Source organism: Longimonas haloalkaliphila (assembly GCF_055379825.1).
This window is the reverse complement of record NZ_AP043948.1, coordinates 1,119,045-1,176,715: the sequence shown is the minus strand read 5'-3', so window position 1 is coordinate 1,176,715 and position 57,671 is coordinate 1,119,045. Positions and strand designations below refer to the sequence as shown.

The following is a 57,671-nucleotide window of genomic DNA, read 5'->3' as shown; positions in this document are numbered from 1 at the left end:
GTCATGCGGTGGGTCGAGGGGGTCGACGGCGCCGCGTTCCATGTCGCGAGCCGAGTCAGGGCGTTGATTATTAGCTTCGCCACGCTCGGATGAACCTGTACCGCCCGCAGCATCATCCACTTCATTGTCCGGAGATGTCTCGGAACGGCCGTCTTGGCCGTCTTGCTCTGCCCTCTCCCCGTTGTCGCTTTCGTCTGTATCGTCAGAAGACGGCATGTCCGCAGAGGGTGAATCGGGAGCTTCCCCGGATTCATCTTCGCGCTCCTCGTCGGTGAGTTCGTCGGAAGATCCGTCGGCATCGCGCTCTCCAGTGGAATCGCCTGCCTCATCGCCCTCCTCATCGCCGCGCTCATCTGGGACGCCATCGGGATCTGCTTCGCCGTCGGCATCGGGCGGACGTGCGTTGAGCTGCTCATTCAGCGCTTGCAGCTTGGGATGGTCGGGCGCGATGCGCAGTCCCTCAGTCACGATTTCGCGCGCTGCGTCGAGGTCTTCGGCAAGGTAGTGCTGTGCTGCGCGGTGGAAGTACGTTTCACCGGCCTCTGTTGCGCTCTGCCCTGAGACGTCTTGCGCATGCAGCGGAGCTGCCCACGCTACGCATCCCACAAGAAAAAGACGAAGCACACGACTGACCTGCTGTATACCCGTATAGCACATATGATGCACCTGCAGCATCCTTGTTAGGGCAGCGTGATGTGGCCGCCTATCGGTCCTGTAAATACGGCCCATGCAACGAGTAGCCACCCTATGATGAATGCAACGCCCCCTATGGGAGCTACAGCGCCCAGCACAGGCGTATCGGTAAGCACAAGCGTGTACAGGCTACCCGAAAAGAACGCGATGCCCACTAAGAAGCTGACCCCGGCCCAGAACACCGTGGATGGCGCCCCGATGGCAAGCAGGGCCCCTACGATGATAAGGCCGACGGCGTGATACATGTGGTACTGCACGCCGGTGTTAAAGGTATCGACACGCTCAGGGGTGACGCGCGCCTCCAGTCCGTGCGCTCCATAGGCACCAAGGGCTACAGCAAATCCGGCCAGTATGGCTCCGGCTACCAGGAAGAAGCGAATCATAGACAGGGCGGGCGTACAAGCAAGTTGCAAACGGTTGAAGGGCGCTACGCTTCGTTGGTCTCAGGGTTGGTCTCGGGGCTGGTATCCGCGTCGGTATCGAGGTTGCTCTCGGACTCGCTATCGGCGCGTTCGGCCTTTGGGGTGCGAGACGGTTTGAGCAAGGACTGAAGGAGCGCTACATCAGAAGCATCCCCCTCTTCAGGGACTTCGCTGCGATCGGCGTCGCCCCAGAGGCGTTCGATATTGTAGTGCTCACGTTTTTCCTTGTTGAAGACGTGGACGACAACGTCGACGTAGTCGAGCACGACCCATTCAAGGGCTTCCGTGCCTTCACGTTGCCAGGGACGCTCATCGCACGCTTCTTTAACACGCTGCATGACCCCATTGGCAATGGCACGAATCTGCACATCTGAACCGCCGGTCCCGATCACAAAGAAGTCCGCCATTGCCGCTACGGAACGCAGATCGAGAACAACGATGTCAGTCGCCTTTTTTTCGGCCATCGCATCGACAGCGTGTGCTGCGATGAGGTGCCCTGGGTTGCGGGGTGGGCGACGCGAGGGCGCATCGGCGGAAGACGTTGCAGGAGAAGACAGATCAGAAGCAGCCATGTAAAGAAGGCATTAGGTTCAGTGCGTGCGTTTGAGTGTTGATAGTTACTCGGTTTGCTGAAACGGACGAAGGGTCTCGTAATCGCTTCCGATCAGCACCGTAGCATCAAGGTAGAGATCTTCACGGACATCCTGGGTTACGTGCTCTGGATCCACCCCGAGCGCCTGCGCAACGCGGCGGGCAGACTCCATATCGTCAATGCGGTCAATGATCTGTGTGCGCTCGACATCGAACGAGCTATGGTTGCCAACCTCTACGACGTCGAACCCGTCGTCGCGCAGGTGCTGCATGACGGTTGCAGCCAGGCCGGCAATACCGACGCCGTTGCGCACCTCAACCTGGATCACGGATCCAACCAGATCGTCGGAGGACGCCGCTCGGTCCGGGTTAGCCGTCGGGGCACCTCCTGGCCGCGCGATAAGGCTATAGAGCAGTACCGCGCACACCATGGCCAGAACGACTAAACCGACGTTCAGAGCGATATTTCGGGTGCGTGGTTCCGCCTGGCTCATAAGCAAAACGTACAAGTCATGACAAGCCGCGTGCTGTATACAGGCGCATCATCCTTCAGAGCAGGTGCCTTTGGTAGAATGGGCCAGGATGGTAGATAGGCCGGGATGCGCGGTGCTTTAGTTGCGCCAGAACAGGTTATTGGTGCCTGTACCCGGCATGGTTGACATCCCCATGTGCGCGCCACGCATGCCATACCCTCCGTAGCCTCCGTACGGACTCATGTAGCTTCCGTGTGGACTTTGCTGCATCTGGAACCGAAACTCCATGTTCTCAGACGGGCGATAGGCCACCTCGGCGTTGCGCAAGAAGACCTGGGCATCGGTCTGGTTGCCAAACATGTCATTGCCTCCAAACGGCGAGTGGGCCAGACTTACATCGACACGGGCAGCCCATTGCTCGTTAAACTGCCACATCATGCTGTTGGTGTACATGCCGAGCGAGGCGGTATTCCCGCCAAAGCGCGACATTGACATTTCGTACGTGTGCGACATGCGGAAGTGGTCGTCGCTAAACAGCGTGTTCAGGAGGTTGGTACTGGCTCCCTCATCATACAGCGCGGTCGGAGCCGGTCCGTTCGCTGTATCACGCAGCTGCGCCTCGGCAGGCTGCATTACGCTGAGCATCAAAGCAAGACAGAGCAGAGAAAAGAATATGCGCATGGGCGTTCACCTCAAGAGTCCAAAATAGAAAGGATACCGGTAGCCAGATGTTAGGAGTCTACGTACACGTAAGGGCTACCCACATAGCGTGTGTTTGTTCGTTATTCGCAAACCGGTTCGTGATGCATGGCAGCGCCGTGTTCATAGTGCGTTGCCAGGTTCATCGCGGGGGGGGGGGCAGCATTCATACAGGTAGTGCTTTTAATGGCTCATTTTTAACGGCTACAGACAGCCCCGTAACCAGAGACGGATAGCGCAGCCAGAAAATGCCTTTAGACCCTGTCTTGATTTCTTGGTGTGGGCTACGAGCGGCTCCCTGAATCAGTGATCAGACACCCATACGGTTTTCACGTTCACGAACTCACGGATCCCCTGCACTCCAAGTTCGCGTCCGTATCCGCTATCTTTGATGCCGCCAAACGGAAGGCGCGGATCGCTCTTCACCATTTTGTTCACAAAGGCACAACCCGTATTTAGCTGCTGCGCGATCGCCTCGCCCCGTTCTACGTTACGCGTGAAGACCGCGCCACCGAGTCCAAACCGGGTATCGTTGGCCAGTGCCACAGCGTCTTCGGAATCAGCGGCAACGACAACCGAAGCCACCGGGCCAAATATTTCTTCGGTAAATGCAACACTGCCTGGAAGCACGTTGGTAAGCACCGTCGGAGGCACGTAGAAACCCTTACTGTCGGGGGTAGTGCCTGTGGCTGCACGCGTAGCGCCGTCATCAACAGCGCGCTCGACCTGGTCGAGAACCGTATCGCGAAGATCGGCACGCGCGAGCGGTCCGATGTCGGTGTCGGGATGCGAAGGGTCGCCCACGGTGAGGGCCTCTACTGCATCGACGATGCGTTCTGTAAAAGCATCAGCAATGGGAGCCTCTACGATGAAACGCTTTGCAGCAATGCAGCTTTGTCCGTTGTTCTGCATGCGAGCGCGTACCGCAACATCGGCAGCGGCGTCGAGGTCTGCATCCGCCAGGACGATGAACGGGTCGGAGCCCCCGAGTTCGAGCACGGTCGGTTTCAGGTGAGCCGCTGCCTGTTGTGCAACGGCCTTGCCTGCCTCTACGCTTCCGGTGAGCGTAACCGCCCGCACGCGGCGGTCGGCAATGCAATCGCTTACAGCGTTTGTACCGATTCGAAGCGTCTGCACCTCTCCATCGTCGAACCCGGCCTCGACACAGAGCTGCTCGATCGCCTCGGCACATCCCATCGCGTTGGGCGCATGCTTGAGCAGCATTGTGTTGCCTGCCATGAGCGCCGGTGCACCGAACCGGAAGCACTGCCAGAACGGGTAGTTCCAGGGCATAACGGCAAGTACCGGACCGAGCGGCTCGTACCGCACGTAGGAGCGGCGCGCCTCTGTGTCGACAGGCTCATCGGCCAGCATATCGGCTCCGTTGTTCGCGTAGTACCGACATACGACTGCGCACTTCTCGGCTTCTCCTTTGGCCTGCCCGATGGGCTTGCCGATCTCGCGCGTCATCAGCTCGGCCCACTCGTCTGAGCGCGCTTCGAGCGCGTCGGCGAGAGCATGCAGGCGGGTTGCCCGCTCCTCAAATGAGCGAGATCGCTGCAGCGCTGCGGCCTGTTCGGCTCTATCTAACCGCGCCTCGACTTCGCTGTCGGTGTGCGCCTTGTACGTACGCAACGTTGTGTTGGTAGCCGGATTCGTAGACGTGAACGTAAGACGCATAAGTGGGCCAGAACGTGTAGTAGGGCAGAACGTGTTCGTGCAACGATGAGCGCGCAATCTGTGGGCGGCGCCTGTTCATGACGCCGCCCAGTGCCTGCTACTCGTTGAGGGCAGCATCTTCTTGTTTCGCATCCGCCTGGCGCGCGCTCTCAGACACGCGCGGCACCATGAGAACCGGGCGGTTCGCTTTTTTGGCAAGCGTGCTGGCTGTGCTTCCCGTAATCCGGTCTTCGAGCTTGCCGCGACCCTGTTTCCCGACAATCAGTAGCGTGCTTTCGTGCTCATTTGCCGTTTCCGTGATCACGTCGGCGGGGTCGCCTCCGTCGGACCTCACGATCGACATTGCATGAGATCCGGCTCGTTCTACAAGGCGGTTGAGTTTTTTACGGGCCAGCTCAATCGTGACCAAGTTTTTATTTGTGTTGCGAGCCGTCATGAAAACAGCCTGCTCGGCCCCTTCTTGGGTCAGCGATACGGCCATGTCTTCAGCGCTCCGAGCCGACGGCGAGAAGTCGGTAGCCAGCAGAATGCGATCGAATCCATTGGTTCGAGCCTTTTTACGTTCGGCTGCCCCGTCTTTGTCGGACGGCTCTACCTGGTCGAGCAAGACCGGGGTTTCGGTGAGGCGCAGCACTTCCGCAGCCGTCGATCCAATCAGGAGCCGCTTCAGCATGTTGTGCCCCCGCGAGGCCAGCAGGATGAGATCAGCCTGTTCGTCGCGTGCGTAGTCCACAATGAACTCCGCCGGCGCCCCGGTACCCAGTTTCGTATGAACGGTAAATCCTTGTTCACGAAGAACTTCGGCTTTTTCCTCAAGCAGGTCTTTGTAGGTTTGCATCCGATCTTCGTCGGGGCCTTGCCCGTAACGGGCATCGAGCACATGCATCAGCGTGACAGTCGTGGTTCCAAGTTCTTGCAGCTTACCCAGATACTTGAGCTGCGAATCCGTAGCGGGCGAAAAGTCGACAGCTGAAACAACGTGCGAAAAGTGAGCCATGTTGGTCTGGTCGGTAAATCATTGAGGATACAATCACCATCTGCTGCATGACGTGCACGCGCTACGGTTCCGTGTACATTCGCGGTGCCATGTTCATACCGCAGCAGAGATACGGAGCAGCATACACGCCCCGCATCTCTAATATGCATGATACGCGTGCATCACACAATAGGAGCACCTGCATCTGCGTGTGGGGGCTTCTCTTACAGCCCCCTACAAACAACTTAGATTTGCTCTTCAGAGATGATTTCAGAAAGCGACGCTACGGCTCTACAGTCCCACTTCGCGCTCGGTCCACGCAATTAGGCTTAGCGCTTGCTGAGCAATGGCATGGAGTTCGTCTACAAAGACATCGGCGGGCGCCTCGGCGAGGGCGGCGGCCTGGTCGGCTACGAGACGTGCTTCCTCTACCAATGCTTCGGAGACCCGGGGATATAGGCTGAGCAGTGCTTGATGAACGTCGTGCACCCACTGCCCCATGCGGTACACGTTCATGCGTTCGTCAAAGTGGCGCACGACCGCCGCCATCTGGTGCTGGCTGGATGCGTCGGCTACGTCGCTTCGTAGCAGGTAGAGCGCTGTATTCGACAGCGAGGTGCGCATCGAACGGATGCGTGCTTCTGCCTCCGTCACGGTCTCCTGCGCACTGGGGTCTCGGCCTAACCGGCGTTCTTCTACCGCCTGGTGGACATCGGAGGCCGTCGACAGCGTAGCCAGAAGCGTCATCGATTCGAGGACGGCGTTGGCAGAGGGGAAGTCTGTAGCCACGATAATATGCGGTGTTATGAGATGGGTGCGAGAGCATGCCTCGGTGCAACAGACCGCAGCGTCGCGCCCACGTTTTAGGCAGAGCCAGCAGGTCCCGACACTTGCGTCGTTGCCTTGTCGCGGTAGGACGACACTACGAGCTTCACACCAGGGCGCTACACCTCCAGGTAGTGCATGAAGGCTTCAACCCGTTCGGCCAGTTCGTCGTCATCGTCTCCGAAGGACGCGACCACTTCGTAGCCGTGGTGCTCAAGCACATGGCGGATGCGCGTTGTATCTGTCACGTTTAGCTTCAACGTAACGCGGCGCTTCTGGGCATTGGTTTGCCCTGGCGTTTCGGATGCCACGGCGAGCACCTTGGCGTCGTTCTGCTCGATCAGGTGCACCAGTTTGGCCAGTGCATAGTCGCGCGGATCCACCTCAAGTGCGAGAATGGCCCCCGATGCCTGCGTGGAGAGCATCCGCGCAAACGTGTCGAAGATGTCGTGGCGCCGAATCAATCCTACGTACTGATCCTCCGCATCGGCAACCGGAACGGTGCTGAGCCCGTGGCGCACCATGGTGCGTGCAGCATCGAACACATGGTCGTTGGGATGTACGGCGATCGGCTGTCGCGCTACCAGGCTATCGATAGGCGTTGTGTGCGCACCAGCGGTCATCAGCGCTTCTTCTGACATGATCCCGATGAGGCGGTTTGAGCCGTCCACAACGGGAAGATGGCGCAGATGGTGCTCCATGAGCGCTCCAAGGGCTTCCCCCACCGTGTCTGTTACGTTGAGTGCAGGGGTGTCTCCATGTATGGCGTCGCGGACTTTCATGGCACTCGTCCGGGGGTACCGGCGGGTCAGTGGTAGGAATTATGATCACAATAATGTACTGCAAAGCCTATGCCGTTGTGCCCAGGGCCCTGTCATATTGCAGGCTCGACACACTTGATGTTGAGGCGGTGCAAGCAAAATGGCGCCTCAGGTATCAAGTGCAGACCTCCAATAACCAACTGGGGGTATAGGAGGCAGTGCAATGGACGCAGCCCTGAATGCACGATCGTTGTGCTTGTCCGAGCTGGGTGTGCCGTCGCGATGGCCTGCGCGTTTTGGGCAGCCAGTTTTGGGCAGCCAGTTTTGGGCAGCCAGTTTTGGGCATCCAGCGGCTATGCCGAAACCTCGACTGGCTGCGGGTCTTCGTGCCGCCCAAACTCAAGCGCATCAACTATTTCGACAAGCCGCTGATCTTGCTTGTCTGATGCGCGATACGTGATGTGTGCAACCGCCTGCGGCTTTTGCCTCCCGTTAGAGCTTTCATCCGTGTACACGTACTCCTCATTGAGAACTTCAGTAACGCGGTGCACACGTGCAATGAGTGCGGGCTCAGTCACCGGTATTATGACGGTGCGCTCCACATAATCCTTACGAATGAGTGCCAGCAGTTCCTCTTTGAGCTCCTCCACGCGAATCCCGCGCAGGGCTGACACAAATACAGCATCCGGGTAGTCTCGTCGCAACGCGCGCAGCAGGTGGGTATCGTCGAGCGCGTCGACTTTGTTAAAGACCAGCAGCTGTGGGATGTCGTGCGCCTCCAACTCCTCAAGCGTATCTTCGACGACCTGCATGTGGTCTTCAAAGCGAGGATGGGTCACGTCGACCACATGCATGAGCAGGTCGCTGGCGCGCACCTCGTCGAGCGTGCTCTTAAAGCTCTCGATGAGCCGGTGGGGCAGCTTTCGAATAAAACCGACCGTGTCTGAAAGCAGAACTTCCTCGACCCCATCCAGGGTGATGTTGCGCGTGGTGGCGTCGAGCGTTGCAAAGAGCTGATCTTCAGCGAGGACGTCCTCGTCGGCCATGGCGTTCATGAGCGTCGACTTTCCGGCATTGGTGTAGCCAACAAGCGACACCTGCGTATACGACCGCCGCGCCTTGCGCTGCGTCATGCGCTGCTGATCGATCTTGTCGAGCTTTTCGCGCAGCGTCGCAATACGTTTGTCGATGAGCCGCCGGTCTGTCTCGATCTGCGTCTCACCCGGCCCCTTGGTCCCAATTCCTCCTTTCTGGCGGGAAAGGTGAGTCCAGCGGCGCGTCAGCCGCGTGCGCAGATAGTGCAGCTGCGCCAGCTCCACCTGTGTTTTTGCAGCGGCCGTCTGGGCCCGTCCAGCAAATATGTCGAGAATCAGGGCTGAGCGGTCGAGCAGCTTCGCATCCATCTTGCGCTCGATGTTGCGAATCTGCACCGGCGCCAGGTCATCGTCGAAGATAACCAGATCGGTTCCTTGCTCAGCAACCAGCCGTTTGATCTCGTTCACTTTTCCCGACCCGATGAAGGTAGCCGGGTCAATGCGCGTACGCGACTGCGTGACGCGGTCGGTAACGTGCGCTCCGGCGGTACGGGCCAGCTGCTCCAGTTCATTGAGATTGTCACGCACGGCCCAGCGCGAAGTGTCGGGCGTAATGACGCCAACGATGATGGCCGTTTCAGTCGTATCTGGAGAGGTTGCAATCAAAGAGGCAGGGGGCATTATGCGGGAGTACAGCGGAGACAGGTGTGGTGCCTGTCGTGTGGAGGTTTTACGAACGGGGGAGGTGGGTGTTGCAGCGAACACGGCTGGCCCAGCGCTTATCTGGACGGATGACGACTGTAAGAGGCGCGCAGCGAGAAGGCAAAGCGGTCATCGAGTTTTCGCTTTACGACCTTCTCGAAGGCAGTGCACTGCCGAGCCGGAACGTCTATATCGAGTCGCTTCATGCCGCTTTGCGTACGGTAAAAAAAGATAAAGTGCGCACCGCCCGGCGCGGTAGGGGTTGTGCTGTAGTCAACGATGCGCCCCCATGGCACAGCGCGGCTTATGCGCACCACATCGTGCACGATGCCGTACTCTGTAATGAGCGTGGTACGTGCATGCCACAGTGCAATAAACCAGAAAAGTCCAATAGCCGGGTATCCAAGAGCAAGCACCGGGTGGATCTTCTCTCCTTGCCCCCACGCCATGGTCATGCCAATTGCAACGACCGTCAGGAAAAGAACCGGACTCAGGGGAAGTCCCCCAAGCAGGCCTGTGCGCCATGCAAGCAGCGGACGCCGAACGCGCAGGCGACTGATTACCGCTACGAGCATGAGTGTCGAAGCCACCACAGTGGCCACTGCAACTGCAATAAGGTGGACCGCTGCAAACACGGGTTGCTGCCGTTAAGAAAGGGACGTTTGCACAGCATATGCACAGCCTGGTTAAACGCCTGTTTTGGTTCTTTATCTGGGATCTAAACGGGTGCACTCAGCCCGAAACCCAAACAGGCTCTAAGACGTGCGAGACGCCGTTTCTGGCGTCCATAGGCGAGATACAGCTGTTTCTATTACCACAAAAATCAACGCCAGCATCATAAAGACGTTCCAGAGCGCCCCGCCCGCTTGCTGCTGATCGAGCGCCTCCGCAACGGCTTCAGGGCGTGCGTCTACCGACAGTGCCTGTACATTCGAGACGCCAAGCGATTCATAGTGCGCAATGGCTTCGTCGACAGATGCTGGGCGCAGGTCGGTCAGTGCCGCGTCGTGGTTCACGGCCAGGTACTGCAGTACCTGTTGCTCCGTGCGCAAAGCGTAGACTCCGGGCGTCGACAGACCCGGAATCGCCACGCTGGCTCCGCCCGGGCGCGGCGTAACATCGAGACGAGTGCGTTGGTCGCGGGGCCCTTCGAGCGTGACTTCGGCCTGTGGTGGAAGTCCGCGCAGCGTGTGGGAAGCGGGAACGCCGGTTGTTACGGAAGCGCCTTCTACGGAAGCCCCGGCTGTCACATAAAAGATCGACCGGTAGAGCAGCGGAACGAAGAGCCCGCGGGTTGGCAGTTCGCTCCAGTCGAGGGTAGGCGCTACCGCGGCAGTCAATGCGCGCCCGGCCCCCACAGGCCACTCGTAGAGAAACGGCGCTCCCGTAGAGAGCGCGATCAGCGCCTGCCCCTGTCCGCCACGCGGCGTCCAGTCGAGCGCAGCCCAGATGGCAGGCCGTTCGAGAGAGGGGCTTCGGGTCGGGTCGCTGGTATCGAACATGCCGGTAAACAACGGATGGTCAAACGCTGCTTGCTCCAGCGTAGCAACCGACGTCTCGCCTCCTGGCGTTCCGCTAATGCCCCGCACGGTGCCCCCGCCCCACGACGCAAAGAGGGCAGAGTAGCTCGCGGCATTGGGCGTAGGGTGTGGGAAGAGCAGGACGCCCCCTCCTGCCTCGACGTACTGCTGCAGACGTGCCCGCTCACCCGACGCGACGCGTTCCGGTCCGACAAGGAGCACCGCGTCGTATGGGCTCAGATCGGCCTGCGCGAGAGCGTCGCGGTCAATGACGCGGGTCTCGAAGGTGAGATCGCTTCCGGTAACGGCATCGGAAAGCGCCAGCTCTATAAACCGTGTGGACTGTCCTGGCCCGCGTACGAGAAGGATGCGGCGGGTCTCCGGAACGAAAAACGAGAGATAGCGGGCATCGTCGGGGGCAAAGGCGTCGCCTTCGAGCTCGGCGCGAGCGCGCACCCATCCACGCGAAGCGGGGGTAGCTGTGAATGTCGCCGTAACGGTTTCTCCGTCGGCAGGCGAAACCGTTGCCTGGGCGACCCGCTCATCCTCGAAATACAGCGAGGCGGCTTGTTCTCCGGTTGCTGCTCCGATGTGCTTGATGCGCGCCTCTACGTCGACAGGCTGCCCGGCCTCCACAATTGGACTGGCCACGCGCACGTCGGTGATACCGGTGTTGGCGCGAGGCTGCGTGTCGACCGGGAGCAGAGCCAGCGCCACATCGTCGGGCCAGGCCGTGCGAAGCGAGTCGCCCAGGCGTGTACGCTGGAAATCGGAGGCTACATACACTACCTTGCGGGGCTGTCCCGATTCGGAGACGCGCTGTGCAACATCGAGGGCACGCTGTGCCAGTGCCGGGGTGCCCCCACGCGGCGCAACGGCATCAAGGTCGGCCTGTGCGGCGTTGCGGGTGCGTACCAGCCCGGTTGCCCGGTCGGGCGCAGGCACAGTGGCCCAGATGCCGGCCTGGTCGCCCGTGTCCATGGTGCGCAGCACGCCCTGCGCTCGCTGCACGGCCTGGTCAAGATAGGGACCGCTCGGACCGTCTTGCTGCATCGAAGAGCTGTTGTCTACAACAACGCCCAGCGCCGAGCGGGCGTCGGGGCCAAAGAGAGTGCCATCGCCACTGCCCCAGTACGGACGCGCAAACGCAAGCACGAGGAACGCAATCGCAAGCATGCGCAGTGCCAGCAGCAGCCACCGTTTGACCTGGATCTTCTGTACGGCAGCCTTCTCGATGGTTTGCACAAAAGCGAGCGAGCTGAAGTCCACCCGTTGCGGCTTACGGAGATTGAAGAGGTGCAGCATAAGCGGAATGCTTACCGCAGCAAGTGCAAGCAGCACCAACGGGTTGAGAAACGTCACAGCGCGATACGCCAGATAGCAGGCAGAATACGAACCTGTGGTTGAACCGGGCCTTCGAACATGCAGTTCCTGCACGATACGCATCTGTACCTGTGTGATGCCTGCTCCCGTCCGCATCCCCCTGATGCTAAACTGATGCTACCGTTAAATTATTCGAGGCCGTTGCATCTGCACAAAACATGAAGCGTCGCTTTTCCGTATCGTGCGCTGTATCGTTTATGGTACAGACCTTGTGGCTTATAGCTACGCAGCGTGTACGCACCGTCTGTGCTTTCTTCTTTGCTTTCCCGATACCTTCCTTATGACCGACTCGCCTCCCTTAACTCGCGCTGACCTGCAAGGCGGCATTCGTATGACTGATGTCTCTGACCAACCCGACTCGATGCGCACTGCTGTTGCCACCGGCACCGTTGTTCTTGGCCCCGAAGCATTTGAACGTGTAGAGAACAAAACCATCCGCAAAGGGGACGTGCTAAGCGTGGCCCAGATCGCGGGAATCATGGGTGCGAAGCAGACAAGCAAGCTGCTGCCCCTGTGCCACGACGTGCAGATCGACGGTGTAGAGGTGGAGTTCACGCTGGATGCTGAAAACCATGCCATTGAAGTGCGCGCATTCACGAAGTCGAAAGGCATTACCGGCGTGGAGATGGAGGCGATGACGGCGGTGTCGATTGCCGCGCTGACCATTCACGACATGTGCAAGTCGGTGACGAAAGAGATTCGCATCAACGACGTTCATCTGTTGGCCAAGACCGGCGGACAGAGCGGGAACTGGAAATCGAGTGAGTAACGAGTTCGCTCTGGATTGTCTGGCATCCTCCGGGCGATTGTCTTTTTACGCTACCCCTTCAACTTCTGCCTAATCTATGGCTTCTGCCGACGCTTCTGCCGACGACGCAGCAACGACGCCTGCTCTGCTCTCTCGCGTAGCGCAACTGAGTACGTTTGCGGCGCTGGGCACACTCTCGTGCACGCAGAACGTGACGCACACCGTGCTAAGCTCCATCGGTTCTATTGAGGGCACCGAGCCCGACCTGGTGGCCGAGGAGACGCTGTGCCTGCTTGCTACGGTGACAGCGCGGGCGGTGGCTGTGGGGCTGCGTGCCGAACCGGAGCAGGCCGCGGCGGTGGAGCCGGTGTTGCTCCGTCTGCCCTTTCAGTACCGCGATTACCTGATCGGCCACGCTATGGTTGAAGAGGAAGACCCTGCCCTGGCTGCCACAGGCGAAGCGGTGCGTGAGCGCCTTGCCAAGAAGCAGCGTTTCTACGAAACGCACTTCCCCGAAGGCCAATTCCCGGGTCCGCGGGCGCTGGGCGATAAGCTGGAGCTGTGGATGGGCCGCGTGAGTCCGCCCGGCCTGCCCACGACGCCGCAGGAACGGCTGCAGGAGTTACCCATCCATGCGCCTATCGCCGCACATGCCAAGCTTATGCTGGCCTATGCCCGACAAGGCGGACTTCCAGGCGATACGTCGGATGCCACATGAGCAGCCCGCAGGCCCCGCAGGCAACTCGACGAAATAGACGGACCAAAGAGGCGCATGCGTACTCAAAAGACCTGATCGGGACGCCTATCGCCCCGGATGTAGCACGAAGAAGGAAAGGGCATTTCGTCCCTCCCTTCGTTAGTTGACGGGTAGTATGTTAACGCGCTTCTTGTTGTTGGACGGCCTGGCGACTCCGGTGAGCGGCTGCATGATCGTGGCCCGTTGCTGCTGTCCAACTCTTTTCGCTTTGCGAAGCTCTACACGCTCGCCGCTTCGGCGTCCTCGTCGGGCGACTCGTCTTCGACACGTGTGGCTCCAATCAGCTTATAACCGATTCCATAGACACTGCGGATAGCCCACGTCGACTCTTCGTCACCATCCATGACATCGCGCAGGGCGTTCACGTGGCGGTCGATGGTCCGCGTTTCAACTTCGGCGGGTAGGTTCCACACGTCGCGCAGGATCTGCTCGCGCGTGGCTGTGCGTCCACGCCGGCGAATGAGGTACTCAAGCAGCGCGTACTCCAGATCGGTGAGCTTAACCGGCTCGCCCTCTCGCGTAACCTTCTGCTGATTCAGATCAACACGGAGCCCTCCCACCTCGAACACGCCCCCTTCTTCGGTCGCCTGGGCCTCGCGCCGCAGTAGCACTTCGATGCGGGCCATGAGCTCTTCCGTCGCAAACGGCTTGGTGAGGTAGTCGTCGGCTCCTGACTGAAAGCCTTGCATCTTGTGCTCGTGGTCGCCCAGCCCGGTGAGCATCAAGACAGGAGTCTGTACGCCTTCAGACCGGGCCTGGCGTAGCACAGCGAAGCCATCTCGATCGGGCAGCTTTGCATCGAGAATGATGAGGTCATATCCCGGAAGCGATACCGCCTCTTCACGCCCCGACTCGCCATCGGTTGTCATGGTCACATCGTAGTCTTGCGACTCCAGATAGAGCATCAGGCTGGTGCTTAGCTCTTCGTTATCTTCGACGATCAGGATGCGGGGGGACTGGGCATTTTTCATAGCGCGATGAAGCGGGTACGGGCAGATCAGTGAACGGCGCAGTGGCTGTAGTGCCTTTGGCAATTTGTTAATAATAGTATACTACAACCTACGGTTGCAAATATTTATCGTATCTAAACAGTCATGTTTTAATTGTGTGCCGATATTTCGTGCGAGCAATGAAACAATGCTGACATCACCATGGGTTTTCAGGTTTTGAACTGCATCTACGACGCAAGCGTGATGTGCGTAACGCCCGCGCCCCCTTCTTCAATCGGTGCGATGTCGAAGTGAGCTACATCGGGACGCTCGCGGAGTTGTTCGTGGATCGCTTCTCGCAGTGCTCCCGTCCCCTTGCCGTGCAGAATCTCAACCTGGTTAAGCTGCGCAGCAACGGCATCGTCGATGAAGTGCTGTACCGTAAGAAGCGCCTCTTCCACGCGTTCTCCTCGTATGTCAATGCGATGCGACGCCTGAAGCGCCGTCATGGGTGTGCTGTAGCTACTGCCGTTGGCCTCTGATCGGTCGCGCGCGCTGCCCACTTTTGTGAGTCGATGCAGAGGGACGCGCATGTGCATGGGTCCAGCGCCAACGAGTGCCTCGTTGTCCTCAAGCTCAAGCACCTCCACCTCAGTCGTCCCATCGTCCACCACAACCTGGTCGCCTTCCTGAATCGGTCCGTCGGCTTCTACAGGTGCGGTTTCATCATCTGACGTTGTGGGGGCAGGCTGTTTTCTGGCGGACGAAGCCGAGCTCTTTTCCTCTTCGGCCTCGGCACCGCGTTCGTGCACCTCGGTCTTGTAGTCCTCAAGCCGCTCGCGGGCGGCTTTGGTAGCCTCGCGTTCGGCTTCAGCTTCCTTGATCTCTCGGATGGTCCGCTCGACGCGCGCATTGGCCTCGTTTACAATGCGCTCGGCTTCTTCGAGCGCCTGCTGACGGTACTTCTCGCGCTCTTTCTCGATGGAGGTACGCTTCTGCTGCATGCGTTCTCGTTCCGACTCGGCGCGGCGCTGGGCTTCCTCGGCTTTGCGCAGACGTTGCTCCAGCTCTTGCGTACGGGTCTCGAAGGTCTTCACAAGCTCCTCCAGCGCAGCCGTCTGCTCGCCAGCCAGGGTTCGCGCCCGGTCGATGAGCGAGGTGTCGAGTCCCATACGCTGGGCAATCTCGAACGCGTACGACGATCCGGGCACGCCCTGCTGGTACTGGTAGGTGGGCGCAAGCGTCTCCTGGTCAAACACCATCGACCCGTTTTCTACGCCCTCTGCCTCGTAGGCGTAGGCTTTCAGCGCGCCGTGGTGGGTCGTGGCCATGGTGCGCACGCCTGTGTCGGTAAGCCGCTCCAGCAGCGCCTGCGCCAGCGCGCCCCCTGCCTCAGGATCGGTGCCTGTGCCCGCTTCATCGATCAGCACGAGCGTGTTCGGTGTTGCATTGCGCATCATGTGGCGCAGGTTGGCTACGTGCGAGCTAAAGGTCGAGAGGTCATCCTCAATCGACTGCTCATCGCCGATGTCAACGATAAGCTTCGACCAGAGCGGCAGCGAGCTGTGCGGCAGCGCCGGGATAGGCAGTCCATAGGCAACCATGAGCGAGCAGAGGCCGACCGTTTTCATCGCCACGGTCTTCCCACCGGCGTTGGGCCCGGTAATAACCAGCGTGCTAAACTCGCGTCCCAGCTCCAGCGTGAGCGGCACGATGGGCTCGTCGGCATCGGGCGTGTCGTTATGCAGGCGGTGCAACACCAGTGCTGCGTTCCGGGCCTCTTCGAGCGCAACGTGTCCGTCGTCGTTCAGATTCGGGACATGGGCATCGATCTCGTTAGCCAGGCGGGCCTTGGCCTGCGTCAGGTCGAACTGGGCAAGCACCTGTAGATTCGTCTGGATGGCGTCGGCCGTATGGCGGATGCGTGCGGTAGCGGCTCGCAAGATGCGTTCGATCTCGTTCCGCTCGTCGGCCTTCAACTCGCTTACCTCGTTGTTCAGCTGCAGGCATGCCGCCGGCTCGATGTATACCGTCTGCCCGGTTGCTGAGCTGTCGTGGATAAACCCGTCTACCTTACGTTTGGCCTCAGCCCGAATGGGTATGACCATCCGCCCCGCTCGCAGGGTCGGCTGGTCTTCGGTCGCATATCCTTTCCCGATTGCTTTCTGCAGTTCGCGGTTGAGCGTACGGCGCAGCGCGTTGCGCCGGTCGCGAATCTGGCGCCGGATGCGCAGCAACGCATCGGAAGCGTCGTCGCGTACGGTCCCGTCGTCGTCAATCACGGCCTTCAGGTGCGCTTCTACGTCGTCGAGCGGATCGATGCGACGCGTGCTCTTTGCAAGCGACGGGTAGTCGGCCCGGCGGTCGGCACAGTAGCGGGCGATACGCTGACTGGTTACGAGCACCTGCCGCACCGCATGCAGCGCTTCAGCAGAGACGTACGCGTCTTCGGGGCGCGCTTTGCGTAGCACTTCGCGGATGTCGTGCACGTGCCGCAGCGGAGGCGCCGTATCAAACTGCAAGGCCTGCTGGTACTCGTGCACCCGGTCGAGTTCGGAGGCCAGCCCCCCCTGCGTTCGCGCGGGCGTCATGCCATCGAGACGCTCTTGCCCCATCGCGCCCTTGACCAGCTGGCCCAGCCGACGCCGAACGATGTCGAAACCGAGCTTTTCTTCGATGGAGACAGGGTATGTGTGCATCCTAACTGTAAACTGTACCAAGTAAAACAAAGCGGCAGGCCGCAAAACACACGGTCGACGCCAGCACTGCTGACATCGACCGCATCAACGTAACGGACCGGGCTCGGAACAGGTGCCTTTGCCCACGCCCGAAGCTGCGATTTTACATGTTCATGACGCGCGCCCCATGTCTACGAACGGGGACCCACGTGGCTGTGGTCGCCGACGTTCAGCACGGTAGGAGCAGGGTCGACCGTGGCATGCTGGCCGACAAGGGTTTCTTCGAGGACCGCGTTGGCAACGGTTGCTTCGGCAAACACGATGCTATCTCGCACGACCGTGCTGCGCACCGTGGCCCCCGCTTCAATAGACACATTGGGGCCAACAACGGCGTCTTCTACGACCGCACCGGGCCCAATGAACACCGGCTCGTGAATCACGCTGTTGGTTACGGTTCCCTGGTGGTTGTCTTCAGGCTCGCGCTCCAGCATCCGCCGGGTTGTGTCAAGAAGCGACGGGATCGTGCCACAGTCCATCCATGCATCGACCGATGCTGTCTTAAACACCGCTCCTTCCTGGAGCATGCGGTCGAACGCATCTGTAAGCTGGTACTCATCGCCCTTCCCGCGAATGTTGTTTTCGATGAGATACTCAATCTCCCGATGCAGCCAGGCAAGATCGTCGACGTGATAGATCCCGATAATCGCCTCATTCGAGATGGGCTCATCCGGCTTCTCAACGAGCCGCACGACCTGCTCCCCCTCACGCACAGCAACGCCGAAGCGGCTGGGATCATCGACCTCGCGCACCCACATGGTCACGTCGGCCCCTTCAAGCGAAACAGTATCGCTCATCCCGAAGAGCGTATCGGCAAAGACGACAATGCCGCTTCCGTTAAGATATTCCTCGGCAGATCCAACTGCGTGTGCGGTGCCGAGCGCTTCGTTTTGCACGGCGAACTCAGCTTGCATGTCGTTGCGTTCACAGATCGCCGTAAGATCGTCCCGGACTTCCTGTCCGAAGTCGGGACCGAGGACAAACACTCCTGTATCGATATCTGCTTCGATCGCCTCTGAGAAGGTGTCGACGATGCGCTCTACGATCGACGTGCCCCGTACGGAAAGGAGAGGCTTGGGCGTGACATGTGAGTGCGGGCGAACGCGTGTGCCGCGCCCGGCCATTGGAATAATTAGCTTCATGATCGTTCGGGTGAGAAGTCTAAAGATAGTGAAAGCCCCTCTTGTAGCACCCTGTGCGATCCGGCATGTTCTGCACGCCACGTACAGACAGGCTGCTCTACTACGACCTATAAGCCTTGCTACGTGGAAAAGAGGGAGAGCAGACGTTTATCGCCTGCGTTGGGCCGCTCAACAGGCCATATTAGAGGGTTTGTTGTGCAAACCTTTTGTAGAAGCATGATACAGGGAAGCACAGCACGATTGCCAAAAATATTTGATCAAACCCTGGGATCCGGTCGAGCAACCGCATACGCTTACCCTGTGCCAGATCGTGCGCATCCCTCTGCCTGTCGTGTACACTATTCTGAACGACTTCTGTGATTCAGACTTGGCACGCAACCACGTTGCAACGATTCCTGGCTATTTGAGGCGCTTTGTTTCTCGCTGGCATACGGGTTGTAGTATGTATGCGTGCGGTAACGTAGCATCGTGCTTCTGCCGTGCTGTTACGCAGGTTTCGGTGTTACATCCGCCTGTCAATTGCTTTACGATCACCGGGCAGTTTTTTTCTATCTCTCACCTTTTACTTGCTCTATGAGCCATCGATTTCGACACTCTACCTACGCACTGCTTACCTTGCTTCTTATGAGCGGGTTACTCTGGACCGGCTGCGAGTCGCTCAGCAATACGGAGCAGGGGGCTATTATAGGCACGGGCGCCGGGGGCGCTGCCGGAGCCGCTATCGGACGCGCCGCCGGGGGAACGGCTGAAGGCGCTATCTTGGGTGCTGTAATTGGCGGCACCGCTGGCGCAATTATCGGGCAGCGCATGGATCGCCAGGCGCAGGAGCTGGACGAAGAGCTTGAGGATGCGGAGATCGAGCGCGTTGGTGAGGGCATCAAGGTCACATTTGAATCTGGTATTCTGTTCGACTTCGACTCGTCGGAGCTGCGCCCTGCAGCGCGCCGCAACCTCTCTGACCTGGCCCAGAGCGTGCGCGACTTCGAAGACACAGAACTCATGATCGTAGGTCATACCGACTCACAGGGCGCTTCCTCATACAACCAGGGACTGTCTGAACGCCGCGCCAACGCCGCATATGCCTACCTTGCCAACCAGGGCGTGCGTCCCAGCCGCATGACAGCGCTCGGACGCGGCGAAGAGGAGCCTGTTGCGTCGAACGCCAGCGCGGAAGGACGCCAGCAGAATCGCCGGGTAGAGGTTGCCATCTATGCCAGCGAAGAGTACCGCAACCGCGTGCAGCAGCAGCAATAGCGCTATTCCTTCGATGCTTCCCACCGTACCGTTATGTCTTCCATGAAACATACGCAGAGTCGACTTCCTATGAGCATTCTGTCAAACGAATCGCTCCCCATTACCGTGTTTGTCCAACGAATCCTTTTATCCATGCGTACCTCCGTACCTTTTTCTGGCATGCTACGCAGCGCAGGCGCTTCGTGCCTGGCTCTGGCTTTGCTTTTTTCGTTCTCGCTTCCTGCTCTTGCCCAGAGCGAAGGCGATGATCCTACGCAGCAGCTGCAGCAAGCCTATCAGCAAGGCATGCAGGCCGGGCAGCAGGGCAACCATGAAACGGCTTATGCCAGCTTAGAAGAAGCCATCGACCTGGCTGAACAGGCCGAACAGAGCCGTGCACGCCGCCAGATCGCCGACAACCTTGTGCGGATGGCAAAGAACTGGGGCAACAACGCCCTTGAAGCCGAGCGCAACGAGGAGGCGCTCATGCACTTTGAAAAGGGAGCCGATTACGACCCGGAAGATGCATACTTCTTCTACGGCATGGGACTGGCCGAACTCCGCCTTGAAAATGAGGAGGCTGCCATGGAGCATATGCAAGAAGCCCTGCGTGTCGGCGAAGCCACAGGCAACCAGCGCGTTGTTGGTCTTGCGACCGAACGTGTGCGCGATGAGTACATCTTCCGGGCCTCTCAGGCGCTTTCGGCTGATAACGTAACCTCAGGCAACATTGAGCAAGCGCTTGAGGCCCTCGACACGCTTGAGGAGTTTGTCGACCCGAACGACCGCTCGTACTTCTATCGTGCCGTTGCCCTCTTCGAACGAGGCGACTACGAAGATGCAATCGCCAATGCCCGTCAGGGACTCGACCTGCACACGGGGAGCCGGTCGGATGCGGCGCGCTTTCACTTTGTAATCGCAGAATCGCTGTTTCAGATGGGCAACACCGAAGAGGCCTGTGCGGCCTTTGAAGACGCGGCCTTTGGCGACTACCGCGCACGCGCTGAGCACTACCTTGAGAATGAGTGCTCTTAGAACCTGTTTTGATTTCTTAATTTGGGCTCCGAGCGGCGGCGCTGGACTGCAAATTGCCCCCGATGTCGGCCCGTAGCCCCGGCTACGAACCGCCATCGTGGTCCAATTTTCGCCTCAGCGGCGCTCGCTCTCGCCTGCAAACCAAAACCCAAACAGGCTCTTAAACCTGCTACATACCCGCTGCCATAGCAGCAGGCCTTGCTGCTTGCGTCAGCGCAAAATCAGTACAACAAGAAAAGCGGTCGATGGGCGTTCCCCATCGACCGCTTTTCTATGTACGCCTGTGTATGTACCCCCTGTGTTACGAGAGCACCGGGTTACTCATCGCGTTCATAGATCGGAACGCCTCCCAGGTACGTGGCGATGACTTCTGCATCCAGGATCTCGGTCTCTGGGATGCGCATGATGTCATCCGACAGGATCACAAAGTCTGCGTAGTAGCCCGGCGCAAGCTGTCCGCGGTCGTCTTCGTTAAAGGCGGCATAGGCAGCGCCGTGCGTGAACCCGCGCAGTGCTTGAAAGCGGGCCATCCGCTCCAGTGGCTGCCAGCCTCCCTCCGGCTCGTGACTGCTATCCTGGCGGGTAACAGCTGCGTGAAAGCCCTGCAGCGGATCGACCGGTTCTACTGGGAAGTCCGACCCAAACGCAAGGGGCACGCCCCGCTCTTTGAGCGACTGCCAGGCATAGGCGCCCTGCACCCGGTCGGCCCCGAGACGATCTTCGGCCCAGCCCATATCGCTGGTCGCGTGCATCGGCTGCATGGAGGCGATGATGCCCAGTTCCACAAACCGACCCATGTCTTCCGGGTCGAGCACCTGGGCATGCTCAATCCGATGCCGCCCGGGCCCGGTGCCCTGTACGCCTTGTGCCGACGCATAAGCGTGCAGCACTTCACGATTTCCGCGGTCGCCGATGGCGTGCGTGTTTACCTGGTAGCCACATCCCAGCGCCGTGCGCACATCGTCTTCCAGTCCCTCTGGAGAGCGCATCAGCAGGCCGTCGTTGCCGGGATCGTCGCTGTAATCGTGCAGCAACGCCGCCCCCCGGCTTCCAAGTGCCCCGTCCATGTAAAACTTGACGCTACGCACGCTCAGGCGACCTTCATAGTCGTGTATCAGCCCGTCTGCGCAGTAGTGGTCGAATGTCTCTCCACGCCCCCCGACCATAGCATGTACACGAAGCGGAAAGCGATCGGCGTCGATGAATCGCTGGTAGCGCTCGATGCTGGATCGGCTGATGCCTGCATCGTGGACCCCGGTCAATCCCAGACGTGCCGTCGTAGCGAGGGCTTCGTCGAGGGCGTCGTCGAGCTGGGCGCTCGTAGGAGACGGGATTTCAGTGCGGACCGGCTGCATGGCGGTATCAATCAGGATGCCGGTCGGCACGCCCTCAGCGTCGCGACGGATGGCGCCCCCCTCGGGGTCCTCCATCCCGGCAATCGCGTCGAAGCCTGCCGCCTCCAGCGCGGCGGTATTTACCCACGCGGCGTGGCCATCAATCCGCACCAGGTAGACCGGGCGGTCGGGGAAGGCCTCGTCGAGATCCTGGCGGGTCGGGAAGTCGCCCTCGCCCGGCCATTCGTTCTGATCCCACCCGCGCCCTTCGAGCCAGGCTCCTTCGGGCAGGTCGCCGGCAAACGCCTCAAGCCGCTCGATCACCTCCGATACCGAGCCGGTGCCGACGAGATCGGCCTGCAGAAACGTTTCTGCCAGTCCGGTGAGGTGTCCGTGGGCGTCGATGAGTCCGGGCACGATGGCGCGCCCCTCGGCGTCGAGGGCGGGCGCATCGGGATAGGCACCCTGCACCTGCTCGTTGGTGCCGACCATGAGCACCCGTTCGCCCCGTATCGCCATGGCTTCGACCGTGGGTTGTGCCGACGTCATGGTGTAGATGGTGGCGTTGTGCACCACCCGGTCGGCCTGTGCCTGTACGGCGGTGGGAAGGAAGAGGAGCAGGAGCACCGTGCAGGCAAAGAGGCCCAAGAGCCAGCCCGATAGCGCGGAAATTTTTTTGTGCATAAAACTGTTTGTCCGTAAATGAAAAAGCGCTTTCACGTAAGATAGCAGCCGGCTGGGGCAGATGCGAACGCTGCTTAGAAGCAGAGCCCGTGCGCATCCAAAATGATTCTAATTCTTCAACATTCCTGGACGGATTCGCTGTCACAACATTGAACCCGGCATTTATCGATTCGTTTGGGTATTGTCTTTTGTACGCATACGCTTTTCCTCTGGCCACCTGCCCGCATCCCAATGCCTATAGACCTTCGCTCGACCGATGTCTTTGCGCACCGTCATATCGGCCCGTCTGCGGCCGACCGTGCTGCCCTACTCAACGAGATCGGTGCCGAATCGCTCAACGCTCTAATCGACGAAGCCATTCCTGCCGAAATCCGCAGCGACCGTCCACTCGACCTGCCCGACGCAGTTACCGAACGCGCGCTGCTTGCCGATGCCGACGCGTACGCGGCTGAGAACGACGTGTACCGCTCGTTCATCGGGCTCGGCTACCACGAAACGGTTACGCCCCCAGTGATTCAGCGCAACATCCTGGAAAATCCGTCCTGGTACACGCAGTACACGCCGTATCAGGCCGAGATCTCGCAGGGTCGCCTGCAGGCGCTGCTGAACTTTCAGACGATGACGATCGACCTGACGGGCATGGAGATCGCCAACGCGTCGCTGTTGGACGAGGCCACGGCCGCTGCCGAGGCGATGATGATGCTGAATCGCGTTACGCGCCGCCAGGACGCCCGCCACTTCTTCGTAGCAGCCGACTGCCACCCGCAGACCATCGAGGTGGTGCAGGCCCGTGCCGAGCCGCTGGGCATTGAGGTAGTCGTAGGGGATGCGGAGACGTTCGACTTCACCGACGACTTCTTTGGCGGACTCGTGCAGTATCCGAACACCGATGGCGCCATCCGCGATTACGAGGCGTTCTGTGCGGATGCGCACGAGCACGACGCGTACGTGGCGGTAGCTGCCGACCTGATGAGCCTGACGCTCCTTGAAGCACCTGGCTCCTGGGGAGCGGATGTCGTTCTGGGAAGCACGCAGCGCTTTGGCGTGCCCATGGGCTACGGCGGTCCGCACGCGGCGTATTTTGCGACAAAAGACAAGCACAAGCGCCAGATGCCCGGACGCATGATTGGCGTGTCGAAGGATGCAGAGGGCAACCTCGCGCTGCGCATGGCGCTGCAGACCCGCGAGCAGCACATCCGTCGCGGACGTGCCACGTCGAACATCTGTACCGCGCAAGTCTTGCTTGCGGTGATGGCCAGCATGTACGCAGTCTACCACGGTCCGGAGGGACTCACACGGATCGCTACGCGCATCCACGACGCCACGCAGACGCTCGCTGAGGGGCTGCGCCGGCTCGGGCATGAGCTTTGCCACTTCGCGTTCTTTGATACGCTGCGTGTAGATCCTGACGGTCTCACCGCGCAGGACATTCGCACCACAGCCGAGGCGCATGAGGTCAACCTTCGCTACTACGACGACGGCTCGGTGGGCATCGCGCTCGACGAGGCGACCACGGCGAGCGATCTCAATACGCTGCTCCGCATCTTCGGCGCACAGAACGGACGCTCGCTCGACGCCGGTGAAATCGCTGCCGATCTCGACAGCGGGTACGACGGTCCGCTCCAGCGCACCACCGACTTCATGACGCATCCGGTCTTCAACACGTATCATTCTGAGGCGGAGCTTACGCGCTACATCCACAGCCTCTCGGCGAAAGACCTATCGCTTACTACGAGCATGATCCCGCTCGGATCGTGCACGATGAAGCTGAACCCGACGGCATCGCTCATGCCGATTTCGGATGCGCGCTTTGGAAAGATGCATCCGTTCGCTCCGGCTGAGCAAGCTGGAGGCTACGCCCGGGTGATCGACGAGCTGTCGACCTGGCTTGCCGAGATGACCGGGTTCGACGACGTATCGCTGCAGCCCAATTCAGGCGCTTCGGGCGAGTATACCGGACTGCTCCTGATTCGCGCCTACCACGAGCACCGGGGCGAAGGCCATCGTAACGTCTGCCTCATCCCCGAGTCGGCCCACGGCACCAATCCAGCCAGCGCCTCTATGGTCGGCATGAAGGTCATTACGGTCGACTGTGCCGAGAACGGCGACATTGACCTGGACGACCTGACCGCGAAAGCCGAGAAGCATAGCGACGACCTGGCTGCGCTGATGGTTACGTATCCGTCTACCCACGGCGTGTTTGAGACACACATCCGTGAGGTCTGCGATGTCGTGCATGAGCATGGCGGACAGGTATACATGGACGGCGCCAATATGAACGCGATGGTGGGCGTGTGCCGTCCGGGCGAGATCGGCATGGACGTCTGCCACCTGAACCTGCACAAAACGTTTAGCATTCCACACGGCGGCGGCGGCCCCGGCGTGGGCCCGGTCTGCGTAGCCGAGCACCTGGCGCCGTTTCTGCCCGGGCACCCGCTGGCGGACGTAGGTGGCGAGCATGCCATTGCGCCCGTCTCGGCCGCGCCGTACGGCAGTGCCCTCATTCTGCTAATCTCCTGGGCGTACATCAAGATGCTGGGGGCGGAGGGACTCACCGCATCCACCAAAAACGCGATCCTTAACGCCAACTACGTAGCGCGGCGCCTGAGCGCGCACTACGACATCGTGTACACCGGCGCCAACAACCGCGTGGCCCACGAGTTTATTCTAGACCTCCGCCGCTTCCGCAAGAAGCTCAATATTAGCGAGCAGGATGTGGCCAAGCGCCTGATGGATTATGGCTTCCACGCCCCCACGATGAGCTGGCCCGTGGTAGGTACGCTGATGGTGGAGCCAACCGAGAGCGAGTCGAAAGACGAACTCGACCGCTTCTGCGAGGCGATGATTGCGATCCGGTCAGAAATCCAGGCTGTTGAACTGGGTATGGCGGATGCGGAGCACAACGTCCTGACCCAAGCTCCACACACCGCCGAGAGCGTGTCGGCCAACGAGTGGACGCAGCCGTACACGCGCGAGCAGGCTGCCTTCCCGCTGGATCGTCTCCGCACCGATAAGTTCTGGCCCACAGTACGCCGTGTCGACGATGCCTACGGGGATCGCAACCTCGTCTGCGCCTGCCCGCCTATGGAGGCTTACAAAGAGGGCGTAGCATAACGCAGCCCCTCTGCTCTCTTACATGACACGCGTTCACATGAAGCGGCGCGCTCCTGTAGTGTCAGGAGCGCGCCGCTTTTTTATGTGCACATCGTTGGCATTAGAACCTGTTCGGGGTTTGGTTTGATGGCGAGAGCGAGGGCCGCTGCGGCGAAAATTGGACTCCGATTGCGGTTCGTAGCGGGGTTATGAGCCGACACGAGGGCGCAGCCCGACTGACGCCAGTAGATCAAGGACAATTTGCACCGGGAGCAATGACCGGCTGATGAGGCTCTACCGGGTGCGGCGCTCTGCTGGACATGCTGGACGTGAGGGGCACATGCCAGCGTGAAATGCTCTGTCATGACCAGAGAGACTTTTGCTCGCTGCGTTCCTGGCTCTGTCTTCGCGACCCAAGGCGGCTGCCTGCCCGAGACAGCAACGTGTGAGAGCCGCCTCACAGAGCCTTGAGCCCTCATTTCTGCTCGCCTGAGGATGCGTGGCGCGGTAGAAACCACACACAGGAGCCGTCCAAACGATGCTCCGTGTGCTACGTCTACACAGGCCCTTCCAAGCTCTATCGGCGCAGTCAAAGGAAGACTATCACTACCAACCAGTAAAGCCCCTCTGGCACGATGGCCAGAGGGGCTTTACGTCGTCGGCACGTCCGGCGCACAAGGCGCACGTTACAAGGACGTGGGAATCAAGCTATCGGCTGCGTTATGCGGCCGTTGCGTCTTCTCCCATGGTTTCCCAGTCGTATCCTTCAGACTTGCTTATTTCTTGAGCCACAAGCGTCAGGAAGATACCGTAAATGACCTTCGAACCAATGTCAGCAACCGTGTACGTCATGTGACGTCCAACAACGGCGGCTTCGCTCAAGGCCGGCTCAGCGGAGAAGCTGAAGAGGTACGGCATGAGGTAGGCACCGGGGTACAGCATCCAGGTGAAGAGGAAGAGCGTCCAGATGGTACCGAGGTACTGCTGGGCTTTTGCCGGAATGCCTTCCTTGCCCTGGTCGATGACCTGCTTCATCACATACAGGATGTGGAAGAAGAACAGGGTTGAAAGCGTGCCCCAGATGAAGTAGAGGGTCGGGTCGGTTACTTCGTAGTACTGACCTGCATATCCGGTGAGGATCATACCTGTGCCGGAGAACCAGAACTGGTTACGCACCGAGCTGAAGCTGCTTGTTGTAAGCGTTACCACAAACAGGATCTGGAACAGTAGCATCGGAACGTCAATGAGCCAGTTCAGATAGCGATACCCGTTGTTAAACAGGTCGCCCGGGTCGGTGGAGCTCAGCACGTATGTGGCTGTGCTCGTATCATAGTTGAACGCGCTGATCCAGTTCTGCTGCTGCACGAGCAGAAGCAGGAAGGCCGAGACCATAACGACGACCGAAAGCACGTTCGAAATCCGGAACTTGCGCTTCACCGTGTTCAGCGTCAGCACGAAGAAGAGCAGGCCGGCGAGCATGACCGCGTATCCGAGCGTCAGCACGTGTGCCGACAGCTGGTAGGCCATCTCCGTGTAGCCCGTTTCGAGCCCTACGTAGTTTTCAAAGGTTGCATTACCAAGTTGTGCAATGAGTTCTTCCATATGTTGAAGCCTCTCAGTTATTCGATGGGTGATGACAAGGTGCGGCGCCGGATTGCCACGCGTTTATAATACCTCTTCGCACCCTGACCGATCAACTCCAAAAAGTAACTTTATCGTTTTACTGTTTGCAATTTGTAACTACGGTGTTGGATAGCAGCATATGCAAAAATATACCGGCTCTTACGGTCGTTAGATAACGATGGACAAAACGACTATATTACATTTCGTGCACTCCGTTCACCATCAGCTGTGTGCACTTTGCTGACACTACACCATCCAACTGATTTACGGCTCACCATGCTTATAGATCGTAAAGCAAGTGCCCTGATCTGCATCGACGTACAGGCCCGCCTGGCCCCTTCCATTCACGAGCACGAGCAGGTCATTGCTTCGGGCGCATGGCTCATTGAGGTAGCCTCGCATCTCGGCATTCCCGTTCACGCAACCGAACAATATCCTGAGGGACTGGGCTCAACCGTAGGCGCACTTCGGACACGGCTAAATCCGTCTCGTATCCACCAGAAGATGCATTTCTCCTGGATGCAGACCAGTCGTGCCCGTTCGTTGCGCGATCAGGCTACGCAGTGGGTCATCTTCGGAACGGAAGCGCACGTGTGCGTTCAGCAGACCGTGCTGGAGGCTGCCGGAGCAGGCCTCGACGTGTTCGTGGTTGATGAGGCCACTGGCTCGCGCCGTCCGCTCGACAAGCGACGCGCCCTTGAGCGCATGCGCGCTGCTGGCGCCACCATCGTAACCCGTGAAATGGTCGCTTTTGAGTGGCTTCGCCGAGCCGACACGGATCTATTTAAGACGGTGCAACCACTCCTCCGCGACGGACTCTCGCATCCTGCTGTCGCATCACAGGCCCCTTCGTTGTCTCGTCAAGAGCTGTAACCTTTCCTGACCCCTTCCGTCATACAGACGGCCTTTTTGCTTAGATACCGTGCTCTCCATGGGTATGAACATGCGCTTTCCGTCAGTTCTTTTCTTTCTCATTGGTGCACTGGGCATAGGGATGCTGAGCGTTTGCTCTGTTCCCGCTGCCCACGCCCAGCAGGCACGGAGTCCTGCCACTCTGGTTGGGATGGTTACCGATGCCGAGACCGGCGAGGCCCTGCCTGGCGCCAATGTGATCATTGCAGGCTCTACACGCGGCGTAGCCGCCGATGAAAACGGGCGCTACGAGCTTCGCAACATACCGGCCGGGGCCCAGCGACTGTACGTTACCGTACTCGGGTACGCGCCCGAAGCGCGTAACCTGAACCTGCGCCCGGGCACCATCGAGGTCATCGATATTGCGCTGGAGCCTGCGCCCATTGAGATCGGCGAAGTTGTGGTCGAAGCGGAACGCGACGACGCCTGGCTACGGCGGTTTGAGCGCTTCAAGGAAGCGTTCATCGGCGCCTCCCCGAATGCTGCGGATGTCGAAATCCTGAACCCCGAGGTGCTCAGCTTCTCCGGACGCGTGTCGAACCTGACGGCCTTTGCCGCTGAGCCTCTCGAAATCGAGAATAACGCGCTGGGCTACCGACTCACGTTCTTCCTGAAGGAGTTTCACACCACCGACTCACGCACGCGGTGGGACGGCGAGCCGCTCTTTGAAGCGCTCGACGGTTCGATGCAGGAGCGCGCAGCGTGGAATGAGCGCCGCCGCACGGCCTTCATGGGATCGTTTCATCATCTCATGCTCGCCCTGCTGGCGGAGCAGCCCGAGGCGCAGCAGTTCAGGCTGTACATGCGGCCCATGTCGTCGATGCCCGCAGCCACCGACAGTCCGTTTAGCCCGCCGCCCCGTATGAGTGGCAACCGATTTCCGCTGGATGATCTGAGCGAGATTCTGGAGCCGGGCGAGACGGACGACGAGCGCATCCTCGACTTCGAGGGTGCGGTGGAGGTGGTCTACACAGGCGCCACCGAAACCGATGCCTATCGCGAATGGCAGCAGCGCTTCACACAGCGAGGGGGCACGCGGCGCGGTGAGCGATTCCAGACGTCACAGATCTGGCTCGAACGCGGCCCCGCTACAATCGACTACAAAGGCGACGTCGTGGACCCCTACGGCGTAACACGCTCAGGCTACTTCGCCTTCAAACGCGTGGCCGACCAGCTTCCCAAGGAATACCGGCCGTGGCAGTAGCCGCCTCCGGCGCGCCCAAGATCGTGTTATGCGGGATGCGGGGCGCGCCCAACCAGGTTGAACGCGTGCATCATGTCGAGGACCGCCGTGCGCAAGCGCCAGTGGACGTAGGCCTCTGCATCGCGGTATGCTGCCACCTGCGTGTAGAGATGCTGACGCGCCTCCTGTACAGACGAATCGGCCCACACGTAGCGGCTGCCCGTTTTCAGGAGCGTCTCCTGTTGCTCGGAGTCCAGATCACCAAACGTATCAACCTCGGGCACCCACTTGCGCCAGCGGTTGCTCTTCACGAGCGTATCGCGGAGCGTGTCGTGCCAAGCAGGGGATTTGCCAATTTTGCGGGCCAGCGTCTCTAACTCAGAAAGCGCCTCGTATTCCACAGCAGAGAGCCCCGGACCAATGTTCGCCCCGCCAATGCTACACCGGGGGTATGCGCTCCAGTCCGTCACAAAATCGCTGTAGTGCGCTTTGACCAGCGCATCGAACGATCGCGCCTGCGCCACGGTACGCTGCGCCTGGGTAGCATCAAACTGCTCGGTGCCGAACGACGTCCCCACGTCGCTCACAACGAATGCAGGACGCAGCGTGTCAGGAAGCGCATCGTAGAGCTGTGTCAGGAAGCGATGCAGGCGTTTCTGATGCGTTTCGATGGATGCCGGCGCCACCTCCTCAACGCCGACCTCGTACATCACGGACGGATATCCTTCAGATGTACGGTACGCCTCGGTCCACGTCATGAGCGCATGGGCACGCTCCACCATGACCGGCACCGGGGTAGGTCCGCTGCGATGCGGATCAAGCGTGGTGTCGATGTGCACGTAGCGATAGCCAGCATCCAGCGCGGCCTGAAGCGTTGCCTGCGTGCCAGCCTGGGCCTCATCCCACGAAGCACGCCGCTCACGCTCCTGATCCTTGCACCAGGGGCCGCCGTGGTCTACGCCACAGACGATCGGAGGCACCGGGGCGTATGCGTCTCGAAGCGCTTCCACCCGATCGACAAGCGAAGCAGGTGTCCACCTCGTGTATCCACCGTCGACATCGACCTGGTTACGCGTTGCCGCGAGGAATAACGGGGCCTGGGCATCTGCCGCTGCAGCCACTGCGGCCTGCAGCACGGCTTCCGAAACCGGACATACGGCCAGCAGCGTGTAGTGGGCCTCCTCATTCAAGAGGGGCCGTATCCACGATGCAGCCGGATGGGTAAGGCGGTCCGCAAGATCCATAACGTTGAAGAGCAGCGTTTGCATCCCCCTGAGCCCCGTAACAACGGCATAGGGATACAGACGGACTGCTGTACTTTACGTACTTGTACTTTACGTACTTGTACTTTACAGGCTATATCGATCAGAAAACAGCGCGCTCAACGTGTTTTCAGACGCTGCCCAGGCAGTGCAGTGCTTAGTACACCGCTTCCTTAGAGCCCATGTACACGATTACCGCCAGGAGGATAGCCGGAACGAGGATACTGGCGATTGGCATCCATTCAATGCCAAGCGGGGCCGACTCAATGGCCTGGCGTGGCGAATCAGCAAGGAGCATCCAGAACAAAGCCATAGGGGTCTACACAGATAGGGGGTAAATATTAAAGGATGGTATGTACCGTCCGGCGCGTTTCGTTGTTGCACGCATCCGGCACCGCCAGCGTCACCAACGGCTCGTGTGCCAACGACACGGCCCCTGGCAGACACCTACTGCGACAGATTAGCAGCAGCCGGCGTGTCCGATCGTGCAGCCGTAGCAATTCCGTTCTGCGATCCGCCTCCGAGCAGGTGGATCTTCTCGCGGCGCTCGTCCTGGATGTCGCTGAGCGCGTTACGGGTGTCAACGATCGAATCGGCGTGGGTGGCGATGAGCTCGGTATCGAATGCTTCATGATTTGTGATGAGCACTGCCACGTCGTGCGCCTGCAAGACCTCGGGCGTCAGCTGCTTCTTGGTAACGGGGGTCGTACTGCCATTCGGGCCGTGCACGGCGAACGCCTCTACGTGCGGGTCGGCAAATGCAACCCGGTCTACGCCTTTCTCGCGGAGCAGACGGATGACCGTCTCGGCAGGCGAGTGGCGCGTGTCGTCGACGTTGCCCTTGAAGGCCACGCCCAGGACAAGCACGGTCGCATCGCTGAGTCGCACCGGCTGTCGTGCAATCTGCTCAACCACCGCTTCGGCTACGTAGTACGGCATGCTCTCGTTGACCCGTGCCGCAAGCGTGATGAAGCTGGTCTCAAAATCGTAGCGCCGGGCGAGCCACGACAGGTAATACGGGTCTATGGGGATGCAGTGGCCACCCAGCCCCGGACCCGGGTAGAACGGCATGAACCCGAACGGCTTCGTCTTCGCAGCCTCGATTACGTCCCACATCGAAAGCCCCTCGATGCGGTCGCAGAGCTTCGCGAGTTCGTTCACCAGCGCGATATTTACCGAGCGAAAGATGTTTTCGAGCAGCTTCTCCATCTCGGCCACCTTCGGCGAGGGGGCCACATGCACGTGTTCAATGATCGCATGCAGCGCCGCTTCGGCAACCCTCGTGCACGAATCGGTCACTCCGCCTACCACCACCGGTGTGTTTGCGGTCGTGTACTCCTTGTTGCCCGGGTCAATCCGCTCCGGACTGAACGCCAGGAAGTAATCTTCTCCCAGCGTAAGCCCACGCTCAGCGGCAGCTTCTTCCAGGATTGGCTGCACTATGCCTTCGGTCGTATCCGGATAAGTTGTGCTCTTCACGATGATGAGCTGTCCCGGACGCAGGTGTTCGGCGATCGAACGCGTCGACGATTCGATGTACTTTGTGTCGGGCTCTTTGTGCTCGGTCACTGGCGTGGGCACACACAGGAAGAACACGTCGATGTCGGCGGACTCATCGTATGTGGTCGTTGCCCGCAGCGTACCGCGATCGACAAGCCCGGCGACCTCCGCATCATCAAGATCGTCGATATAGTTTGTACCCGCGTTCAACTGAGCCGTGCGCGCCTCGTTGAGCTCAATGCCGACCGCTTCAAACCCGGCCGCGGCATACTCTACGGCAAGCGGGAGCCCGACGTATCCGAGTCCAGCAACGCCAATCGTGGCCGACTGGTTATTGAGCGCTTGAAGAAGTGTGGAGGCCACATCGGGCTGTTGTCCGTTGGAGTTCATATGTCGAGGTGTTGACTGAGGATGTAAAAAGTAATTGGGGAGGCATATGTATTGCCTTTACGCTATGGAGTTATCATTGTGCCACGGGGTATGCCGCGTCAAGAGGTCGGCCTCATCTCAGGTGTGCCCTGGTCTGTCGTTTCGTCGACCGCATCTGACAGCGTCATCTGCAGCACGTGGCACGGCACATTGGCTTCCTTGATATGACGCAGGGCGTCTGACCGTTCTTCCGAGGTCATGGCACGTAGCGAGAGCAGCACCACATCAATGTTGTACATCCGGCAGAGCCCGGCCAGCCGGTCGCCGACTCCTACTACGGTAAGTCCCTGAATGCGCTGCCCACTCTTCAGCGGATCGTCGTCCACGAATCCGACCGGGTTGTATGACAGGTCTGCAGTCTGCCGGATTTCGCGCAGGAGCAGGGCCCCCGAGTCGTTCGCACCATAGATCAGAGCGCGCTTGCCCTCGCTTGACTGGCTGAGAAAGTACTGCCGGAGCCCACGGAAGCCAAATCGTGCGCCGATCACCGCGAGCGTCACAATCATCCAGTCGATAAACCAGACCGACACCGACAGGGTAGCCGTAGAGAAGAGTCCGGCCCACACAGCTATGCCGGCGAGCGACGCAAGTAGCGACGCGCCGACCGTGCGCACGATTTCGGGCGTGCCAGCATGGCGCCAGATGGCGCGGTACATGCCCATCAGCGCGAACACCGTGATCTTCGCCGTTACGATGAGCGGCAGCGCCTGTAGCATCCGGTCTTCCTGAACAGAGGTGAGTCCCTGCTCAAAGCGCAGGTAGTGCGCCACAATGAATGCCGCTGCCAGCAGCGCACTGTCGGCAAACACCCCGAACACCGCCTTCCAGCGGTGTCCAAAGAGGCGGTACAGGGCGTGCGATGTCTTTGCATTCTCCCCCCCGTACAGCGGCGAGCCATCGCCGCGCGTGTCGGCTGCCGATCCATTTTCAGCGTATACGTTGGCCCGAGCCAGGTAGATACCGAAGACCGTAAGCGCTATCGCAGCGAAGGCCGACAGCGCGTAGAAGAGCAGAGTGTCGATAAAGAGCAGCGCAAGTGCGAGTCCCCCACCCGCCGCACTGATCGCATACAGCGTAAGCACCGCCTGCGCCTCAGAAAGCCCCAGAAACACAAGCCGGTGCGAGGTATGGTCGCGCCCTCCCTGCGAAACCGGGCGCCCCACCCACTTCCGGACCAGCGTTACGAGGGTCGTGTCAAGAATCGGAACGGCAAGCACGGCGAGCGGAAGCAGCGCAACGGCGAACGGTGCGTTGACTGGTGCTTCAGACTGCACCACGAGCGCGCCGGCAGCCAGCATGAATCCAAGGAAGAGGCTTCCGCAGTCGCCCATAAAGATGCGGGCGGGCTTGAAGTTAAACATGAGAAACCCGAAGGCAGCCCCGGCAACGGCAGCCATTGCACTCACGACGAACGACACCTCTGTGACCATGCCTACGGTGAGCAGCACGACCGCGGCAATGCCCGCAATGCCCGATGCCAGGCCATCCATATTGTCGAGTAGATTGATCGCGTTGGTAATGCCCACCACCCAGAGAAGCGTAAGCGGTCCGGCAATGGCCCAGTGCCATCCGCTCCCGAAAAGGTAGCCCTCCATCATAAGCAGCGCTGTAGCTGCGATCTGCGCGATGAGCTTTCCAGCGGGAGATACGCCGTTGAGGTCGTCGTACATCCCGACCGCAAAAAGCAACGCTCCGCCCGCCCATACAGCCGGGAGCGTAAAGAGCGACCCGCTCGCCAGCGCTCCAATAAACGCGGCCGCCACCAGCGCGATGCCCCCCATGAGTGCCGTTGGCGTAGCATGCCACCGGTCTTCGCGGGGCTGATCGACCCACCCCATGCGCCGTGCTCCGCGAATCACGAGCGGTGTGGCCAGGAGCGTCGCGATGAACGCGATGCTCGCCGCATCCGCACCGACCTGTTGTGCTGCATGTAGTATCGTATCAACCATGTGCGTTGGAGAGTTACGTACAGAATGTCGTTCAGGCGGAAGTGAGCGGTGCCTGTACTAAAGGATGCGTCAAAGAGAGGTCGAAGCGGCCCCAGGCTTCTTTCCGACGCTTCTTTCCGACGCTTCTTTCCGACGCTTAGAGCCTGTTTGGGGTTTGGTTTGTAGGCGAGAGCGAGCGCTGCTGCAGCGAAAATTGGACCACGATGGCGGTTCGTAGCCGGGGCTACGGGCCGATATCGGGGGCAATTTGCACCAGGGGCATGACCTTCGGCCCCAGGAGCACTCGTTCGCCACACTTGTGGCGCGTCGTCGTCAGTGCTCCTAACAATACATATATTCTAACTTTTGCATCCCACCAAACGTCTTCTTGCGGCAGAGGGATGCGATTCATTCGGCGCACGGTTCTATTTTACGCCGTGCTGGGTGTACTGGGACTATTGAAGGATGCCGGCGTCAGTGCGGATCCGTTCTGTGCATCTGCCATGTGGCCGGCACTTGTTTTTGCGTGGTCGATTACATCGCGCAAGATGGTATCCAGATCGCGATACGGCTGCTGCCCGATAGCCGCCTGCAGCTTCGCCATGTCGGGCGTACGGCGCCGCATATCCTCGAACCCTTCGCTGTACGCCTCCTCGTAGGACACATGCTTAATCGGCACCGTTGCCTCCGTGAGCGTCCGCACGCGCTTGGCCAGCGTATTGATTGAGACCGGCGTGGGCTGTCCGATGTTGAACACCTCGCCGTCGGTGCCTTCGGTATTCATGAGGGCATCGATCGTCTCAACCGCGTCGAGCACATGTGTAAAGCAGCGGGTCTGCTCGCCATCCCCATAGACCGTGATGGGCTCTCCGGCGAGCGCCTGGTCGACAAACGAAGGCACCACCATGCCATACTGCCCCGTCTGGCGCGGCCCGACCGTGTTAAAGAAACGCGCGGCCACAACGGGAAGCCCACGCTCATCGGCATAGGCGAGCGCAAGGAACTCATCCATCGCTTTGGTGCACGCGTAGCCCCAGCGCCGTTTTGAGGTGGAGCCAAGCACCCACGGCCCGTCTTCCGCAAGCGTCTCGATATCTGGGACGGTCTCCAGCGCCTTTCCGTATACTTCTGACGTGGAAGCGATCAGCGTGGGAAGCGTGCGGGCATGGGCAATCTCAAGCACGTGCTCCGTGCCGCGTACATTTGTAGTAATCGTTTCGACCGGGTGCTCCAGGATACGCTTCACCCCCACCGCAGCCGCCAGATGTACAATACGGTCACACCCATCGGCCGCCGCTTCGAGCGCAGGCTTATTGCACACATCACCAACCGTCAGGGTAAATCGATCGTGGTCGGCCAGATGCGCAACATTGGCGAGCTGGCCAGTCGATAGGTTGTCAAACGCATGAACATGATGCCCCTGCGCCAGCAAGTGATCGGCCAGATGACTCCCAATAAACCCGGCGCCGCCGGTAATGAGATAGTGCATGAACGGGTGTGATACGGGTGTGCATAGGATGAGACTGCTTAATAGCATACAAGAACGCCGCCGCACTGTCGTCCGATATGCATCAATATTGTAGGAAGTTTGTGGTGGAAACGCTTCATATGCATTCTACACGGGATGTGACGTAACGGAATTGTCATTGCGAGGACCCAGGACGAAGTGATCGATGCGCTTCAAACGAGCATCAGTTCCTGCTCGGCGGGATGAGATCGCCGCGTTCGCTCCGCTCACTCGCGATGACAAGGTGTACATGTATTTGCAGCAAGCTACATAGTAAACGGCCCGCAAATCGGGATCCAAAACAAACGTTCTTGTTGATGCCGGTACTCCTTTCTGAAGAGAGCCAAGTACACTCGATACGCAGTGCCTCTGTCTCCTACAGCGAGACCGTTCCATCCCACTGCAAGCCCAGCATGAACCCCACCTGCGTACCGTCAAAGGCGCCCCAGTCTACGGCCACCGAGCTACGCAGGCGCATGCCATACGTCTCGGATAGCAGATACCGCGTATCAATAAGCGTCGCGTACTGGTCCTGGCGGAGTTCGCTGCGGGGGATGGTTTCGAGATCAGGAGGGACTGTATCACTTGATCCTATCCTGCATGCTCCAGCACCTGAGATAATCTGGTCTTGGCAGATGCCGTAATTGCGGCTGTAGGTGAATCGTGCCTCGTAGTTGAGCCGCGTCGCCGGCGTGCCTTTAACTCCAAGGTGGTGTGCAATGACCATCGTGTTAGGAGTCTCATCAAGGGCCTGCCCGAGAGACCGGAACTGCGGATTACGGATGAGCGCGTTACCAATCACATTGCCATGGTATGTCCACCCACTTCGATAGGTGTGATGTGTATAGTATCCTGCTCTGCCTTTCGGGAGCCCGGGTAAGGCATCCTGCTGGATTGTGTTCATAAACTCATACTGGATACCTTCAACCCATTTGGGACTATCGGACGAACGCTGTGCTCCGATACTCCAGATACCATCCCATGGGCTTCGCAGAAAAAGCCCAATCCAGTCTTCCATAAAGAACTGACGATGGGCCTGAAACTCCCATTCATCCAGAAGAAGTTCAACACCCGCCTCGTACGCAGCAACCGTGTTTTCCCCACCACCGCCTTTGGGGCTGAAAAGTATGTCGCGATACTGGCTCCATCCGTTGGGTCGGTTCTCCCCTCCCCACTGGAGACTCTGAATCACTCCACCAACGATCCGTACGTTTCCGACAAGCGCCCTCAGGTGCAGTGCCTTCTGATGCAGACGAGCACTCGGGATATGACGATTCGATTCCAGTTGCCCTTCTGACCAATACACCTGGGCTTGAAGTCGCCCCTCCGATAGCGGGATATCGAAGAAACCGGGCGTTGAGAGTTCGATTTTGGGGATCGGCGTTGCATTACCACCAATCATCATAGAGCCCATCGAAAGCGACTCGGCTGTCCCTCCCACAGTGTGACGAAAGCGTCCGATACGTAGACGTAGCCCCTGGTACTGGAGTGCTCCGTAGAGCTGCGTGAAGTGGGTGGTGTTCTGAACGTCTGAGATACGTGCTGTTAGTTCAGCGCCGGCGGCCCAATCAAGACCTCTCCATGTGCGGTAAGGGAGTTCTCCTCGTACTCCGGTCAGACTACTTGCCCGTGACCGTGCTGGAATCTGTCCGTACGTATTTGCGTGATGCCAGAATGGAGTTCCTCCCTGCGCAGCTCCATACCCAACCGTGTACGCTCTGTACTCTACCTGCACAGATGAAGAGTCCTGCGCGCACACAGCTTGCTGTCCCCCAATTGCCAACCAACACAGCAGAGCTACAATAATTTTGGAAAGTGTACTCAAAGACATGGCGTATGGATCTGCACGAACGGAAATGGTCAAATCAACTACATGTATATCTTAGGTTTTGCGGTGCCCTATGCAGCACCATTCTTAAGCGCAGCCGTCAACGTTTCCACAATCCGCTCTGATGCTTTGCCATCCCATAATGGAGGAACGCGGCCTTCTGTTTTCGACTGTTGCATTAACTCTTTTACGCGTGCTGCAACCTTTTCTGCATCGAGAGGCATTAACTCGTTCGTACCCTGCTCTACTGTAATCGGACGCTCAGTGCTATCACGCAGAGTTAAGCACGGCACTTGCAAGAAAGTCGTCTCTTCTTGAATACCTCCCGAGTCCGTGACAACAACCCCTGCATGCTCCATCAAACGCAGGAACTCCAGATACCCAAGAGGCTCAAGCACCGTCAGGTTCTCCGTGTTCTCAACCTCATCTGCAAGCCCAAACTCGTCAAATCGATTCGCCGTACGTGGGTGCATAGGGAATACAACAGGATACGACTCAGCCACACACTGAATGGTTGCTAGCAAGGCTTCGACCCCCTCCCGGTTATCAACATTAGACGGACGATGCATAGTCATAGCCACGTACGCCCCAGCGTCTACGTCGAGATCTTCCAGGATGGTAGTCTGTGCCGCTTTTTTCCGGAACGCGACAAGTGCGTCGATCATCACGTTGCCCACAAAAGCGACTTTTTCGTCGGGCACGCCCTCTCCTTTCAGGTTTTCGACGCCGCTCTCTTCCGTAACAAACAAGAAGTCTGCAATGCTGTCGGTGACAATGCGGTTGATCTCTTCGGGCATACGCCGGTCGCCACTGCGTAGTCCTGCTTCAACATGAGCTACGGGGATGTGCATCTTCGTGGCCACCAGACTACACGCCACCGTGGAGTTCACATCTCCCACAACGAGCACCAAGTCAGGGGCTTCATCCTCAACCACCGTCTCGAACGCCGTCATGATACGAGCCGTCTGCTCGGCGTGTGAGCCGCTCCCAACCCCCAAGTATACATCAGGCTCGGGCATTTCCAGCTGTGTAAAGAAGATATCGCTCATCCTCTCATCGTAGTGCTGCCCGGTATGCACTATAACCGAATCAATACCTGCTTCTTGAAAAGCACGGTGTAGGGGCGCGACCTTCATAAAGTTGGGACGTGCACCGACGACGTTAATGACTTTCATGGAAACGAATAGTTAGGAATTTAGGCTATCGAATTCTACGTCCGCTATCTCGAAAGCGAGCGATGGCTTCATCTGTCGGAAATGAAAAGTAGGTAGCCTCCTCTTCATCATTGGACCGAGTTTTGACATTTCCATCCATGATGCGTTTTACAGCCTCTGCCAAAGCCGACGCCCCATATCCGACTTTGGATTTGAGCACGAGAGAATGTAGCGTGTCGTCTGGCTCAATGTGAACCCTTTTTTGAACAATGATTGGACCGTCGTCAAGGTTCTCGTTCATGTAGTGAACGGTGACGCCGGTTTCTTCTTCTCCGTTAGCCAAGACCCAGAAACTCGGTAGCTTGCCACGATACTTCGGAAGCAAGGCACCATGAATATTGATAACTCCTTCCGAAGGCAAATCAAGCAGGTCCTCGCGGACAATTTGTGGACAGGCGATTGAGATTACGAGGTCAACCTCTTGTCTCTCAAGCTTGCGCAGGAAAGAGTAGTCATTGATGTCTTCAGGCGTGTGTTCTGGAATCTGATGCTTTCGAAGCGCTCCTCGGACGGAATAAAGTCCATCGAGACCACTCACCTGGTCAATCAGGTCGAAAAACTTGTAGCGAGCAAACTCGAATCCATTGATAAGGGTGCCGCGGACACCGAGTAGCTTCATGTAATCGGTCACGTTACTCGCAGCAATCTCCCCTTTGAGTACAGATGCACCTACAATTTTAGCCTCTTCTGGTTTGTCTTCCATGAACCGGTCGAGGAGCTTTGGAATGTAGAACGCATCCGGTTGAGTTAATAGAAATATTCTCATGACGCTACCATCTCTAATTCATCGCTAAACGCCTCGCGATACGGCTGAAACGTAAAGTCCTGGAAGAGGCGCTCCAGCTTTGCATAGGTGAAGTCCAGGTTCCAGTAGTGCGTGGCACTGACGCGGAACGGAAGATCGATTCGCGGATGATCCGGGTCGACCTCCCACGGATGTATGTAGACTCCCACGTGCTCACCGCGCTGAGTGAGCTGATGGAGGAACCAGCGCTGGAGCCGGTACGGGTAAATGCGCAGGTAGGCCCCACCTCCACACGGGACGTTTATATCTGGAAGAGGACTGGGCATCGGATACGTGGCTACAGGTGCCTCCAATAGTGTTGCACCATTGGGTGTGATGATCGTCGAGGGTTGACGCTCGGCGTCGGGGATGCCGTAACGATAGTTGAAGACAGGATGTATGCTTGAATCGTACTGGATGCCCTCCTCTTGCAGAATATCGAGAGCCCACAGCGACTCTTCGGTGATTGAAAAATAAGGCGCTCGGTGACCGAGAACCGGCTCCCCAGTTAGCTCCTGGAGAAGATCAATGGAGTATCGAAGTTCTTCGCGAAATCGCTCTGGAGAGAGGTCGTATACTTTCTCGTGTGAGTAACCATGTGTAGCGATCTCGTGCCCAGCCGCGTGAATGCGACGAACGAGCTCAGGATGCTCCTCCGTCACCTTACCTAGTACGAAGCAAGTAGCCTTCACATCGTAGCAAGCCATGAGGTCGAGCAGCCGTCCCATGCTGACCTCGACACGGCTCTCAAAGCCGCCCCACTGGTTCCGGGGAATCTCGATGCCCTGGTACCAGTCTTCCACATCAATGGAAAAGACGTGTGAACCATTTTTAGCTTCGTTAGCCATATTACTCTTCAGCTATCTGCTCCAAGAACCCAACCATTCGTTCGGCTTGCGCCTTCCGCGTGCAGTTACGACGTGCAAAATTCCGACCTTGCTTTTCCATAGCCCTTCTCTCCTCTGGGTTTTCGACAAGCCACTGCACCTCATTTACCAATTCCTTAGCATCTTCGGCTGGATAGTATCGCCCAGCATTGGCGTCCTCCAAAATGGAACGAGCCTCCCCATCGACAGACAGCAAGACCGGACATCCAACAGCCATACTGTCAAAGAGCTTCGAAGGAATAAACATACGGTAGATCTCGTGCTCCGCTAAAGGAACGAGCAGTGCATCAGATGCTGCCATGCGAATTGCAGCTTGGTCAAGTGGTACTCTGGGATGAAAACGAACATTTTCAAGGCCCCTTCGCTCCACTTCTGCAACCAAATCCTGCTTTACAGGTCCACTTCCGACAAACTGAAAAAGTACATGGGGAAGCTCTTGTTGCAGGCGGGCAGCTGCCTTAAGGATATGGTCTAGCCCCTGGCAAATGCCGATATTACCAGCATAGGTGATAACAAAACGATCATCGATCCCTTCTTTTTCACGAAGCCTCTCGCCCTCTTTATCTTTTTGGAAGGTTTCTGGGACTGTTCCATTCATGACACGTGTCATAGGAGTATTTGGCCCAACGACCTGTTCAATTTCAAGACAAAACCCCTCCGTAACAGCCGTAATTGCATCGGCTCGACGATAGATGAAATACTCCAATTCTTTGGCTAACTGGATAGTAGCTGGGTTGCTAAGCTCATTCATGGCCACAGCCAAGTCAGGCCAGAGATCGCGCACGTCGAAGACAAACTTGGCTCCTTTCAATCGTGCAGCCAGCCATCCGGAAATGCCCACGAAAAGCGGCGGAGACGAGGCCAGTACCACATCGAACGACCCTTTCGTCCGAATCGCGCCGAGAATGGCCATCCCCATAAACGATAGATAAAAAGCAAGACGCTTGATAAAATCCTTATTGGGGTCGGTGTACACCCAAGTGTACGTGACGGGAATTCCCTCGTAGCGACGCTCCTCAAACGCTCTTCCGCGATACCCCTCTCGAATAACCCCTTCAGGATGATTGGGTTTTTCAGCTATGACGTGCACTTCGTGTCCGGCTCGGCGCAACCCCTTCGCAATCGAAATCATGCGATTGGATGTGGCTCCTGTTTCTGGTGGGAAGTGTTGTGAGATCAGAAGGACGCGCATGGGTTAGCCCCTTTTGTCGAAAAAGATACGGCAAGATGATGGTTTTACACCTTCTTTCTACCAGGTGATTATATACGAGAACTGCATCGGTAGTATGCTTTCCATTCGCATTACCAGTACACTTCGCTTAATCTCTTTACCAAACTCGGGACAATACCATCCCTTTTCCAAGTCCATTGCTGTCTGATCTGTGCGAATTTCTGCAGTAACACCTCCCTGAACCAGTCGGTATCCCTCTGAATGGCGCTCTGCCTGCACATCTGGATGCAAATAAACCCGACTTGTGACCGCATTGAGTGCGCTGGCCGCGAACGATGTCTTTTACCTGTAACTAATCGTTTTGAAGACTACCCCCTTCAAGTCGGCAAAAGCTCGACCACTGATTGTCGAATTCGTGTCTGTAGACTCTTGGTCGTGGCCTGCAATGTAGTCTTGGATCTCTTCATACATCACCCGTTCACCGTTACAAAAAATAACCTCGCGTCCCCCAATGTCCCCACCCGGCACTGCTTCCTAATGTGTTCAGATTCCTGTGGGATCTTCCGAGACGGCCTTCCTTTCAAATTGCCTCATCAGGCCCGACGGGCTTATTGTCGTTAGAGAAGGCACCAACACGTGCATATGGTCTTTGCTGAGGTGCCTTCTCACTACGAACGTCACAGGTTTTCGACGTCCGATGAACTAAATCACAAACCTGATGGGCTAACCTCTCAGTCATCAGTACGGGATAACGGTATTTCATTCCCTATACCAAAGAAAAGGTTCTCACTCGTCGTACCTAATATCAGATCGGATATGAAGCCCGTCGGTATCTATCTCTCACCCCTGGATTGCTCATTTTTACTAAAAAATTGCTCCTCCTATCCTACAACACTGGGAGTTGGTCGTCTAAAAGACAAAATGCTTGAACCGACTTTTCGGAACCAAGACACATACGACTATGATGTATAGTTTTTCTGAACAAGCACTGATGAATCATAGAACTCGACAAGCTTTTTTCGCTCTCGAGTCCAGCTGTAAGATTTCTTCACAGCTTCTCGTCCTCTTTTACCCATCCGACGGGCTTCATCAGGATCATCTAGCAACTTGGCAATAGCCTCCGCAAAATCTTCAGGACTTGTTGGGTCTGCGACCATCCCGCATCCAGTTTGCTCTACAACCTCCCGATACATTGGGATATCGGACGTAACAACGGGCAACCCAAGAGCCATGTACTCAAAGAGCTTTGTAGGATACGAACCCACAAAATTTGGGGATTTATCTAACATTGCGATTCCGATATGACAACGTGCCATCCGCCGCCATCCCTGTTCCGGCTGCAAATACCCAGCCCTCCGAACATTCTCAACTCCAAGCCGACTTTGCAACTCGGTAAATGATTGTTTATGATCAGGAGACTCAGGTCCAACACACTCCCAGGCTATATCATACCCCTCTTCTTGAAGAATTTTCATGGCACGAAGTGTCAGATTACTTCCCCGGTCAGGTCTCACACCGCCAATGTACCCAAGCGTTGGAATCGAGTGCTTGGGCTCATCTATAGCAGTTAACTTGGTAACAATTGGCATATTCTGGACCGTTGCAGTTTTTTGTAACCAATCATAGCGGTCCCTATAAGATAACTCAGCAAAAATAACAGGGTATCCCTTCAAGAGTATTCGCATTACGATTTCAGTAGCCCAACTGAGAGGAGTTCGTAATGAAGTTGGGATCCATTGTTTTGTTCGGATCTGAGCAACAAGATCTTCATGCATGTCATATATAACTGCGCTTTTTCCATCAAGTAGCATCCAAGCCCAGGGAAGAAGTTCAGGGTCATGCAGGTGATAAACATCTACCTGCATGTCTCGCGCTCGTTGAACTACCTGGCGCGCAGTCCTCCAGACACGGATAAACCGATTTCTGGGAGGGTCCACACCTACAATCTGGACCTCCTTTATGATATCGTCGGATGAGGTTGGAGCTATAAGAATCACCTCGTGCCCGACCTCTGCCAAAGACTTACATTGCTTGTGAAATATCCTCGTATCGAAAGGTTTGTGAACAGACGTCAAGTGAGCAATTTTTGCCATAAGGGCGTATCTTGGGAAATTCGCTGTTTAGCTATTTTTTAAGTTAATCTACTGCTAATTATAAACCTGTCTTGAACCTTCGGATCTCAACCGGTCGCCGCCCGCAACCAATAAAGGTAAATAGCGAAAATATTTGTTAATGCTATGATAGCTTCGACACGGAAGTAGTTAAAAAACCTCAGTCAACGGGAATGAGGAATTGCTAAGTAGGTCGACAGAAAAACATTACTCGTAGCCGATGCCCGCAGTGCGGAGCGCCTGGTGCGGCGAAAGGTTCTGGAAGTACCGGCGACAGCTCGGGCGAAGCGCGTCGAGGCTTCGCTCCAGGCACGCCGCCACCTGTTCTTTGAGTTCGCGCCAGAGGTACTCCATCGGGTTCGCTTCCGGGGCCCGCTTCGGTAGCCTAAACGTCTCGAAGCGCTCCTGGTCCTCGATGAAGCGCTGGACTCGTTTCGAAGTGTGCCACGAGGCCTCATCCCAGATTACAAGCAGCTTCCCCGTGGTCTCCGCCTGGATCGTTTCCAAAAACTCGATCGTGTGGTCGGAGACCTCCCGATCGAAGGCCTCGACATAGGTCTGTCCGGTGCAGATGTCCAACGCCCCGTAGAGGGCGAAGTCGTCATTTTGCTCCGGCACCCAGACGGCCGTCTGCTCTCCGACCGATTGCCACACCGGTTGCCACATGCGCCGCAGCGGAGGGAAGCGTTTCACTTCCGTCTCGTCGGCGAAGAGAACGGTCATCTCCGGCCTCACTCGTCCAATCCGATCGGCGAGCTCGGCCAAGCGCTCTTCGTAATCAGGGCCTTTGCGGAGCTGGCGCCGCGGACGGGTCCAACTGTACTCTAAACGCTTCAGCGCGTCTCGAACTGTCTCCGGGTGAACGTCCACGTTGAGTTTGCGCTCCAGATACACCGCGATGCGCGGTGTTGTCCAGCGCGAGGCGTTCTCTCCCTCCTCGGCCGGATCCGACTGCAGAAGCGTCTCAATTGCGCGTTCAACATCCTCGTCGATTTTGCGCGGGCGGCCTTCACACTCCCGGTCAAAAAGACCTTCGGGGCCTTCCTCGTCGAAGCGGTCCATCCACTTGTAGACGGTCGGATGCGTCACGTCATGTAAGTCGGCGATGTCGAAAGCCGAGAGACCGCGGTCGGACAACAGCATCATGTGCGCCCGCATCGCCACGCGACCGATCTCCTCGCGCTTCGTGCGCTGGAGTTCGGCCCGTTCGTCTGCCGACGGCTCACGGATGGTTCGGTGTGACATGGCACGTTCGGACATAGCACATTCGTCTTGATTCTCTGAAGTAGCACAATTGCCTTCATCGCCACCGACCCGTAATGTTCTTTTACTGCTCTACTTAGTCGCAAGCTTAGATATCTTAGTGCTCATCCGAAAACCTCCGTAGAGAGTTAAAGGGTCGCTCCCCCCCCTTCACGTTCTCCTACGGAGGCCTCGGATGCATCCCTATACGCTCGAATTTGGAGTTGATCCTGACTTTCTTCCGCCTGAGTCGCTTTGGCTCGCCGTCGAGCCCCTTCTTCCAGAACCGAAGCCTCGCCCGAAAGGCGGGCGTCCTCCGATGCCGAACCGAACAGCCTTCTTTGCGATGTTTTATTTGATGCGCACCGGCTGTCAGTGGAAAGCGATTCCTCGCAGTCTCGGCGCCGGGTCGACGACTCACGACCGGTTTCAGGCTTGGCAAAAGGCCGGCGTCTTCCGAGAGCTTTGGACTACAGGATTGCTCGAATACAACACCGACATCGGACTGGATTTCGAATGGCAATCCCTCGACGGATGTATCACAAAGGCCCCGCTTGGGGGAGAGAAAACCGGCCCTAATCCCACAGATCGGGGCACAAAACAGCACCTTCTTACCGAAGCGGCGGGCATCCCAATCGGTCTGGTCGTAACGGGAGCGAATCGGCACGACAAAACGCAGGTCGAAGCCGTTCTTGAAAGTATGCCTCTGCTTCCGCCCCTTCCGACCGACGAGCAGCAGCACTTTTGCGCAGACAAAGGCTACGACTATCCGGACGTTCGATCCCTGATCGGATTTGTGCAGATGGTCGATCACATCAAAAGTCGGGGCGAGAAAAAAACGGATCTGCGTTTGCCTGGATACCGGGCCCGGCGATGGGTCTGTGAGCGAACCTAAAGTTGGATGAATCGATTCCGACGCCTGCTCATCCAGTGGGAGAAGAAACTCGACAACTTTCTCGCCTTCCTTCACCTGGCGTGTTCATTCATCGTTTGGCGCCAGTGTCCGGTTTTCGGATAGGGTCTTAGTCGGCAGTAGTTGGGTCATCTTTTTTAAGACTTAACCCTGCAGCAATACCGAGTACGACCCAGAACTCTTTAGTTGAAACACTTCCATGCGTTACAAAACCCAATATCAAGAAGAACCAGAACGAGATTCCGATCAAGCTCTCCCTCTTCACTATCATGGTGAAAATGTACAGGATGTAAGCGATTAATGTCCCGAGTCCAACTGCTCCAGCACCAACAAATACATCTATATACACAGAGTGAGCATAGAAGTCATACCCAGCGGACTGTGCAAGCGATCTAAACGCACCCGGTCCTGCACCGAAAACCCATTCAATTTGCGGAATCTCAGCAAGCGCACTGCTCCATATTGCCCACCTCACATTTTCCCCCGGCCTCTCTAAAGCTATCATGATTCTTTCTAACAGACGACCTCCTGCAAAGACCTCGTCCACGTATGGGACTAATATAAAACCAATGATAGATATTACACTCACGAGTCCGATGCTACCCCATACATTTTGCAAACGGCTGTCAGATTTTGAAAAGATAACATTAACAAATACTGTGATTAGCATTGTTACGGAAACGGCACCAATTACACCCCGTGATGCTGTGGCGGCTAACGCAGCAACGAAAATAATTGAAAGAAATACTAATATTATTTTATTGTTTTGGTAAGGAATAAAACGTCTTTCATTAGGTCTTGTACTTATGAGTATTGCAATAACTAAAGTTAATGCAATACCGATAATGTTTGCAAGTGTGCGGACATTGTCAGCTATTTGCAGGCGCCATGTAAACTCACCGAGCATCAGCCCGGTGATGAGCGTTATCAATGCCGCCGATATTACAGCATGTCCTATTACCCACATACCAAAGTGCCTAGCGTATATCACCCAAGCAATCAGAGAACTCATTACAATCATAAGAAATGCGGAAATCACAACTCGCACTTGATTGTAGTCAAGAAAAGACGAACCCAATGAGGAGATAACAAAAGCCCCCCCTAGCAGAAGGGCAAATGTGATCATATGATTTTTAATTCTCAAATGTCCACCTAAGGCTACATAACCAAATATACCTGTTAAAACTGCAGGCACGAGAATAATAAATGGACTCACACCAATATAATTAATAATATGTTTTTCTAATGGCATAGCCATAATCCAAAGACTTACTCCTACATCAGGACGTTGGATAGTAACAAAAGATGCCACTACAGCAAGAAAAGACAGAGTTGCTATTGATGGGCGAAATGCCACTAATAAAACTAATCCTGACAGTATCACAAGCCCCGTTACTGCTACATACTTTGGCCTTTTTCGAAAGGCTAAAAACACATCGACTGGCATCATTATTTTTGTATAATTATAAGTATTCTTATTTTGTTTTAATTACTAAGAGCCTGTTTTGATTTCTTACTTTGGGCTACGAGCGGCTCCGCTGGGTTGCAAACCAAAACCCAAACAGGGTCTAAGATTATAGGCCACTGTATTCGCACAGTACATGGCAAAACTCAGACGGGTGTTAACAAACAGAACGGGCCTACACTACAGCGATACAGATCGCGACAGCAATCGCGACCTGTGCTTGAGGCTACGTCAATCGATTATCAACGTTCTCGCGACCCACCTCGGGTGAGATCTCGCGCCTGCCTGAAGTTTATGGCACGCTTTATCCTGTCTACTCTTCAACTCACGACCTCCAATTTGCGCCACATCGCGGTCGTGCTTAAGGCTGAGGTCGCAGAGGCTTCCAACTACCGCCGCATTCGCCGCTTTTTGAAGACTACTCCGTCGATTATACCGCCGTGTCACGGCTGTTGTATGATCTGCTTCCACAGAATCCGCTGCATGTGCTTGTGCTGGACCGAACGGAGTGGCATTTTGGATCGACGCCCGTCAATGTGCTCATGATTGGTATTTCGCATCGAGGCGTCGTCTTCCCAATCCCTTAGACGGTGCTTTCTCATACGGTACGCTTTCATGGGGGAGAACGATTCGGAGAACGGGCCGGCGCTCCCTGTGAAGATGTATGCCCGTGGACTAAGTAAGGGAGAGAGGCGGATCCTCGGAACGCCTCGGCTTCAAGGCACATCGCAAGGCACAAGTGATCTGAGCGTCGAGGTTCAGATTGCACTTCGACGGATTAGGGCACGGAATAGGCCGTTGAAGGATCAGCTTTTGGTGCTGGCTACTTCCGGACTAGATCCGTGCCGAGGCCCGCATCTTTATAAGCAGCGCTGGGAGGTGGAAACACTCTTTGCAGCCCTTAAATCGCGCGGCTTCGACTTTGGAGGCCACGCATGTGACCAAGCCCAGTCTCATTCGGCGCCTCATTGTACTCTTGGCGCTGGCCTTTGCATGGAGCCACCTTGTTGAAGAGAAGCGGGCGTTAGCAGAAGGCCTTCCAGCAAAGAAGGCTCACGAACGACGGGCACGCAGTCTCTTTCGGTACGGACTGACCGACTGCAGTTCATCATCGAGGTCTTCGAAAGGCAACATCAGGGGTTCGAGGCCTGTCTGCGAGCATTACAAACGCCCTCCGCATTTTTGTCCGGTACTTAGGCTTCAACGATCCGCCGCTCATTTATCCTATGGATAACCCTCTCGATACTCGTATGCGGAATCGGTTAGGTCTCGCGTTAGAAGAGACGTTCAACTTTTGTCGTGTTACTATGCCTGCAGGCCACAGTCTGGTCATCTTTACACGTTTAACTCTCATATATTATATCCAGGTATTTGTTTGCAATCTTGGAAACCGAAAAGTCTTGCGCCCGGCGAGTGAGAATCTCACTATCGTGTTCCTTTATTAACTCTTTGTCAATCGCCTGTGCTAATGTTTCTGGGTCATCCACGGGAACAAGAGAGCCAAAATCAGGACTGTTTAGAATTTCAGCAGGCCCACTGGGACAGTCTGTCGAGACAACAGGCGTACCTGCACCAAGTGCTTCAACGACTGTGTTACCAAACCCTTCCCATCGAGATGACATCACATATAGATCAACGTTGCTGTAATATGAAAATGGATCTTGCTGGAACCCTGGTAAAGAAACCTTATCTCTCAGTGATAGCGCTTTAACTTTTTGCTCAAGTGCATCCCGCTCTTCACCTTCTCCAATAATTATAAGCCTTTTTTTGCTATTATCTTTTAACAACGAAAAGGCTTCTATCAGCACATCAAACCCTTTTTGTTTTCTTAAGCGACCCGCCCCTAAAATCACTTGAAGGTTCGGGTCACGTATCCAATCTGATTCTGGAGTTTGATTGGAGTTGTAGTTTTTTGGTGAGTACACTGGGTTGTAAACTACCTCCACATCTTTCTCTTTGATAAATAGTCGAGAACAAATATCCCTTTTTACGCCTTCAGAAACTGCTATTATTTTATCGGACAAACTGTACAAGTAACTTCCCAGTATATTTGCTATTTTGTTTTTGAGGTTTTCAGTTTCAGAAGCAGACTCGTTAACATGAAATGTTATTATAGTTTTAGAATTACTTCGACAAAATTTATTAACTACAATATTTCCTATATTCAGGTAAGGCCGAGAGGATATAACTGCATAAGGCTTTCTTTTTTTTAGGTATTTCCCATATACGAATAAGCTGGACTTTAAACTCTCTTTTCCGTAATAGATATGAACAGCTTCCGGAACATCTTCTATGTAATTTCCTCTGCGGTGAGTTAGAAACAAGTCGACGTCTTTTCCTTGATAGACTAGTTCTTCCATCAAGTTTAACGTTAGACGTCCAATCCCACCTAATGCCATAGTACCTGGGAAAAAGCATATTCTGTTTTGATTGACTTTAACCATTTTCAGTTTCTGAATTTTCATCTGATTTAAGTACAGTCAAGAAAGTTGGGGGTTAACCCTAATGATTGAGAGGACCCGATCGGGCCTTTCGTTGTTTTGCTGGAAGAAGTTGAGACTGGCCTCGATCAGCGCTTTAAGGCTTTCAAAAAGCTCACAGTGCGTAACCCCACGACGAAAATGAGGCCAGAGCATTTCGATCAGATTCAGCCATGGGCTGTAGGTCGGCAGGTACAACAGGAGAAACCGACCAGCAGTTCTCTGCCTACGACGGTTTCGATTTCGTCATCTTGGCGCGTAAAGACGTTATCCCAGGCGAGATAGATCGTCGTCTCATGAGGATGCTTCTCGAGCAGCGCCTCCAGCAGTTCAGCGATTTCCTTCCGTCGTTTGCGCCGCCGTACCAATACAAGGGTCTCGCCACTATGATAATTCACCGCTCCGATGCCGCAGTGCCTTTTCGTTCGGCCAAGGGTTGGAATCATAATTTGTTGTACTCTTGGGGTCCACACCGCCTTTAGCATGAGATGTCAACTGATATTGAAATCGTCGGCGTATAAAAGACGTCTCCGGTCTTCAGTTGGTCACGAGAGGCTTCAATCGTCTTTTTTTAGCATGTATTCTGGATCCGGACTGCTGATCGTATGCTTCGGACGACTCATCTTAATGTCGTGAGCCTTGAGGATCAGGCGCAAGCCTTCGATAGGAGAACCGAATCCCGGTCTCTTCAGCCATAAAGTTGGCCAGATGCTGTAAAGCCCAAAGCGAATGTGGTTGCCCCATCATCGCTCGGGGGCGGTTCCGGAGCCCCTCAACGCCTTCAGCGTTAAATCGCTTAATCCAATTACGAATCGTCTGTTCACAGTCGCGAACGAGCACGGTAATTTCGGAGGCAATCATCTCCTGTTCAAGGGCGAACAGGGTTATCTGGACGCGAGAACGAAGCCGAGCGTTACGGGTGCATCGGTAGAGTATGTCGAGTTCGGCTCGCTTTTCGGAAGAGACGAAGCGAAGGGTAAGCGGGAAGTGAGCCATGATTGTCAAATGGTCGAACATCGCAAACAAAACTTATGTTAAACCTCAAGGCTCCGGCTGAGCTCAATTAGTCTTTCATCAATCCTCAATTTGGGGCAGGGCCTTTTCAATCCCCTCAAAACTATTAGGCAGTGTTTGAAAACTCGAGTTTTCGAAAGCAGCGTCGGGTGAACGCCAGTTTGACCATGGCCAAGTAGCACCGAGCATACTTCTCATAGCGGGTGGCGAGCCGGCGACACTCTTTGAGCCAGCCGATCAGTCGCTCAATCACGTTTCGCTTTGCGTACATCCCCTTGTCAAATACCGGAGGTCGTCCCTTTCGGCGCCGCTTGCGCCCTCTTCCGGGGCGCCGTTCCGGGATCATCGCTTGGATCCCACGCCGCCGCAGATAGTGCCGGATGTGCTGGGCATCGTATCCCCGGTCGGCAACCAGCATGTCGGGACGTGTGCGCGGGCGGCCCGGCTGGCGACGCGGAATGCGTACCGTGTTCATCAGCGGCTTCAGATGAGGCCCGTCGTGGCGCTGGCCCGCAGAGAGACAGGCAGTTAGCGGCACCCCGCCTGAGTCACACACAAGGTGGATTTTGGTGGTCAAACCGCCTCGCGAGCGTCCAAGGGCCTCGCACGAGCCCCTTTTTTCTTGGGCGCTCCCGCAGCAGCTCGGCTGGCTCGAACGGAGGTCGAGTCAACCATCCAAGTCGCGTAGTCGATCAATCCGTGTTCGTCGAGTTCAATCTGCAGCCGGTCAAGGATCCGGTCGAACAAGCCAATCGCTTCCCACCGACGAAAGCGCGAATAAACCGTCTGCCACTTGCCGTACCGCTCGGGCAGGTCGCGCCACGCCGCCCCGGAGCAAAGAATCCACAGAATGCCATTGAACAGCCTACGATCGTCGAGGCGAGGCCGCCCCATGGTCTGCTCGGGAAACAGATCCTCGATCAGGTCCCACTGTGTGTCGGTGAGTTCGTAGCGGCGCATCGGAAAACAGAAGTTGGTGATCAGAAACTGGTACGGCAGTCGTTAAGATACCCAATCCAAGACTTTTCAAACAGAGCCTAGAATCGCCTATCAACCAGCGTGCTGCTACCACCCATTCGCTCATCCTCTCGCGACTCTTGGCCTGTGATACAGCAGCTTAGTGCTCATCCGAAAACCTCCGTAGAGAGTTAAAGGGTCGCTTCCCCCCCTTCACGTTCTCCTACGGAGGCCTCGGATGCATCCCTATACGCTCGAATTTGGAGTTGATCCTGACTTTCTTCCGCCTGAGTCGCTTTGGCTCGCCGTCGAGCCCCTTCTTCCAGAACCGAAGCCTCGCCCGAAAGGCGGGCGTCCTCCGATGCCGAACCGAACAGCCTTCTTTGCGATGTTTTATTTGATGCGCACCGGCTGTCAGTGGAAAGCGATTCCTCGCAGTCTCGGCGCCGGGTCGACGACTCACGACCGGTTTCAGGCTTGGCAAAAGGCCGGCGTCTTCCGAGAGCTTTGGACTACAGGATTGCTCGAATACAACACCGACATCGGACTGGATTTCGAATGGCAATCCCTCGACGGATGTATCACAAAGGCCCCGCTTGGGGGAGAGAAAACCGGCCCTAATCCCACAGATCGGGGCACAAAACAGCACCTTCTTACCGAAGCGGCGGGCATCCCAATCGGTCTGGTCGTAACGGGAGCGAATCGGCACGACAAAACGCAGGTCGAAGCCGTTCTTGAAAGTATGCCTCTGCTTCCGCCCCTTCCGACCGACGAGCAGCAGCACTTTTGCGCAGACAAAGGCTACGACTATCCGGACGTTCGATCCCTGATCGGATTTGTGCAGATAGTCGATCACATCAAAAGTCGGGGCGAGAAAAAAACGGATCTGCGTTTGCCTGGATACCGGGCCCGGCGATGGGTCTGTGAGCGAACCTAAAGTTGGATGAATCGATTCCGACGCCTGCTCATCCAGTGGGAGAAGAAACTCGACAACTTTCTCGCCTTCCTTCACCTGGCGTGTTCGTTCATCGTTTGGCGCCAGTGTCCGGTTTTCGGATAGGGTCTTAGTAATCTGCCGCAACATCACCGGCTTTTACATTTTGCCATTTTGGATTATGTAGGCTATCACGGTCTTGGATTACCCGGCTACATAGTGTATCACAGTTCTTTAAAACATCGGGGCAGGCGATACGCTTCGGTAGATATCAATATCTCCCTACAGACTCGATAGTCCATGTGTATGCAGTTTACACATAACTATAGTGCTACCGGTTTTAAACTATTCATAGTGCTTGTAACGCACACCCGAATCTTTTTTTGTCAACTTTCCTCAGCCCTCTATTCGACAACTCACGAATTACCCTGGGAGGCATGAACAAAATGGGGAACCAATATCGCTGGCGGCAAGCACCTATCGTCAGAAAGACGCAACTTCCTTTTCATGCTCTACTTGGTTTTGCCACTCGGTAATGCACTTATCTTTTCTTCGAGAAGACTCGCGTTCCAAGCTGCAGGGCGCAAAGCAGATAGTTCTACTATCGATATTCCGACCTCTTTTGCTGCTTTTAAGAGTCTACTAAAGACACGAGTTGCTTTCTCGTACCTCTCGTACAGTACTGTAGAGTCTAAGTGGTCAAACTGTGTTTCGCCTGTATTTTTACGTGTCGTAAAGCGATCTACTGCTTCCTCCGCTGGAATCTTAAGGTAACAGAGAACTTCAGGTGTGCTACCTGGGTAAAGTTCAGTTATAAGTGTACAAATCTGTCTATCGTCAAGTTTACACTCAGTTGCCAATAGTGACCAGAGTGCTTGAAAGGGACCTTGGTCAAGTAAAACAATTTCATTTTGGGATGAGTGAAGTTGTGTACGGGCACAAAGATCGGTGTACTTTAAAATCCGAGTTCTAGCATCAGAAGCCTCGTAAGTCAAAACTTTTAAAAGCAGATGGATGTGATTCGGATTTCCAAGCAACCACTTTGAAACTTGGATGAGATGATTGAGCTTGTATAGGTATTTGCTCTTATCAAGACTATAAAACTCACTGTACGTTAAAGTTTTACTATTGGCAATTTTTTCGTTAGATATAGCATTGATAATGGTACTTTTACCTGAGCCTGGTAAACCCATCATTTCTACTGCAGCCATGTAGTTTAATCTGAAAGCAAGGTTATCCCTGCAATTTGAATAAGGCGTTGATCAATTAAAGCCTGTATAAATTTAAAACATAGGAATCTTAAGTGGGAGTGTAGCGATTTTGGCTACACTAAAGTGTGCTGAAAAGCAAACTGATACTCAAAGAGGTCACTTGCAAGAACGCTAAAACAGTTGCACGTAGTCTTCTCTTAACGAGTAACAATGCGCAAGTATTGTTTGATCCGTCCGAAAAAAACCGCTCAATCTTGTTTCGATCCTTTTGGAGGTTGGAGTCAATGATCCGCTGAAGGATATTGACCTTGCGCGAGAGGCTTCTTCAAGGCGGGACAGCAAGAGCCAGTGTGGTACAGCCTTAACGCGGGTGGGTACGCGCACTTACTTCAGAGAAACCGTCTTCAATAAGTGGAGCACACACAGTAGTTTATCTTCGTTTTTTGAGTGCGCTCTTTTCTGCTCTCATACTGTCGATGTTTGCTTTCCAGAGTGTGTGAGCGAGTGTAACACTGTCAAGCAGTTTCAAAAAACGGATATAACGTCTCGAACTCGTCGTTTTGTGAGTCTCATGTAAGCCCGAAGCACCTTGTCATCGGTGGCAAGATCACGATATCGGAGTTTATTCATATCTAAGACTACACGTCACATCGGCATGGTAAACTACGGAAATTGTCGATTTTCGCATTATCTGACGGCAAAGCGAGGAGTCTGCTCCAGCACGCTGCAAACAGACCTGAAAGAGAGAATCACATGACTAAGTACACTGTCAACTAAGTTTTTGATACATAGCGTTGTCTGGATGGGCGGCCTGGTAGTGCCGGTTGAGCTTCTGTCGGGCGGTTTCTACGGTAAAGGCCCACTGGATCGTGATCTGTTTTTCATTGCGCTCCCGGGTGAGGACCATCACCTCCCGTTCCAGCATCTTTTGACTGGCGATGCGCCGCGCGAGGCACTGCCGGCTGATCGCTGAGAGCTCAATCTCGACCATGTTGAGCCAACTGGCTCCTTTCGGCGTAAAGTGGAACCGGTAGAATTGCTGGAGATCATGGGCGGTCTCAGCGTCGAAGTTTTCGTAGAACGAACCCGCATGATGCGTATTCAGATTGTCCTGCACGAGGTGGACGCGCGTCACCGCGGGGCGATGGGTCCGATACGTGTCGGCGAGTTCTTTCATGAAGCGGGCATAGTCCTGTTTGCGGCGCTGTTTGAATACCCGAGTGAAGCGCCATCCAGCCTTGGGGTCAACCGCGACCATCAACACGCAGGATCCAAGTTTTTCGTATTCGTAGTGCTCGCGCTTCGATTGGCCCTCGCTTATCGGCAGCGGGACCACCGTGTCTCCGATCAAAAAGCAGGGCCGTTTGTCGAAGCAGACCACCGGCTCGGTTGGGTCGTAAGGTCGGCGATAAAGCGCTAACAGGTGTTCCATCTGTGCGATGAACCGTGGGGTGATCTTACCGATGCACCACTGTCTTTTCAAGTGCGGCTTGAGTTCGTTTTTTTTAGAATCGTGGCCACATGGGTATGCGAGATACGGGAGCAGTAGCCAAGCTCGACCGCCTTGTCGGCCAAGAGACGAAGCGTCCACTGGGCGTGGCCCGTCGGCGGCTCCGAGCAGGCCAGCGCCGTAACCGAAGCGCGGGCCTCCTCTTCGAATCGGTCACGCCAGTTGGCGACGCTGTTGGACGAGACGCTTAAAAGCGTTGCAACCGACGCGAGGGTGTGGCCCTGGTCGAGCAGAAGAAGCGCACGGGCCCGTTTGAACACCCGAGCGGACAAGGTACCGGCAGCGGTGAGGCGTTCGAGATCCTGGCGCTGAGCGTCGTTGAGTTGCAGGTGGAGGCGTGGCATGGTAGGAGGTCGGGCTGGAGGAAAAGGACGTTTCGACAAGACAACGCAAGACAATACGACATTCGCACAAGATGTCCAAGAACTTTCTTTAAGATGTACTTACCCTAATTCAGTGATTGCCTTCTCGAGGTTACGACTTGCCCTCATAGCAGAGGCAGAAAGCCTTTTTTGAATCCAAGTAAGCAATTCACGATCTTTTAGACACGCAGCAATGTGTTGAATCCGTCTTAGTTGCAGCCCCCTTTTCATTAATTCAGACCCATGAACAAAAAAATCCAGGGCATCATACTTCATAAAAAACATGTAACGTTTATCTCTCCAAGAGAACCGTTCTCCTCGGCTTACATCTTGATCCGAATGTCGGATGATGTCAGCAATACATACTGCAGGTATTCCAGCTGACCATGCATTTACCGAAAGGTGATAAGTGTCGGTAATGATAAAGTCAAACTCTTCCATCCAGCTTAGATCCTCCATATCTAAACTGTATCCCAACTTCGTATCATCGAGAGAAAACTTCGATGCGGACCTACGCAGCATCGAGTACCCAATTTTTTTACGTTTCTCAATCCAAGGTACCCAAACTGTTGATGCATTCATTGATGATGCTAGAGCCTGTGCAAATCTTCCTAATTTAAAATGCTTTTTAACTCCTACTGACCTTCCAAAGAAGACACCCACTTTCTTTGATACACTTTTCCGTTTTGAGATCGAAGCAGCATTATTATTGTATATGCTATTCCATCCGAGTATGGCACAATCCACGCCTTGTGGCGTGTTGTCGTTATTTCCTAATATAGATGCGGTATCTGCTGTATAATAGTCCCTTCCTAACCATGCTTTTGAATCTCTTATTAGCTGTGTTAGATGTGTATGGTATGGCTCTTTTCTAAGAGTTTTAGGTGAGTCAAGCAGAAGTGTACCCCCGAATCGAACAACTTTTTTTCTTGCCTTCTTGCTAGATTGAGACATCAACAATACTTCTGTAGTGAAATCAAATGCATCTTCATATGTCTCGAATATCCCGTCCTCGAAAAGTCGTTGTGCATATCTGCGGATCTTACGATCCATTTGAAGAAAATCTCCCCAGAATATGATGGCGTCTGAGTTCAACGCCTTTCTATAAACCTTTTCATCAAGCAGACACTCATATCCAGATTGAGGACCTCCATTGTAAGATATTTTGTCGAACCTATACTTTACACTTTTAAGATCAAGGCTGCATCTTCTTTCGAAGATGTCCCATCCTCTGTCTACTGCCTCCATTCCAGCATTGAAACGTGACGGGGATGCACATATTATGCTTACGCTAACACTCATGTCTAAAGTTTGATAATTAAGGTTCAGGCCATTACTTACGAACTACGCACATCTAAATTTTTGCAATTGTAGAATTGCTTAATCAGTCCGGAACTAAACTGGCTTTGAAAAAATCGAGGGTTTTCAATTCCAGTAAATTAGGATTTAAGATTAGGAGCAACTCACATCTGCACCTCTTAACTTTTTAATTCACTTTTAAGTAATCGGGGGCTTTCTTGATAATTTAGTGCTGTGTTAATGCTCATTATAGTGGCGTTTCAATAACGCTTCAGCTTCAGATGATCTTTGCGAAACTGTTATTCCAGACAGGGCGACACTGTCACGGCTGATCCGAAATCTATACCTTATCTTTAGTGCAATAGCTTCGGAGTTGGCTATACCAAATTGACAATTGACACGACAGACACTATGAGGTTACCATCTTCTTAAATTTGCTATGGCTTTGGACCAAATCATCATATTTGCCCTCTCCTACTTTACGACCGCCTTCAAG

General features: G+C 56.1%; 45 protein-coding genes and 4 pseudogenes (2 of these 49 cut by a window edge). 9 read left to right on the top strand and 40 right to left on the bottom strand.

The genetic code is table 11. The annotated features are described in order from the left end of the window. The 12 genes from ACZ48V_RS04635 to ACZ48V_RS04580 all read right to left on the bottom strand — a co-directional run. Positions 1-624, bottom strand: the 5' portion of a protein-coding gene (locus tag ACZ48V_RS04635) for a hypothetical protein (protein ID WP_464542049.1). 171 nt of this gene lie to the left of the window's left edge; 624 of the gene's 795 nt are visible here — the first part of the coding sequence; it begins with the start codon at positions 622-624; its stop codon lies off the left edge, out of view. Between the two features lie 56 nt (positions 625-680). Next, a complete protein-coding gene (locus ACZ48V_RS04630) occupies positions 681-1,076 on the bottom strand; it encodes a DUF423 domain-containing protein (RefSeq protein WP_464542047.1) in 396 nt (131 codons plus the stop codon). A 44-nt stretch (positions 1,077-1,120) separates the two neighbouring features. Further along, entirely contained in the window at positions 1,121-1,687 is a 567-nt protein-coding gene (gene rsfS, locus ACZ48V_RS04625) for a ribosome silencing factor (RefSeq protein WP_464542045.1), read from the bottom strand. 45 nt (positions 1,688-1,732) lie between these two features. Then, entirely contained in the window at positions 1,733-2,200 is a 468-nt protein-coding gene (locus tag ACZ48V_RS04620; RefSeq protein ID WP_464542043.1) for a LytR C-terminal domain-containing protein, read from the bottom strand. Positions 2,201-2,317: 117 nt separating this feature from the next. Further along, positions 2,318-2,824 (bottom strand): hypothetical protein, encoded by a 507-nt coding sequence (locus tag ACZ48V_RS04615; protein ID WP_464543098.1) that lies wholly within the window; start codon positions 2,822-2,824, stop codon positions 2,318-2,320. 357 nt (positions 2,825-3,181) lie between these two features. Further along, positions 3,182-4,558 (bottom strand): NAD-dependent succinate-semialdehyde dehydrogenase, encoded by a 1,377-nt coding sequence (locus tag ACZ48V_RS04610; protein WP_464542041.1) that lies wholly within the window; start codon positions 4,556-4,558, stop codon positions 3,182-3,184. Positions 4,559-4,655: 97 nt separating this feature from the next. Beyond that, positions 4,656-5,555 carry a universal stress protein gene (locus tag ACZ48V_RS04605; protein ID WP_464542039.1) on the bottom strand — a complete coding sequence of 300 codons (900 nt, stop codon included), beginning with the start codon at positions 5,553-5,555 and terminating at the stop codon, positions 4,656-4,658. 270 nt (positions 5,556-5,825) lie between these two features. Then, on the bottom strand, positions 5,826-6,323 hold the full coding sequence (locus ACZ48V_RS04600; protein ID WP_464542037.1) for a hypothetical protein: 498 nt from the start codon (positions 6,321-6,323) through the stop codon (positions 5,826-5,828). A 155-nt stretch (positions 6,324-6,478) separates the two neighbouring features. Beyond that, positions 6,479-7,141 carry a CBS domain-containing protein gene (locus ACZ48V_RS04595; protein ID WP_464542035.1) on the bottom strand — a complete coding sequence of 221 codons (663 nt, stop codon included), beginning with the start codon at positions 7,139-7,141 and terminating at the stop codon, positions 6,479-6,481. Positions 7,142-7,473: 332 nt separating this feature from the next. Continuing rightward, a complete protein-coding gene (hflX, locus tag ACZ48V_RS04590; protein ID WP_464542034.1) occupies positions 7,474-8,835 on the bottom strand; it encodes a GTPase HflX in 1,362 nt (453 codons plus the stop codon). 98 nt (positions 8,836-8,933) lie between these two features. Further along, a complete protein-coding gene (locus tag ACZ48V_RS04585) occupies positions 8,934-9,446 on the bottom strand; it encodes a hypothetical protein (protein ID WP_464542032.1) in 513 nt (170 codons plus the stop codon). 165 nt (positions 9,447-9,611) lie between these two features. Continuing rightward, positions 9,612-11,738: a BatA domain-containing protein gene (locus ACZ48V_RS04580; RefSeq protein ID WP_464542030.1), complete on the bottom strand. Its 2,127-nt coding sequence runs from the start codon at positions 11,736-11,738 to the stop codon at positions 9,612-9,614. Between the two features lie 301 nt (positions 11,739-12,039). Between ACZ48V_RS04580 and moaC the strand changes: the two genes are divergently transcribed. Next, positions 12,040-12,528 carry a cyclic pyranopterin monophosphate synthase MoaC gene (gene moaC / locus ACZ48V_RS04575; protein WP_464542028.1) on the top strand — a complete coding sequence of 163 codons (489 nt, stop codon included), beginning with the start codon at positions 12,040-12,042 and terminating at the stop codon, positions 12,526-12,528. A 76-nt stretch (positions 12,529-12,604) separates the two neighbouring features. Further along, positions 12,605-13,225, top strand: a complete 621-nt coding sequence (locus ACZ48V_RS04570) for a hypothetical protein (RefSeq protein ID WP_464542026.1) — start codon at positions 12,605-12,607, stop codon at positions 13,223-13,225. Between the two features lie 257 nt (positions 13,226-13,482). Here ACZ48V_RS04570 and ACZ48V_RS04565 read toward each other — a convergent pair whose 3' ends face one another. The 3 genes from ACZ48V_RS04565 to ACZ48V_RS04555 form a co-directional block, all read right to left on the bottom strand. Next, complete coding sequence (locus ACZ48V_RS04565) at positions 13,483-14,235, bottom strand: response regulator transcription factor (RefSeq protein WP_464542025.1); 753 nt, start codon at positions 14,233-14,235, stop codon at positions 13,483-13,485. A gap of 206 nt (positions 14,236-14,441) precedes the next feature. Further along, positions 14,442-16,892 carry an endonuclease MutS2 gene (locus ACZ48V_RS04560; protein ID WP_464542023.1) on the bottom strand — a complete coding sequence of 817 codons (2,451 nt, stop codon included), beginning with the start codon at positions 16,890-16,892 and terminating at the stop codon, positions 14,442-14,444. A gap of 170 nt (positions 16,893-17,062) precedes the next feature. Next, positions 17,063-18,070 (bottom strand): sugar phosphate nucleotidyltransferase, encoded by a 1,008-nt coding sequence (locus ACZ48V_RS04555; protein WP_464542021.1) that lies wholly within the window; start codon positions 18,068-18,070, stop codon positions 17,063-17,065. Positions 18,071-18,694: 624 nt separating this feature from the next. On the opposite strand from ACZ48V_RS04555, the gene ACZ48V_RS04550 reads away from it, so the two are divergent. Further along, positions 18,695-19,324, top strand: coding sequence for a YiaD family glycine zipper/OmpA-like lipoprotein (locus tag ACZ48V_RS04550; protein WP_464542019.1), 630 nt, complete (start codon positions 18,695-18,697; stop codon positions 19,322-19,324). A 132-nt stretch (positions 19,325-19,456) separates the two neighbouring features. After that, positions 19,457-20,338, top strand: a complete 882-nt coding sequence (locus tag ACZ48V_RS04545) for a tetratricopeptide repeat protein (protein WP_464542017.1) — start codon at positions 19,457-19,459, stop codon at positions 20,336-20,338. Between the two features lie 317 nt (positions 20,339-20,655). Here ACZ48V_RS04545 and ACZ48V_RS04540 read toward each other — a convergent pair whose 3' ends face one another. Further along, positions 20,656-22,356, bottom strand: coding sequence for an amidohydrolase (locus ACZ48V_RS04540; RefSeq protein WP_464542015.1), 1,701 nt, complete (start codon positions 22,354-22,356; stop codon positions 20,656-20,658). A gap of 231 nt (positions 22,357-22,587) precedes the next feature. Between ACZ48V_RS04540 and gcvP the strand changes: the two genes are divergently transcribed. Further along, on the top strand, positions 22,588-25,470 hold the full coding sequence (gcvP, locus tag ACZ48V_RS04535) for an aminomethyl-transferring glycine dehydrogenase (protein WP_464542014.1): 2,883 nt from the start codon (positions 22,588-22,590) through the stop codon (positions 25,468-25,470). A gap of 699 nt (positions 25,471-26,169) precedes the next feature. Here the strand turns inward: gcvP and ACZ48V_RS04530 are convergent. After that, positions 26,170-27,051, bottom strand: a complete 882-nt coding sequence (locus tag ACZ48V_RS04530) for a bacteriorhodopsin (RefSeq protein WP_464542012.1) — start codon at positions 27,049-27,051, stop codon at positions 26,170-26,172. A 297-nt stretch (positions 27,052-27,348) separates the two neighbouring features. Between ACZ48V_RS04530 and ACZ48V_RS04525 the strand changes: the two genes are divergently transcribed. Further along, the gene (locus tag ACZ48V_RS04525; protein WP_464542010.1) at positions 27,349-27,945 is read left to right on the top strand and encodes an isochorismatase family protein; all 597 of its coding nucleotides are present in this window, start codon (positions 27,349-27,351) and stop codon (positions 27,943-27,945) included. A 70-nt stretch (positions 27,946-28,015) separates the two neighbouring features. Next, complete coding sequence (locus ACZ48V_RS04520; protein WP_464542008.1) at positions 28,016-29,188, top strand: carboxypeptidase-like regulatory domain-containing protein; 1,173 nt, start codon at positions 28,016-28,018, stop codon at positions 29,186-29,188. Between the two features lie 26 nt (positions 29,189-29,214). Here the strand turns inward: ACZ48V_RS04520 and ACZ48V_RS04515 are convergent, their stop codons facing one another. The 12 genes from ACZ48V_RS04515 to ACZ48V_RS04460 all read right to left on the bottom strand — a co-directional run bounded on the left by ACZ48V_RS04515 (position 29,215) and on the right by ACZ48V_RS04460 (position 45,033). Then, the gene (locus ACZ48V_RS04515; RefSeq protein ID WP_464542007.1) at positions 29,215-30,411 is read right to left on the bottom strand and encodes a class II D-tagatose-bisphosphate aldolase non-catalytic subunit; all 1,197 of its coding nucleotides are present in this window, start codon (positions 30,409-30,411) and stop codon (positions 29,215-29,217) included. Positions 30,412-30,586: 175 nt separating this feature from the next. Beyond that, positions 30,587-30,742, bottom strand: coding sequence for a hypothetical protein (locus ACZ48V_RS04510; protein ID WP_464542005.1), 156 nt, complete (start codon positions 30,740-30,742; stop codon positions 30,587-30,589). Positions 30,743-30,876: 134 nt separating this feature from the next. Further along, complete coding sequence (locus ACZ48V_RS04505) at positions 30,877-32,319, bottom strand: nucleotide sugar dehydrogenase (protein ID WP_464542003.1); 1,443 nt, start codon at positions 32,317-32,319, stop codon at positions 30,877-30,879. Between the two features lie 98 nt (positions 32,320-32,417). Continuing rightward, the gene (locus ACZ48V_RS04500) at positions 32,418-34,307 is read right to left on the bottom strand and encodes a hypothetical protein (protein WP_464542001.1); all 1,890 of its coding nucleotides are present in this window, start codon (positions 34,305-34,307) and stop codon (positions 32,418-32,420) included. Between the two features lie 409 nt (positions 34,308-34,716). After that, on the bottom strand, positions 34,717-35,775 hold the full coding sequence (locus ACZ48V_RS04495; RefSeq protein ID WP_464541999.1) for an NAD-dependent epimerase/dehydratase family protein: 1,059 nt from the start codon (positions 35,773-35,775) through the stop codon (positions 34,717-34,719). Positions 35,776-36,169: 394 nt separating this feature from the next. Beyond that, a complete protein-coding gene (locus tag ACZ48V_RS04490) occupies positions 36,170-37,624 on the bottom strand; it encodes a capsule assembly Wzi family protein (RefSeq protein ID WP_464541997.1) in 1,455 nt (484 codons plus the stop codon). A 68-nt stretch (positions 37,625-37,692) separates the two neighbouring features. Then, on the bottom strand, positions 37,693-38,796 hold the full coding sequence (gene wecB, locus ACZ48V_RS04485) for a non-hydrolyzing UDP-N-acetylglucosamine 2-epimerase (protein ID WP_464541995.1): 1,104 nt from the start codon (positions 38,794-38,796) through the stop codon (positions 37,693-37,695). A 25-nt stretch (positions 38,797-38,821) separates the two neighbouring features. Next, on the bottom strand, positions 38,822-39,538 hold the full coding sequence (locus ACZ48V_RS04480; RefSeq protein ID WP_464541994.1) for a methionyl-tRNA formyltransferase: 717 nt from the start codon (positions 39,536-39,538) through the stop codon (positions 38,822-38,824). A 59-nt stretch (positions 39,539-39,597) separates the two neighbouring features. Further along, entirely contained in the window at positions 39,598-40,467 is an 870-nt protein-coding gene (locus ACZ48V_RS04475) for an XrtA system polysaccharide deacetylase (RefSeq protein ID WP_464541992.1), read from the bottom strand. Between the two features lies 1 nt (position 40,468). Beyond that, positions 40,469-41,638 carry a glycosyltransferase family 4 protein gene (locus ACZ48V_RS04470; RefSeq protein WP_464541990.1) on the bottom strand — a complete coding sequence of 390 codons (1,170 nt, stop codon included), beginning with the start codon at positions 41,636-41,638 and terminating at the stop codon, positions 40,469-40,471. Positions 41,639-42,636: 998 nt separating this feature from the next. Then, positions 42,637-43,770, bottom strand: a complete 1,134-nt coding sequence (locus tag ACZ48V_RS04465; RefSeq protein ID WP_464541988.1) for a glycosyltransferase family 4 protein — start codon at positions 43,768-43,770, stop codon at positions 42,637-42,639. A gap of 225 nt (positions 43,771-43,995) precedes the next feature. Then, entirely contained in the window at positions 43,996-45,033 is a 1,038-nt protein-coding gene (locus tag ACZ48V_RS04460) for an IS630 family transposase (RefSeq protein ID WP_464541986.1), read from the bottom strand. Between the two features lie 193 nt (positions 45,034-45,226). Between ACZ48V_RS04460 and ACZ48V_RS04455 the strand changes: the two are divergent. Next, a pseudogene (locus ACZ48V_RS04455) lies at positions 45,227-46,048 on the top strand (IS5 family transposase). Between the two features lie 4 nt (positions 46,049-46,052). On the opposite strand, the gene ACZ48V_RS04450 reads toward ACZ48V_RS04455, so the two are convergent. From ACZ48V_RS04450 to ACZ48V_RS04425, 6 genes and pseudogenes are all read right to left on the bottom strand, one after another. Further along, positions 46,053-47,393, bottom strand: coding sequence for an O-antigen ligase family protein (locus tag ACZ48V_RS04450; protein WP_464541984.1), 1,341 nt, complete (start codon positions 47,391-47,393; stop codon positions 46,053-46,055). A gap of 1,358 nt (positions 47,394-48,751) precedes the next feature. Further along, the gene (locus ACZ48V_RS04445) at positions 48,752-49,873 is read right to left on the bottom strand and encodes a glycosyltransferase (protein WP_464541982.1); all 1,122 of its coding nucleotides are present in this window, start codon (positions 49,871-49,873) and stop codon (positions 48,752-48,754) included. Between the two features lie 15 nt (positions 49,874-49,888). Beyond that, positions 49,889-50,086: a transposase gene (locus tag ACZ48V_RS04440; protein ID WP_464541980.1), complete on the bottom strand. Its 198-nt coding sequence runs from the start codon at positions 50,084-50,086 to the stop codon at positions 49,889-49,891. Beyond that, positions 50,056-50,334 carry a hypothetical protein gene (locus ACZ48V_RS04435; protein ID WP_464541978.1) on the bottom strand — a complete coding sequence of 93 codons (279 nt, stop codon included), beginning with the start codon at positions 50,332-50,334 and terminating at the stop codon, positions 50,056-50,058. The genes ACZ48V_RS04440 and ACZ48V_RS04435 overlap by 31 nt, the downstream gene beginning before the upstream one ends. Positions 50,335-50,611: 277 nt before the next feature. Beyond that, positions 50,612-50,884 (bottom strand): annotated as a pseudogene (locus ACZ48V_RS04430) (helix-turn-helix domain-containing protein); the annotation flags it as partial. 124 nt (positions 50,885-51,008) lie between these two features. Then, positions 51,009-51,796: pseudogene (locus ACZ48V_RS04425) on the bottom strand (IS5 family transposase). Positions 51,797-52,097: 301 nt separating this feature from the next. Between ACZ48V_RS04425 and ACZ48V_RS04420 the strand changes: the two are divergent. Beyond that, positions 52,098-52,919: pseudogene (locus ACZ48V_RS04420) on the top strand (IS5 family transposase). A 386-nt stretch (positions 52,920-53,305) separates the two neighbouring features. Here the strand turns inward: ACZ48V_RS04420 and ACZ48V_RS04415 are convergent. From ACZ48V_RS04415 to ACZ48V_RS04395, 5 genes are all read right to left on the bottom strand, one after another. After that, positions 53,306-54,004, bottom strand: a complete 699-nt coding sequence (locus tag ACZ48V_RS04415) for a hypothetical protein (RefSeq protein ID WP_464541976.1) — start codon at positions 54,002-54,004, stop codon at positions 53,306-53,308. A 769-nt stretch (positions 54,005-54,773) separates the two neighbouring features. Next, on the bottom strand, positions 54,774-55,595 hold the full coding sequence (locus ACZ48V_RS04410) for an IS630 family transposase (protein ID WP_464541974.1): 822 nt from the start codon (positions 55,593-55,595) through the stop codon (positions 54,774-54,776). Continuing rightward, positions 55,484-55,858: a helix-turn-helix domain-containing protein gene (locus ACZ48V_RS04405; protein WP_464541972.1), complete on the bottom strand. Its 375-nt coding sequence runs from the start codon at positions 55,856-55,858 to the stop codon at positions 55,484-55,486. The genes ACZ48V_RS04410 and ACZ48V_RS04405 overlap by 112 nt, the downstream gene beginning before the upstream one ends. 99 nt (positions 55,859-55,957) lie before the next feature. Further along, the gene (locus ACZ48V_RS04400) at positions 55,958-57,178 is read right to left on the bottom strand and encodes a hypothetical protein (protein ID WP_464541970.1); all 1,221 of its coding nucleotides are present in this window, start codon (positions 57,176-57,178) and stop codon (positions 55,958-55,960) included. Positions 57,179-57,584: 406 nt separating this feature from the next. Then, positions 57,585-57,671 carry the 3' portion of an ABC transporter ATP-binding protein gene (locus ACZ48V_RS04395; RefSeq protein ID WP_464541968.1) on the bottom strand. The gene runs 1,716 nt beyond the window's last position, so only the last 87 of its 1,803 coding nucleotides appear in the window; the start codon falls outside the window, past its right edge; its stop codon occupies positions 57,585-57,587.

What these genes read in the sequence shown, in the direction of transcription:
- ACZ48V_RS04630 (WP_464542047.1), bottom strand. Translation starts at nt 1,076, where the DNA reads ATGATTCGCTTCTTCCTGGTAGCCGGAGCCATACTGGCCGGATTTGCT.
- rsfS (WP_464542045.1), bottom strand. Translation starts at nt 1,687, where the DNA reads ATGGCTGCTTCTGATCTGTCTTCTCCTGCAACGTCTTCCGCCGATGCG.
- ACZ48V_RS04620 (WP_464542043.1), bottom strand. Translation starts at nt 2,200, where the DNA reads ATGAGCCAGGCGGAACCACGCACCCGAAATATCGCTCTGAACGTCGGT.
- ACZ48V_RS04615 (WP_464543098.1), bottom strand. Translation starts at nt 2,824, where the DNA reads ATGCTCAGCGTAATGCAGCCTGCCGAGGCGCAGCTGCGTGATACAGCG.
- ACZ48V_RS04610 (WP_464542041.1), bottom strand. Translation starts at nt 4,558, where the DNA reads ATGCGTCTTACGTTCACGTCTACGAATCCGGCTACCAACACAACGTTG.
- ACZ48V_RS04605 (WP_464542039.1), bottom strand. Translation starts at nt 5,555, where the DNA reads ATGGCTCACTTTTCGCACGTTGTTTCAGCTGTCGACTTTTCGCCCGCT.
- ACZ48V_RS04595 (WP_464542035.1), bottom strand. Translation starts at nt 7,141, where the DNA reads ATGAAAGTCCGCGACGCCATACATGGAGACACCCCTGCACTCAACGTA.
- hflX (WP_464542034.1), bottom strand. Translation starts at nt 8,835, where the DNA reads ATGCCCCCTGCCTCTTTGATTGCAACCTCTCCAGATACGACTGAAACG.
- moaC (WP_464542028.1), top strand. Translation starts at nt 12,040, where the DNA reads ATGACCGACTCGCCTCCCTTAACTCGCGCTGACCTGCAAGGCGGCATT.
- ACZ48V_RS04570 (WP_464542026.1), top strand. Translation starts at nt 12,605, where the DNA reads ATGGCTTCTGCCGACGCTTCTGCCGACGACGCAGCAACGACGCCTGCT.
- ACZ48V_RS04565 (WP_464542025.1), bottom strand. Translation starts at nt 14,235, where the DNA reads ATGAAAAATGCCCAGTCCCCCCGCATCCTGATCGTCGAAGATAACGAA.
- ACZ48V_RS04560 (WP_464542023.1), bottom strand. Translation starts at nt 16,892, where the DNA reads ATGCACACATACCCTGTCTCCATCGAAGAAAAGCTCGGTTTCGACATC.
- ACZ48V_RS04555 (WP_464542021.1), bottom strand. Translation starts at nt 18,070, where the DNA reads ATGAAGCTAATTATTCCAATGGCCGGGCGCGGCACACGCGTTCGCCCG.
- ACZ48V_RS04550 (WP_464542019.1), top strand. Translation starts at nt 18,695, where the DNA reads ATGAGCGGGTTACTCTGGACCGGCTGCGAGTCGCTCAGCAATACGGAG.
- ACZ48V_RS04545 (WP_464542017.1), top strand. Translation starts at nt 19,457, where the DNA reads ATGCGTACCTCCGTACCTTTTTCTGGCATGCTACGCAGCGCAGGCGCT.
- ACZ48V_RS04540 (WP_464542015.1), bottom strand. Translation starts at nt 22,356, where the DNA reads ATGCACAAAAAAATTTCCGCGCTATCGGGCTGGCTCTTGGGCCTCTTT.
- gcvP (WP_464542014.1), top strand. Translation starts at nt 22,588, where the DNA reads ATGCCTATAGACCTTCGCTCGACCGATGTCTTTGCGCACCGTCATATC.
- ACZ48V_RS04530 (WP_464542012.1), bottom strand. Translation starts at nt 27,051, where the DNA reads ATGGAAGAACTCATTGCACAACTTGGTAATGCAACCTTTGAAAACTAC.
- ACZ48V_RS04525 (WP_464542010.1), top strand. Translation starts at nt 27,349, where the DNA reads ATGCTTATAGATCGTAAAGCAAGTGCCCTGATCTGCATCGACGTACAG.
- ACZ48V_RS04520 (WP_464542008.1), top strand. Translation starts at nt 28,016, where the DNA reads ATGCGCTTTCCGTCAGTTCTTTTCTTTCTCATTGGTGCACTGGGCATA.
- ACZ48V_RS04515 (WP_464542007.1), bottom strand. Translation starts at nt 30,411, where the DNA reads ATGGATCTTGCGGACCGCCTTACCCATCCGGCTGCATCGTGGATACGG.
- ACZ48V_RS04510 (WP_464542005.1), bottom strand. Translation starts at nt 30,742, where the DNA reads ATGGCTTTGTTCTGGATGCTCCTTGCTGATTCGCCACGCCAGGCCATT.
- ACZ48V_RS04505 (WP_464542003.1), bottom strand. Translation starts at nt 32,319, where the DNA reads ATGAACTCCAACGGACAACAGCCCGATGTGGCCTCCACACTTCTTCAA.
- ACZ48V_RS04500 (WP_464542001.1), bottom strand. Translation starts at nt 34,307, where the DNA reads ATGGTTGATACGATACTACATGCAGCACAACAGGTCGGTGCGGATGCG.
- ACZ48V_RS04495 (WP_464541999.1), bottom strand. Translation starts at nt 35,775, where the DNA reads ATGCACTATCTCATTACCGGCGGCGCCGGGTTTATTGGGAGTCATCTG.
- ACZ48V_RS04490 (WP_464541997.1), bottom strand. Translation starts at nt 37,624, where the DNA reads ATGTCTTTGAGTACACTTTCCAAAATTATTGTAGCTCTGCTGTGTTGG.
- wecB (WP_464541995.1), bottom strand. Translation starts at nt 38,796, where the DNA reads ATGAAAGTCATTAACGTCGTCGGTGCACGTCCCAACTTTATGAAGGTC.
- ACZ48V_RS04480 (WP_464541994.1), bottom strand. Translation starts at nt 39,538, where the DNA reads ATGGAAGACAAACCAGAAGAGGCTAAAATTGTAGGTGCATCTGTACTC.
- ACZ48V_RS04475 (WP_464541992.1), bottom strand. Translation starts at nt 40,467, where the DNA reads ATGGCTAACGAAGCTAAAAATGGTTCACACGTCTTTTCCATTGATGTG.
- ACZ48V_RS04470 (WP_464541990.1), bottom strand. Translation starts at nt 41,638, where the DNA reads ATGATTTCGATTGCGAAGGGGTTGCGCCGAGCCGGACACGAAGTGCAC.
- ACZ48V_RS04465 (WP_464541988.1), bottom strand. Translation starts at nt 43,770, where the DNA reads ATGGCAAAAATTGCTCACTTGACGTCTGTTCACAAACCTTTCGATACG.
- ACZ48V_RS04460 (WP_464541986.1), bottom strand. Translation starts at nt 45,033, where the DNA reads ATGTCACACCGAACCATCCGTGAGCCGTCGGCAGACGAACGGGCCGAA.
- ACZ48V_RS04450 (WP_464541984.1), bottom strand. Translation starts at nt 47,393, where the DNA reads ATGATGCCAGTCGATGTGTTTTTAGCCTTTCGAAAAAGGCCAAAGTAT.
- ACZ48V_RS04445 (WP_464541982.1), bottom strand. Translation starts at nt 49,873, where the DNA reads ATGAAAATTCAGAAACTGAAAATGGTTAAAGTCAATCAAAACAGAATA.
- ACZ48V_RS04435 (WP_464541978.1), bottom strand. Translation starts at nt 50,334, where the DNA reads ATGATTCCAACCCTTGGCCGAACGAAAAGGCACTGCGGCATCGGAGCG.
- ACZ48V_RS04415 (WP_464541976.1), bottom strand. Translation starts at nt 54,004, where the DNA reads ATGGCTGCAGTAGAAATGATGGGTTTACCAGGCTCAGGTAAAAGTACC.
- ACZ48V_RS04405 (WP_464541972.1), bottom strand. Translation starts at nt 55,858, where the DNA reads ATGCCACGCCTCCACCTGCAACTCAACGACGCTCAGCGCCAGGATCTC.
- ACZ48V_RS04400 (WP_464541970.1), bottom strand. Translation starts at nt 57,178, where the DNA reads ATGAGTGTTAGCGTAAGCATAATATGTGCATCCCCGTCACGTTTCAAT.